Source organism: Lacticaseibacillus thailandensis DSM 22698 = JCM 13996 (assembly GCF_001436135.1).
GTDB lineage: Bacteria > Bacillota > Bacilli > Lactobacillales > Lactobacillaceae > Lacticaseibacillus > Lacticaseibacillus thailandensis.
Genome location: NZ_AYZK01000001.1, coordinates 192,496 through 250,166, shown reverse-complemented (window position 1 = coordinate 250,166; position 57,671 = coordinate 192,496). Strand labels below are relative to the sequence as shown.

The 57,671-nt window shown below is 53.8% G+C and carries 51 protein-coding genes, 2 pseudogenes, 1 riboswitch and 1 other annotated feature (1 of these 55 running past the window's edge); of the genes and pseudogenes, 9 read left to right on the top strand and 44 right to left on the bottom strand.

What is annotated here, in order from left to right:
• The 5 genes from FD19_RS01150 to FD19_RS01130 form a co-directional block, all read right to left on the bottom strand.
• Positions 1–675 carry the 5' portion of an NAD-dependent epimerase/dehydratase family protein gene (locus FD19_RS01150; protein ID WP_054749308.1) on the bottom strand. The gene continues 384 nt to the left of window position 1, outside the view, so 675 of the gene's 1,059 nt are visible here — the first part of the coding sequence; its start codon is at positions 673–675; the stop codon falls past the left edge of the window.
• 8 nt (positions 676–683) lie between these two features.
• Entirely contained in the window at positions 684–1,409 is a 726-nt protein-coding gene (locus FD19_RS01145; protein ID WP_056968924.1) for an IspD/TarI family cytidylyltransferase, read from the bottom strand.
• A 267-nt stretch (positions 1,410–1,676) separates the two neighbouring features.
• Positions 1,677–3,398, bottom strand: coding sequence for a phosphoenolpyruvate--protein phosphotransferase (gene ptsP, locus FD19_RS01140; protein ID WP_056968923.1), 1,722 nt, complete (start codon positions 3,396–3,398; stop codon positions 1,677–1,679).
• Between the two features lies 1 nt (position 3,399).
• Positions 3,400–3,663 (bottom strand): phosphocarrier protein HPr, encoded by a 264-nt coding sequence (locus FD19_RS01135; RefSeq protein ID WP_054648891.1) that lies wholly within the window; start codon positions 3,661–3,663, stop codon positions 3,400–3,402.
• Positions 3,664–3,754: 91 nt separating this feature from the next.
• Entirely contained in the window at positions 3,755–3,940 is a 186-nt protein-coding gene (locus FD19_RS01130) for a hypothetical protein (protein ID WP_054749307.1), read from the bottom strand.
• Between the two features lie 395 nt (positions 3,941–4,335).
• On the opposite strand from FD19_RS01130, the gene FD19_RS01125 reads away from it, so the two are divergent.
• The 4 genes from FD19_RS01125 to FD19_RS01110 all read left to right on the top strand — a co-directional run bounded on the left by FD19_RS01125 (position 4,336) and on the right by FD19_RS01110 (position 8,936).
• Positions 4,336–6,543 (top strand): ATP-dependent Clp protease ATP-binding subunit, encoded by a 2,208-nt coding sequence (locus FD19_RS01125; protein ID WP_056968922.1) that lies wholly within the window; start codon positions 4,336–4,338, stop codon positions 6,541–6,543.
• Between the two features lie 280 nt (positions 6,544–6,823).
• Positions 6,824–7,111 (top strand): DUF1827 family protein, encoded by a 288-nt coding sequence (locus tag FD19_RS01120; RefSeq protein ID WP_054749658.1) that lies wholly within the window; start codon positions 6,824–6,826, stop codon positions 7,109–7,111.
• 423 nt (positions 7,112–7,534) lie between these two features.
• A complete protein-coding gene (locus tag FD19_RS01115) occupies positions 7,535–8,233 on the top strand; it encodes a VIT1/CCC1 transporter family protein (RefSeq protein WP_054749306.1) in 699 nt (232 codons plus the stop codon).
• 13 nt (positions 8,234–8,246) lie between these two features.
• Positions 8,247–8,936 carry a VIT1/CCC1 transporter family protein gene (locus FD19_RS01110; RefSeq protein WP_082619463.1) on the top strand — a complete coding sequence of 230 codons (690 nt, stop codon included), beginning with the start codon at positions 8,247–8,249 and terminating at the stop codon, positions 8,934–8,936.
• 68 nt (positions 8,937–9,004) lie between these two features.
• On the opposite strand, the gene FD19_RS01105 is transcribed toward FD19_RS01110, so the two are convergent.
• The 4 genes from FD19_RS01105 to FD19_RS01090 form a co-directional block, all read right to left on the bottom strand.
• Complete coding sequence (locus FD19_RS01105; protein WP_054749305.1) at positions 9,005–9,352, bottom strand: DUF1831 domain-containing protein; 348 nt, start codon at positions 9,350–9,352, stop codon at positions 9,005–9,007.
• An 85-nt stretch (positions 9,353–9,437) separates the two neighbouring features.
• Positions 9,438–10,601: a cysteine desulfurase family protein gene (locus tag FD19_RS01100; RefSeq protein ID WP_054749304.1), complete on the bottom strand. Its 1,164-nt coding sequence runs from the start codon at positions 10,599–10,601 to the stop codon at positions 9,438–9,440.
• Between the two features lie 83 nt (positions 10,602–10,684).
• Positions 10,685–11,374 carry a 5'-methylthioadenosine/adenosylhomocysteine nucleosidase gene (locus FD19_RS01095; RefSeq protein WP_054749303.1) on the bottom strand — a complete coding sequence of 230 codons (690 nt, stop codon included), beginning with the start codon at positions 11,372–11,374 and terminating at the stop codon, positions 10,685–10,687.
• Positions 11,375–11,421: 47 nt separating this feature from the next.
• Entirely contained in the window at positions 11,422–11,685 is a 264-nt protein-coding gene (locus FD19_RS01090; protein ID WP_054749302.1) for a hypothetical protein, read from the bottom strand.
• A 269-nt stretch (positions 11,686–11,954) separates the two neighbouring features.
• On the opposite strand from FD19_RS01090, the gene FD19_RS01085 reads away from it, so the two are divergent.
• On the top strand, positions 11,955–13,493 hold the full coding sequence (locus tag FD19_RS01085; protein ID WP_054749301.1) for a multicopper oxidase family protein: 1,539 nt from the start codon (positions 11,955–11,957) through the stop codon (positions 13,491–13,493).
• An 85-nt stretch (positions 13,494–13,578) separates the two neighbouring features.
• Complete coding sequence (locus tag FD19_RS01080) at positions 13,579–14,370, top strand: tyrosine-protein phosphatase (RefSeq protein ID WP_056968921.1); 792 nt, start codon at positions 13,579–13,581, stop codon at positions 14,368–14,370.
• On the opposite strand, the gene yaaA is transcribed toward FD19_RS01080, so the two are convergent.
• The 17 genes and pseudogenes from yaaA to FD19_RS01000 all read right to left on the bottom strand — a co-directional run bounded on the left by yaaA (position 14,371) and on the right by FD19_RS01000 (position 31,915).
• On the bottom strand, positions 14,371–15,114 hold the full coding sequence (gene yaaA, locus FD19_RS01075) for a peroxide stress protein YaaA (protein WP_054749298.1): 744 nt from the start codon (positions 15,112–15,114) through the stop codon (positions 14,371–14,373).
• Between the two features lie 154 nt (positions 15,115–15,268).
• On the bottom strand, positions 15,269–18,070 hold the full coding sequence (gene ileS, locus FD19_RS01070; RefSeq protein WP_056968920.1) for an isoleucine--tRNA ligase: 2,802 nt from the start codon (positions 18,068–18,070) through the stop codon (positions 15,269–15,271).
• A 262-nt stretch (positions 18,071–18,332) separates the two neighbouring features.
• Positions 18,333–18,959, bottom strand: a complete 627-nt coding sequence (locus tag FD19_RS01065; protein ID WP_056968919.1) for a DivIVA domain-containing protein — start codon at positions 18,957–18,959, stop codon at positions 18,333–18,335.
• A 34-nt stretch (positions 18,960–18,993) separates the two neighbouring features.
• A complete protein-coding gene (locus FD19_RS01060; RefSeq protein WP_054749296.1) occupies positions 18,994–19,788 on the bottom strand; it encodes a YlmH family RNA-binding protein in 795 nt (264 codons plus the stop codon).
• Between the two features lie 16 nt (positions 19,789–19,804).
• A complete protein-coding gene (locus FD19_RS01055) occupies positions 19,805–20,296 on the bottom strand; it encodes a cell division protein SepF (protein WP_054749295.1) in 492 nt (163 codons plus the stop codon).
• A 30-nt stretch (positions 20,297–20,326) separates the two neighbouring features.
• A pseudogene (locus FD19_RS10005) lies at positions 20,327–20,536 on the bottom strand (cell division protein FtsZ); the annotation flags it as partial.
• An 80-nt stretch (positions 20,537–20,616) separates the two neighbouring features.
• Positions 20,617–21,571 (bottom strand): annotated as a pseudogene (gene ftsZ / locus FD19_RS01050) (cell division protein FtsZ); the annotation flags it as partial.
• A gap of 33 nt (positions 21,572–21,604) precedes the next feature.
• Positions 21,605–22,951 (bottom strand): cell division protein FtsA, encoded by a 1,347-nt coding sequence (ftsA, locus tag FD19_RS01045; protein ID WP_056968917.1) that lies wholly within the window; start codon positions 22,949–22,951, stop codon positions 21,605–21,607.
• A 131-nt stretch (positions 22,952–23,082) separates the two neighbouring features.
• A complete protein-coding gene (locus tag FD19_RS01040) occupies positions 23,083–23,883 on the bottom strand; it encodes a cell division protein FtsQ/DivIB (protein ID WP_056968916.1) in 801 nt (266 codons plus the stop codon).
• A 7-nt stretch (positions 23,884–23,890) separates the two neighbouring features.
• Positions 23,891–24,988, bottom strand: a complete 1,098-nt coding sequence (gene murG / locus FD19_RS01035; protein ID WP_056968915.1) for an undecaprenyldiphospho-muramoylpentapeptide beta-N-acetylglucosaminyltransferase — start codon at positions 24,986–24,988, stop codon at positions 23,891–23,893.
• A 33-nt stretch (positions 24,989–25,021) separates the two neighbouring features.
• Positions 25,022–26,380 (bottom strand): UDP-N-acetylmuramoyl-L-alanine--D-glutamate ligase, encoded by a 1,359-nt coding sequence (gene murD, locus FD19_RS01030; RefSeq protein WP_054749293.1) that lies wholly within the window; start codon positions 26,378–26,380, stop codon positions 25,022–25,024.
• Positions 26,381–26,456: 76 nt separating this feature from the next.
• Entirely contained in the window at positions 26,457–27,422 is a 966-nt protein-coding gene (gene mraY, locus FD19_RS01025; RefSeq protein ID WP_056968914.1) for a phospho-N-acetylmuramoyl-pentapeptide-transferase, read from the bottom strand.
• Between the two features lie 15 nt (positions 27,423–27,437).
• On the bottom strand, positions 27,438–29,594 hold the full coding sequence (locus tag FD19_RS01020; protein ID WP_056968913.1) for a penicillin-binding protein: 2,157 nt from the start codon (positions 29,592–29,594) through the stop codon (positions 27,438–27,440).
• Entirely contained in the window at positions 29,591–29,962 is a 372-nt protein-coding gene (gene ftsL2 / locus FD19_RS01015) for a cell division protein FtsL (RefSeq protein ID WP_054749292.1), read from the bottom strand. The genes FD19_RS01020 and ftsL2 overlap by 4 nt, the downstream gene beginning before the upstream one ends.
• A 12-nt stretch (positions 29,963–29,974) precedes the next feature.
• Complete coding sequence (gene rsmH, locus FD19_RS01010) at positions 29,975–30,910, bottom strand: 16S rRNA (cytosine(1402)-N(4))-methyltransferase RsmH (RefSeq protein ID WP_054749291.1); 936 nt, start codon at positions 30,908–30,910, stop codon at positions 29,975–29,977.
• Positions 30,911–30,912: 2 nt separating this feature from the next.
• The gene (mraZ, locus tag FD19_RS01005) at positions 30,913–31,344 is read right to left on the bottom strand and encodes a division/cell wall cluster transcriptional repressor MraZ (protein WP_054749290.1); all 432 of its coding nucleotides are present in this window, start codon (positions 31,342–31,344) and stop codon (positions 30,913–30,915) included.
• 241 nt (positions 31,345–31,585) lie between these two features.
• Positions 31,586–31,915 carry a hypothetical protein gene (locus FD19_RS01000; protein ID WP_054749289.1) on the bottom strand — a complete coding sequence of 110 codons (330 nt, stop codon included), beginning with the start codon at positions 31,913–31,915 and terminating at the stop codon, positions 31,586–31,588.
• Positions 31,916–32,150: 235 nt separating this feature from the next.
• Here FD19_RS01000 and FD19_RS09525 point away from each other — a divergent pair, with 235 nt between their 5' ends.
• Positions 32,151–32,294, top strand: a complete 144-nt coding sequence (locus FD19_RS09525) for a DUF4044 domain-containing protein (protein WP_082383742.1) — start codon at positions 32,151–32,153, stop codon at positions 32,292–32,294.
• A 63-nt stretch (positions 32,295–32,357) separates the two neighbouring features.
• Here the strand turns inward: FD19_RS09525 and thiT are convergent, their stop codons facing one another.
• The 15 genes from thiT to FD19_RS00925 form a co-directional block, all read right to left on the bottom strand.
• Positions 32,358–32,918, bottom strand: coding sequence for an energy-coupled thiamine transporter ThiT (gene thiT, locus FD19_RS00995; RefSeq protein ID WP_054749288.1), 561 nt, complete (start codon positions 32,916–32,918; stop codon positions 32,358–32,360).
• 57 nt (positions 32,919–32,975) lie between these two features.
• Positions 32,976–33,063, bottom strand: a riboswitch (TPP riboswitch).
• Positions 33,064–33,169: 106 nt separating this feature from the next.
• Positions 33,170–33,985 carry an amino acid ABC transporter substrate-binding protein gene (locus tag FD19_RS00990; protein ID WP_056969140.1) on the bottom strand — a complete coding sequence of 272 codons (816 nt, stop codon included), beginning with the start codon at positions 33,983–33,985 and terminating at the stop codon, positions 33,170–33,172.
• Positions 33,986–33,988: 3 nt separating this feature from the next.
• The gene (locus FD19_RS00985; protein WP_056968912.1) at positions 33,989–34,624 is read right to left on the bottom strand and encodes an amino acid ABC transporter ATP-binding protein; all 636 of its coding nucleotides are present in this window, start codon (positions 34,622–34,624) and stop codon (positions 33,989–33,991) included.
• Between the two features lie 11 nt (positions 34,625–34,635).
• Entirely contained in the window at positions 34,636–35,292 is a 657-nt protein-coding gene (locus FD19_RS00980; RefSeq protein ID WP_054749287.1) for an amino acid ABC transporter permease, read from the bottom strand.
• 508 nt (positions 35,293–35,800) lie between these two features.
• A complete protein-coding gene (gene minD, locus FD19_RS00975) occupies positions 35,801–36,592 on the bottom strand; it encodes a septum site-determining protein MinD (protein WP_054749286.1) in 792 nt (263 codons plus the stop codon).
• Complete coding sequence (locus FD19_RS00970; RefSeq protein ID WP_054749285.1) at positions 36,592–37,248, bottom strand: septum site-determining protein MinC; 657 nt, start codon at positions 37,246–37,248, stop codon at positions 36,592–36,594. Before FD19_RS00970 ends, minD begins: the two co-directional genes overlap by 1 nt.
• 22 nt (positions 37,249–37,270) lie before the next feature.
• Entirely contained in the window at positions 37,271–37,798 is a 528-nt protein-coding gene (gene mreD, locus FD19_RS00965; RefSeq protein WP_054749284.1) for a rod shape-determining protein MreD, read from the bottom strand.
• A 4-nt stretch (positions 37,799–37,802) separates the two neighbouring features.
• Entirely contained in the window at positions 37,803–38,660 is an 858-nt protein-coding gene (gene mreC / locus FD19_RS00960; protein ID WP_056968911.1) for a rod shape-determining protein MreC, read from the bottom strand.
• A gap of 142 nt (positions 38,661–38,802) precedes the next feature.
• The gene (locus FD19_RS00955; protein ID WP_054749283.1) at positions 38,803–39,804 is read right to left on the bottom strand and encodes a rod shape-determining protein; all 1,002 of its coding nucleotides are present in this window, start codon (positions 39,802–39,804) and stop codon (positions 38,803–38,805) included.
• A gap of 212 nt (positions 39,805–40,016) precedes the next feature.
• Positions 40,017–40,667, bottom strand: coding sequence for a JAB domain-containing protein (locus tag FD19_RS00950; RefSeq protein WP_056968910.1), 651 nt, complete (start codon positions 40,665–40,667; stop codon positions 40,017–40,019).
• 47 nt (positions 40,668–40,714) lie between these two features.
• Positions 40,715–42,010, bottom strand: coding sequence for a bifunctional folylpolyglutamate synthase/dihydrofolate synthase (locus FD19_RS00945; RefSeq protein ID WP_054749280.1), 1,296 nt, complete (start codon positions 42,008–42,010; stop codon positions 40,715–40,717).
• A 197-nt stretch (positions 42,011–42,207) separates the two neighbouring features.
• Entirely contained in the window at positions 42,208–44,868 is a 2,661-nt protein-coding gene (locus tag FD19_RS00940; protein ID WP_056968909.1) for a valine--tRNA ligase, read from the bottom strand.
• Between the two features lie 91 nt (positions 44,869–44,959).
• Positions 44,960–45,167: a binding site (T-box leader), on the bottom strand.
• 82 nt (positions 45,168–45,249) lie between these two features.
• Entirely contained in the window at positions 45,250–46,473 is a 1,224-nt protein-coding gene (gene thiI, locus FD19_RS00935) for a tRNA uracil 4-sulfurtransferase ThiI (RefSeq protein ID WP_056968908.1), read from the bottom strand.
• Between the two features lie 21 nt (positions 46,474–46,494).
• The gene (locus FD19_RS00930) at positions 46,495–47,655 is read right to left on the bottom strand and encodes a cysteine desulfurase family protein (RefSeq protein ID WP_056968907.1); all 1,161 of its coding nucleotides are present in this window, start codon (positions 47,653–47,655) and stop codon (positions 46,495–46,497) included.
• Between the two features lie 174 nt (positions 47,656–47,829).
• A complete protein-coding gene (locus FD19_RS00925) occupies positions 47,830–49,533 on the bottom strand; it encodes a septation ring formation regulator EzrA (RefSeq protein ID WP_054749279.1) in 1,704 nt (567 codons plus the stop codon).
• A gap of 177 nt (positions 49,534–49,710) precedes the next feature.
• On the opposite strand from FD19_RS00925, the gene FD19_RS00920 reads away from it, so the two are divergent.
• On the top strand, positions 49,711–50,193 hold the full coding sequence (locus tag FD19_RS00920) for a GAF domain-containing protein (protein WP_054749278.1): 483 nt from the start codon (positions 49,711–49,713) through the stop codon (positions 50,191–50,193).
• Between the two features lie 169 nt (positions 50,194–50,362).
• A complete protein-coding gene (gene rpsD, locus FD19_RS00915) occupies positions 50,363–50,974 on the top strand; it encodes a 30S ribosomal protein S4 (protein ID WP_054749277.1) in 612 nt (203 codons plus the stop codon).
• 209 nt (positions 50,975–51,183) lie between these two features.
• Here rpsD and FD19_RS10000 read toward each other — a convergent pair whose 3' ends face one another.
• From FD19_RS10000 to FD19_RS09840, 3 genes are all read right to left on the bottom strand, one after another.
• Positions 51,184–54,666 (bottom strand): beta strand repeat-containing protein, encoded by a 3,483-nt coding sequence (locus tag FD19_RS10000; RefSeq protein ID WP_476737425.1) that lies wholly within the window; start codon positions 54,664–54,666, stop codon positions 51,184–51,186.
• Between the two features lie 8 nt (positions 54,667–54,674).
• Positions 54,675–55,128 (bottom strand): MBG domain-containing protein (locus FD19_RS09995; protein ID WP_420836023.1); only part of this gene is annotated, 454 nt, incomplete at its 3' end.
• 12 nt (positions 55,129–55,140) lie between these two features.
• A partial coding sequence (locus tag FD19_RS09840) for a beta strand repeat-containing protein (RefSeq protein WP_268872332.1) occupies positions 55,141–57,671 on the bottom strand: 2,531 nt, incomplete at both ends.

Sequence of the window (57,671 nt, the reverse complement as noted above, 5' to 3'; positions counted from 1 at the left end):
GCTGTCTTCTGGCTTAACGGTGGGGCCGTATGAACGGGTCAACCGTGGAATCACAACATCCACACCCTTTTGGGACAGGTACGCCTGGCACAAGGCTTCCCCACACCGTTTGCTTTCAGGGTACCCCGCCCGCAACGTGTTCGGGTCAATGTAACCGCAATACTCCTCATCAAACTTTTCCACGTCACCCCGATTTTCGCCATAAACTTCATTTGACGAAGCAAAAACAAATCGCTGAATATGCTGACTGGCTGCTAACTCCAGTAGGTTGTGCGTGCCAATGATGTTCGTGGTAATCGTCCCAATAGGATCCGTCGCGTAAGCAACCGGATGCGTATTACTGGCCAGATGGAAAATGTACCCTAAGTTGGCCAAGGGTTGCGTGAGGGGCGTGTTAATGTCATGCGCAATAAACTCAAAATCTGCTGAATTCCAGTACGCCCCAAAACGTTTTTGGGCACGAGCCAAGTTACGTCCTAGAGCATAAACTTTGCACTGCATCCCTGCGGTTAAATTGCGGTGCATGAGCACGTCAACCATAAAACTACCCAGCATGCCTGAGGCCCCCGTAATCAAAACTGCGACGTTACTCATCTGGTCCCACGGCAAAGCCAAAGAAGCCACATACTCCACGTCTGCGCGGTAGAGCGCATTCAAATGAATATCGGTTGTCATGTAATCACCTACTTCAACCAGTTATCCTTATCGGCTTTCAGGTAAGCCTTAAACATCTCGAGGTCATCCTTAGTGGTCAGTTTAATGTTCTTATCGGAACCAGCCGCAAAGTAAAGCCGTTCACCCAACTCGACCATCATGGTGTTGGTATAGGAGGACCCATAAATGCCAATCTCTTCCTTGAAGGCCTTGTGGTAGGCCCAATCCAACTTACCGAACCGGTACGCTTGTGGGGTGGACACGCGGCGCAACGTTTCGCGCGGAATGTATTGTGTAGTACTAGTCGCGTCGTTAGGATCAACAACAAAAATTTGTTCATTATAAGGTAACGAAGTAACAGCATTACCATGAATGCCACACTTAACAATGACATCGCTAAGAACCGCACCATCCACCAAGGGACGGATACCATCATGAATAATGATGGTATCGTTGTCGTCACATTTACCCTCAAGGTTATAAACACCATTACGAATCGATTCCTGGCCAGTCCCACCACCAGTAACTACCCATTGCAACTTCGTGATGTTAAACTGCTTGGCGTAGGCGAGGGCCACATTCTGCCACCCATCGCGACAAACCAACTCAATCGCGTCAACTTCGGGATGATTTTGAAAGCTTTCGAGGGTATACACCAAAACCGGCTTATCATAAACGTTAATAAACTGCTTAGGAATATCCTGACCCATCCGCCGGCCAGAACCACCGGCAATGATGATTGCAATATGGCTCATAACTTTTCCTCCCAACCAAAACGTATACTGTGCAGTAATAATTGGTTAGTGTACTGCCTACCTTGTAAGAGTACGGTAAACATTGGCCTTTTGCAATCCCTACCATCGCTACTATCACACCAATTATGCGCTCGTGGTCGTGGTGGTTGATGTACCCGCACGGGCAAGTGCACCGATTGACGCATACATCAGCTCGTTACTCTAAGCCAAACATAAAAAAAGTTGCCCGCGTCTCCGCGAGCAACTACAATCAGTTGACGTAACGAATTAGTTAACAAACTTCTCAACCAATTCCTTGTTCTGATCATTGGTAATATTTTCGTTCATAGCAGTCTCAGCCAACTTCTTCATGTCTTCGGTTGAGAGCCGCTTCATCAGGCTACGTACCTTCAGAATGCTAGTAGCACTCATTGAGTACTCGTCCAGACCCATGCCGAGCAGCAATGGCACCATCACTGGATCCCCTGCAGCTTCACCACACATGCCAGTCCACTTGCCTTCTTTGTGCGCAGAGTCAATAACGTGCTTAACCAAGCGCAGAATGGATGGGTTGTATGGCTGGTACAGGTAGGAAACGTGTTCGTTACCACGGTCGGCAGCCATTGAGTACTGAATCAAGTCGTTCGTACCAATAGAGAAGAAGTCCACGTGCTTAGCGAACTGATCCGCCAGAACGGCAGCAGCAGGGATTTCTATCATGATACCCAACTGGATATCATCAGCAATCTTCGTGCCCGCCTTTTCCAGGTTAGCCTTTTCTTCCAAGAAGATCTTCTTGGCGGCCTCGAACTCCTGAATCGTCGCAATCATTGGGAACATGATGCGTAGCTTACCGAAGGCAGAAGCCCGCAGCAATGCCCGCAACTGTGTCCGGAAGATTTCCTGACGGTCCAAGCTAATCCGAATCGCACGGTAACCCAAGAATGGGTTCATTTCTTCTGGCAGTGGCATGTATGGCAAGTGCTTGTCACCACCAATGTCCATCGTCCGAACAACGACTGGCTTCGGGCTCATGGATTCGAGCACTTCCTTGTAAGCTTCAAACTGGTCGTCTTCGCTTGGCAATTCGGAAGAATCCATGTACAGGAACTCAGTCCGGTACAGGCCGACCGCTTCGGCACCGTTGGCGTGTACACCTTCAAGGTCCTTGGGGGTACCAATGTTGGCGGCCAATTCGAAGTGCTTACCATCAGCCGTAACGGTCTTGGCCGTCTTGAGCTTAGCCCATTCTGCACGGTCGGCAGCATACTGCTTAGCCTGCTTCTCAAAGTCGGCCTGCTGTTCTGCGGATGGATCAACCACGACGTCACCGTTTAACCCATCAACCGCGATGGTCTCGCCAGCCTTGACGCTCTTAGTCACGGAATCCGTCCCCACAACGGCCGGAATTTCCAGCGACCGCGCCATGATAGCCGAGTGAGCGGTACGCCCACCAATATCAGTCACAAAGCCCTTAACGAACTTCTTGTTCAACTGAGCGGTGTCACTAGGCGTCAAGTCGTGCGCCACAATAACAACTTCTTCGTCGATCAAGGCTGGGTTAGGCAACTCAACACCCAACAGGTGGCTCATCAGACGCTTGGAAACATCCTTCACGTCGGCAGCACGTTCCTGCATGTATGGGTTGTCAGTCATGCCTTCAAAGGTAGCAATGAACATCTTGGAGACGTCATCCAACGCCTGTTCAGCGTTGACCTTTTCATCAGTAATCTTGCTTTCGATGGCACCGGTGAACTCAGGGTCGTCCAGAATCATCATGTGAGCATCGAAAACCTGAGCCTCTTCCTCACCGAGCGATTCCTTTGCCTTATCACGAATCAGCTGTAAATCGTCGTGAGAAGCCTTAGTGGCGTCCTTAAGCCGCGCAACTTCGGCATCTGTGTCCGTAATGGTTTTCTGATCGAAGGAAAGATCAGGTTCTACGAGCAGGTAGGCCTTCGCAACGGCAATACCGTCGGAAGCTGCAATACCCTTGAGTTCTTTGGTCATGTTAAGCGAGGCCTTCCTTCTTCATGGTTTCGTCGATCGCAGCAATAGCGTCGGCTTCGTCGGCACCTTCTGCGGTAATGGTAACGTCAGCACCCTTGCCGACACCCAAACTCATGACACCCATGATGGACTTCAAGTTAACGGACTTACCGTTGTAGGCCAAGTTAACGTCCGACTGGAACTTACTTGCGGACTGAACCAACAGGGTAGCAGGACGTGCATGAATCCCGCTGTCAGCAATAATGTTATAATCACGTGTTTCCATGAAAAATCTCTCCTTTTGCTAGTAAAAGTTAATTCCTGTAAAGGTTACCATTTTTGCGGACGCTGCACAACACTTTTAATGGATGCGGTTACTACTTGTCGCTTTCGGCATGGTAGACAATGTCGCCACCACGTTCAGCTGAACCAACAATTTGTTTACGTTGCGGGTAATTGTTCCAAGCGGTACGAAATGCCATGAATTGCTCGGGCTTGATTCGTAGTTCCGCGAGGCTCCCGTCCCGTAATTGATCCATCAGTGCTACATAATCATCTGCCATTACATGGATACTCCTTTCAACAGGTACTTCCAATTTTATCACGAAATCGGTTACACCACAATTAACCAGCACCAAATTATAAGTTTTTCGCTGAATCCACCCTAGCGCCCTACCTCAGGGACAATGTTCACTCGGGTTCCAGGCGCTGTGCTTCACCCCTAAATCGTGCGCCGTGGCTCCCACCAGTAAAAGTTTGCACTCATCGTTGTCACGCCGGACTCGCGTTATATAATAGGAATAGTTGGTCAGAAAAAAGTGGTGAGCAACACTTTTTAGCACTCTCACCTCGAGAGTGCTTGCATTCAGTAAGTATTGGTTGTACACTAGCATCAAGGTCAATAAAGGTCAAACGTACCTGACGTTGATCAAGAACCCGAAGAAAGGACGTGTTGTGCATGTTGTGTGAAAACTGTCAGCAGAACCCTGCTACAATTCACCTTTATACCAACGTGAACGGCACCAAGCGTGAGATCAACCTCTGCCAGAACTGCTACCAAGAATTAAAGGCACAAGCAGAAGCTACCAACTCCACTGGTGATCCGTTCGGTTTTAACAGCCTCGAAAGTATCTTTCGTGCTATGAACGAAAATCAGCAGCGTGCTTCCGACAGTCAAGGTCCGCAGAATCAGGCTGGCGGACAAGGTCCACGGAATCCCCGTGGCGGTCAGAACAACGGCAACTCACTCCTTGGTCAATACGGCGTGAACCTCACTGCCCAGGCCAAGAACGGTGAAATTGATCCCGTGATTGGTCGGGACAAGGAAATCGCCCGGGTGATTGAAATTCTTAACCGTCGAACCAAGAACAACCCCGTACTCATTGGTGAAGCTGGGGTCGGCAAAACTGCCGTGGTTGAAGGTCTGGCGTTGAAGATTGCTAATGGTGATGTACCCCAGAAACTGCAAGACCGTCAGGTGATTCAGCTTGACGTCGTATCCCTGGTTCAGGGTACAAGCATGCGTGGCCAATTCGAACAGCGGATGCAACAGCTGCTCACCGAAATGAAGCAGAATCCACAAATTATCCTGTTTATTGACGAAATTCACGAGATTGTAGGTGCCGGCAACGCTGAAGGCGGTATGGACGCGGGTAACGTCTTGAAGCCGGCTTTGGCCCGTGGTGAGATCCAACTAGTTGGTGCTACCACGAACAGTGAGTACCGGACCATCGAAAAAGACTCTGCCCTTGCCCGTCGGCTACAGCCGGTCACGGTCGACGAACCGTCCGTTGACGAAACGATTGCCATTTTGAAGGGCATTCAAGGACGGTACGAGAGCTACCACCACGTCAAGTACACGGACAAGGCCATTGAGGCCGCTGCACAGTTGTCAGCCCGTTACATTCAGGACCGGTTCCTGCCCGACAAGGCCATCGATCTGCTGGATGAATCAGGTAGCCGTAAGAACCTGACCATCACACCAATCGACCCTGCCGCTATTGATAAGAAGATTAGCGATGCTGAATCCCAAAAGCAGGACGCCCTGAAGGCCGAAGATTATGAAAAAGCGGCCTTCTACCGCGACCAGGTCAACAAGTTGAACAAAATGAAGTCCGACCAGCAGTCTAGTGCTGACGAAGATGTGCCGCAGATCACCGAGAAGGATATGGAACAAATTGTCGAAGAAAAGACGAACATCCCCGTCGGTGAACTCAAGCAGCAAGAGCAAGAACAGTTAAAGGACTTGGCACCACACCTGGAGGCCAAAATTATTGGTCAGAATCAGGCCGTGGACAAAGTTGCGCGGGCTATTCGGCGTAACCGGATCGGCTTTAATAAGACGGGTCGGCCAATTGGTAGCTTCCTCTTTGTTGGTCCTACCGGTGTCGGGAAGACTGAACTGGCTAAGCAGCTTGCAAACGAGTTGTTCGGTAGCGAGGACGCAATGGTCCGCTTTGACATGTCGGAATACATGGAGAAGCACAGTGTGTCAAAGCTGATCGGGTCCCCTCCTGGGTATGTTGGCTATGAAGAGGCTGGTCAGTTGACGGAAAAGGTGCGTCGTCATCCGTACAGCTTGATTTTGCTAGACGAAATCGAGAAGGCCCACCCGGACGTCATGAACATGTTCCTGCAGATCCTGGATGATGGCCGCCTGACTGATAGTCAGGGCCGGACCGTTTCCTTCAAGGACACGATTATCATCATGACTAGTAATGCCGGCGCCACGGATGCCGAGGCAAATGTTGGCTTTGCGGCCGCAGCTGCTGGTAAGGAACACAGTGTAATGAACCAGTTGGGCAACTACTTCAAGCCTGAATTCCTCAACCGCTTTGACGATATCGTTGAGTTCAAGTCCCTGTCGAAAGATGACCTCCTGAAGATTGTCGACTTGATGATCGCCGATACCAACGCCAACGTGGCTACGCAGGGGCTGAACATCCACGTCACCACGCCGGTTAAGGAGAAGTTGGTTGAGCTGGGCTTCAATCCGGCCATGGGTGCACGGCCGCTTCGGCGGGTCATTCAGGAGCAGATTGAGGACCGCGTTGCCGATTACTTCTTGGATCACCCCACCAGTCAACAGCTTGAGGCCCGGATCAGCGATGGTGAGATCACCATTGCTGCCGCCCCGGCCACAGCTGATGCCGCGCAGAAAAAGTAAGGTTGAACTGAATACTGTTTGTACGTACCACCCTGACCCCAACGTCAGGGTGGTTTTTGCGTTGATGGGTTGGCTGTTTGGCATCGGAAACGACCTGAAGGTTGACATCTTGCGGTAGTCGTTCTGTGACCGCTCACATGTGGGGACCAATCACCGCACGCACAATAACCGGGATGGACGGCCAAACTTTAACACCTTGGGCCGTTTTCTGCACCCGCTTTCATCCGGCTCCCAATCATTGTATAATAAGGGTAACCAGACAAAGAAAGGGTTGATTGTCATGCGGCTTGTCGACATTACCAATAGTTTCCCGAACCTCGTGCAACAACAACTGGCGCACACCAACGCTCAGCTCGTTCAGGTTTACTCTCTGGGCCAGACAACGGTGATTTTCACTGAGTCTCCCCACCACCAAGAAGTGGTGCTTCGCAACGAACGGCGCAACATCCAGAACGCCGAAATTGAGTATGTCCTCAGCCAGCTGACGCACCGTCAACCAGAAGATGTCGAGTTGATTCGGGCACCCCATGTTGCTACCGCCACCTTGCGAACTAAGGTGGCTAGCTAACAGGACATGAAAAAAGCGTAATGCAAAGTGTATTTTGTGCACCATAATCAGGTGTAAGCTTTGCATTGATATAGTAACGGTCACGTTGGTTATCGACGCGACCGTTTTTTTTGCCCGACACCTAACGTTAGTTGCCAAATTGCGCCGTTAGTGGCATATTTTTAGGTGTACCTACAGTTATTAACGCTAACAATCAAATAACGGAAAGAAAGTGACCACCACTTAGGTACATAGCTGGCCGTAACTGCGGTACGACGATATTTTCGAGTCATCATTAGTAGCTTGGTGGCGATGCACCCATCGTCACCAAACTGGGGATTATGACCCACGTATGTATCTCGTATTGCAGCCATTACTATTAGAATGCGAACAACTTACCTGTGCCCGCACTCTGAAATAACCGCAAGAAGGGATTTGATTATTATGAAACAAAATACCATTCGGGTACGTAATCTGAGTCTGAATGCACAAATCAACCTCATTCGTGCTGGCGTGATGGGTGCCAACGATGGCATTCTATCCGTCGCCGCCATTGTGCTCGGTGTCTCGGCCGCCAACGTCGACACACATGACATTCTCCTGGCCGGGTTTGCCGGCATGCTGGCGGGCACTATTTCGATGGCCATGGGTGAGTACGTCAGCGTGCACGCTCAGCGCGACGCTGAAGAACGGGCAACGGCGGACGAGAAACTCCGGCTTAAACTTGACCCACAGGCAGAAATCGACTTTGTGACCCATAAGTATGCCGCCAGCGGCCTGAGCCGCCAATTGGCAGCTCAGGCCGCCCGTGAAATGTTTACGAGTGCGCCCGTGGTCACGGCGGTCCGGGAGCGATATGACATTGACCCCCACGAGCAAACCAGCGCCATGGGAGCCGCTGTGGCTTCGTTCATTTCATTTCCACTGGGATCACTTCTACCCCTACTGACGATTTCTTTGGTCAACAGTACCTGGCGCATCCCCGCAACGGTTGGCGCCGTTGTCGCGGCGCTTATGATTACCGGAGCTACTGCTGCTAGGCTAGGTAACGCAAACATCCTGAGAGCCACCGTCCGCAACGTGGTGGCAGGTCTAGTTACGATGGTCATCACGACGTTAGTGGGCCACATATTTGCGCGTTAAGGGGATGCCGATAATGAAAGCAATTCAAGTTAACAAAGATGCCTCTCTTGCCACCAGGGCCAACACCCTCCGCGCAGGTGTGTTAGGAGCCAATGACGGTATCCTAACCGTTGTGGGAGTGCTTTTTTCGGTGGGTGCGGCTACCAACAACGCCTTTGCCCTCTTTATCGCGGCAGTTGCCGATCTGATTGCTGTAGCCTTTTCCATGGCGGGTGGTGAATATGCCAGCGTGAGCGCTCAGCGGGACACCGAGGCCGCAGCCGTAGACAGGGAGTCCATTGCGCTCGAGCAGGATCCCAACACGGCCCGGCAAGTCATCATTACTAGTTATACTTCCCGTGGGGTCACCGCCACCACGGCAGCGGCCATTGCTGATGAATTGATGGCTAGTGACCCGTTACCAACTATTGTCACGGCAAAGTACCACCTCGATGCAACGAGGCTCATGAACCCCTGGGCCGCTGCTTTTGCTTCCATGATTTCTGCCACTTTGGGGGGAATCTTGCCTTTATTAGCGTTGACCACGGTCCGAGGACAATGGCAGTGGCCAGCTACCATTGCCGCTACCGTAGTTGCGGTAGCTATCACTGGCTACCTGTCAGCACAACTTGGGCATGGTTTTGCCCGACGTGCCATTATTCGTAATATTATCATTGGCTTGATTACCATCACGTTGCACTACCTCGTGGGTCTGGCATTCTAATCTGACCAGTGCACATTATTATACAAAAAGGGCCGCACTATTCATGTGGCCCTTTGCTATACCATGAATTAGTCAGTGACTGGCTCCAGTACCTGCCGCTGCACCAAGTCATTGATCACGTAGTTAAACTGCTCGACATTTCCTGCCGTTTTATCCGACTTAAAGATGTCGACCGCCCGCAACCCGTTGGCCGTGGTCACCGACATCGATAATTGATCCAGGTCAGCATTGACCAACACTTTGAGCTTGGTATTACTGGTGAACGGGCTGTTGAGGTCCAACGACCGCTCCAGTTCAAAGCCGCCCTTGTTGGTCTTCTTGAAACCAGTATCCATCAGGGTGTAGCGCTTCACGTTCGGACTCAGCCGGAACTTCCGCTTATCCCCTACTACCTGTGCCGTCGTTGCCAAAGCCATATCCACCACTCCATTCGTTATTGTTACCCTTATTTTACCACATCCGTTATGGTGCAAGCGTTCCCACTGCTCCGCAACTGCCCGCTTACTTGGTGGCCGCGCGCGCCCGTAGCCGGTTCACAGCCTTGATGAGCGCGGCACTAAACGCAGCAATATCCTCACTGGTAGTGACCGTACCAAAAGAAATGCGAATCGATTCCGCAATGCGTGGGGAATCGGCGCCAAACATGGCGGTCAGTACGTGCGAGGGCTCCAAACTGCCGGCCGTGCAGGCCGAACCACCAGAAACCGCAAAGCCGGCCAGGTCCAGGTTTGTCTGTAACGCGTAGGTCGAGACCCCTGGGAACCACAGGTTGAGAACGTGTGGTAGCCGGTCGTGCGTGAGGTTGCCGTTCACGTGGAACTCTACGTCCTCATCCGTAAGTGCCGTTGTAATCTGCTTGGTAAAACCCTCATAGCGTGTGGTAAGTGCGGCTTTGGCCGCATTATCTAACCGGGCCACCGCCGCACCGAACCCCACGATGCCCGGCACATTCTCCGTTCCAGCCCGCCGTTTGGTCTCTTGTTCACCACCCAGCAAAAACGGGGTAAAGTGGACTGTATCATCGCGGTACAGCACACCCACACCTTTAGGCCCGTTCAGTTTGTGTGCCGACGCCGACAACATGTTGATGCCCAGCGCCTGCGGGTTAATATCCGCTAGCCCAAACGCCTGGGTAGCGTCCACGTGGAACCATGCTTGGTGGCTGCGCAGTCGCGCCCCCACTTTGTCGATCGGCATCCGGCTACCAACCTCATTGTTCCCCCACATTAGGGTCACCAGCGTGGTTTCATCGTCGAGGGCGGCATCAAAGTCGCTCATGCTAATTTCACCGTTGGCATCTACTGGTAAGTAAGTGACCCGAAACCCTTCCTGTTCCAACCGCCGCAAGGGGTTCAACACCGACAAGTGTTCAATGGCACTGGTAATGATGTGCATTCCCTGCTCACGCCGCGCGTAGGCAGTACGGATAATGGCGGTATTGTTGCTCTCCGTCGCTCCACCTGTAAAAACGATGTTATCCGTGGTGGTGTGCAGCGCTGTTGCTAGCGTTTGCCGGGCGTGGTCCAACGCCGCATGCGCCTGCCGCCCAAAGTAGTGGGTAGAACTGGCATTACCAAAGTCCGCGTTCATTTGCTCAGTCATGGCCGCGACGACATCTGGATGCATTGGCGTCGTGGCCGCATTATCTAAATATACGTGCTTCATGAAAATCTCCTTTACCGTCAATTGCTAATAAAGGCCACCAACCCGCAATGGGTTCGTGGCCAAGCATACTCGCACATATCCGCCTATAAAGCAGCAAGGAACGCCAGCAACATCGCGGCACTCCGCTTGCCCGCGTCAATAATGAACTCGTCAAAACTGACGCTAGCGTTTTCATCACCCACATCACTCATCGCCCGAATCACGACGAATGGCGTGTGAAACTGGGTTGCAACCTGGCCAACGGCTGCCCCTTCCATTTCGCTAGCAAGCGCCTGCGGAAAAATACCCTTAATGCGTTTAATGGCCGGCGTACTACTAATAAACTGGTCCCCGGACACGATTAAACCCGTGTGCGTGGTCAGGTTCGTCGCCTGAGCCGCCGCCGTGATTTTCGCCACAAAGTCGGCATCCGCCGTGAAAATTTGCGGTTGCTGCGGTAATTGTCCCGGCTTGTAACCAAAGGCGGTGGAGTCGACGTCGTGGTACGCCACCCCGGTGCTGACCACCACATCACCAACTTTGAGCCCCGTACCAATACCACCGGCACTACCCGTGTTGATCAGGACGTCCGGTTGGTAGTGGTCCAACAAGATGGCCGCCACCATGCCGGCTTGCACCTTACCAATGCCCGATTCCACCAAGGTCACTTCTTGGCCGTGAATGTGGCCGTGGTAATAATGCTGACTGGCAACCACGGCTTCTTCCTGATCCTCCAAAACGGCCAAAAGTTCACGAATTTCTTCTTCCATGGCACAGATAACGCCAATTTTCATGCTGAGTTCCTCCTCATGCGTAGATCACGACCCACGCGTACGTCTGCTTACACTAGAAACAGGACTAAGGCGACAATGATCAACATCACCACGACCGTCCCGATTGCCCAATTCAATTTGGCTTTCAGAACCGACACCTTGTGGTACGCTTCCTGGTCGATGCGTTGCTGACTCTTAGCCGCGGTCCGACTCACTGCCTGTTCGCGCGCGTAGTCACGTTCCACGGCTATCCGCTTGCGGTCACGCTCACGGGCAGTCGCCGTTGCACGTTCACGTGCTTCGCGCACTTCTTTACGTGTTTGTGGCTCCATCACTGTGCCTCCTGTTCCTATAACTTGTATTAATTATACACGTTCCGCCGCTGTTTGCCAAAGGGGGTCCGCAACGCAAGCCCCGCCGTGCTGTCCCGCAACTAGCAGGCCACTGGAGACCGCCACTACCGTGTTAGTCCGGGACGTGGTCAACAAATTATTGGTGCGCCGCACAAGCGCATACAATGCCGGTACGCGGGCATTAAATCCAATGAAGGGATATTGGAAATATGTTATCATCAGGGTGCAAGTAAAGGGAGGTTAACACCATGTCACAACCAGTAATTACCGATTATTTGTTTGATGAAGCTGCCTATAATACGCACGACGGCGGCTACATTCCCCTCGAAGCGCCGACCACATCCCCGCAACCGTTGGCCATTCCCGCTATTGCCACCCCGGATCGCGTCGAGGGGCAGGACGTATACTACACCATCACCGCCCAAACCGGTGAGGTGCAGCTGCTGCCCGGTGCCAAGACCAAAACCTGGGGGTATAACGCGCCGTTACTAGGGCAAACCTTCGTCTACCATGATGGTGAGACGGTACACCTACACTTAGTCAACCACCTGCCCGAAGTCACCACCTTCCACTGGCACGGCCTCGATATTCCCGGACCCATCGAAGATGGTGGCTGCCACGCGCCCGTGTACCCTGGTGAAGCACGCGACGTGACCTTCACCATCCACCAACCGGCCTCAACCGACTGGCTGCACGCGCACCCGTGTCCGTCGACGGCTGAACAAGTGTGGCATGGTTTAGCCGCAATGGCCATCGTTCAGGATGACCACGAAAGTCGCCTCCCATTGCCGCGGAACTATGGGGTCGACGACATTCCGTTAATTCTGCAGGACCGGCGCTTCCACGAGGATAACCAGTGGGATTACCGGGCCGACTACGACCCGGATGGCGTTCAGGGACCAACTGCCATGATCAATGGCACCATTAACCCGTACTTTGACGTCACCACGCAGAAGGTGCGGTTACGCATCCTGAACGGCTCCAACCGGCGGGAATGGCGCCTGCACTTTAGTGGCGACCTACCGTTTACCCAAATTGCTGGGGACAACAGCCTGTTACCAGAACCGGTCACGTTTACCCACCTCATGATCACGTGTGCCGAACGTCAAGAAATTGTGGTCGACTTTGGTCAGTACCACCCTGGTGACCGGGTCACCCTATACTCCGATGACGTTCCGATCGTGCAGTTTCGCATCCGCGACTTTGCCCCAGACCACAGCACTATTCCGGCACACTTGTTCGACGTACCGGAATACCACGTTGATCCAGACCTACCCGTGAAAAACGTGGTGCTGTCCGGCATGGACGAAGAGGTCATGATCGACGGCAAAAAGTTTGACATGCAACGCATCGACTACGAAATGCCCATGGGTAAGTGCCAAATCTGGGACATCACCAGTACCAACGATATGGTGGGTGGCATGATCCACCCGTACCACATGCACGGGACTGCCTTCCAGGTCATCTCGCGGAACGGCCACGCGCCCTACCCGAACGAAACCGGGCTGAAGGACACGGTCAGCATCAACCCTCACGAACACGTCCGCATCAAGGTCCTGTTCAACGTTCCGGGCGTCTTTATGTATCACTGCCACATCATTGAGCATGAGGACGGCGGGATGATGGCCCAGATCAAAGTGGTCGACCCGGCCCATCCAGACGTCCAGTACCACCTGATGGACCACCACACGCTCATGCAAGCCTTTGCCAAGGAACGTGGGGTCGCCATGAAGGACCTGTGGCTCGGCGGAATGGAGTCCTACAAGAAGATGGGCATGCACATGTAAATTCCCATGCATGCTAAGACGCCCACCCTAAACAATGGGAATGGGCGTCTTTGGTCGCAAGTATTTATGAAAGGAGGCGGCACGCATGCCGCATGAACGCGTGTTGACCATCCCCAACGCAATTAACCTGCGCGAACTGGGTGGCTATCCCACGACTGGCGGGCGAACCGTCGCCTGGCACAAAGTATTACGTTCCGGCACCCTCAGTTACCTAGACGGTGTGGGCGAACAACAACTGGCTGATTATGGGGTGACCACCGTAGTTGACCTGCGTAGCGATACAGAAGTCTCGATGTCCCCCGACAAATTGCTGGCCGGCACTAACTACCAACACCTGTCAGTCTACCCGCTGTCCGGTGAACAAAGCTTTTGGGATAAGCTGAAGCACCGGCAGCCCCCACGGCCACAAAGCTGGGACCTGGGTGATGCCTACATTGAAATGCTGGTCGACCGGCACGCGCTGCACGCCTACCGCCAGTTGTTTGACCTCCTGTTGGCCAACACCACTCCGGGACACGCACTGGTCTTCCACTGTGCAGCCGGTAAGGATCGCACTGGCGTCGGTGCCATGATGATTGAGGGCCTGCTGGGCGTACCCACCCCAGTCATGCGTGCGGATTACCAGCTGACCAACCTAGTACTGGCCAACCCCGAAGGCATGTCGAGTGCTGCTGTCAACGCCAAACTCCAACACGGCGCGTCCGCCCTGGTCAACACAATGAACGCAGCGGCGGCGGGCGGTGATAACTTTGATACCGTCCAGAAATTCGTTACCAGCGAGTTCGGTACCTGGTCCGATTACGCCCGTCAGGAGCTGCGTCTATCGTCAAAGAATCAGGCGGACCTACGTCAGCTGTACTTGGAACCTCAAAGTTAACTAGTCACGCCGTAGAAACACCAACCGCTGACTACTCGACTGAGCCGGCGCAAACCGGTAATGGGGATCATCGAAATCAGTCAGACCCGCCACGTCGTCCACGGCGTGCGAAGCTGCAAATCGCACTAGTGCCCCGCGCGCCATCTTTGCATAGGTGGCGCGCGTTTTGATGTGGCCGTCAACCAGGCGGCCAAAGACTACATCCACAAAGCAATCATCACCCGTGAGGTACGGCGTAATGACGCGGGCGTACTCCATAGACGCCAAGTTGATTACCGGTGCCGACCAGTCCAACGCTGCGTAAACCCGCCGGCCCCAAAAAGCATACAAATTACGGGCCGTACCAACCGCCAGCCTGCTGCCCATATCCAGCCGGTACGGAACGATGCCGTCAAAGGGCCGCAGTATCCCGTACAAGCCGGACAATATACGCAGGTGGTCGCGCAAGTACGCTAACGCCTCGTCCGTCAACAAGTCCGCCGCAAGGCTTTGGTACTGCAAGCCGACAAAAGCCATGACGGCGGGCGTGACCTGCTGTCGTAGGTCCATTTGGTTCAGCCAACTACGGCTACTTTGGGTCAACTGGTCACTGGTATGCCACAATTGCTGTAGTGCGGTGGTATCGAGCGTGCGCAACTGCGCCAGTAGTTGGTCCGCTGACCCTAGGTACTCCGGCCACCCGGTCACGTCAAAGTTATCCGTGTCGGTCCGCATCCGCTTGGCAGGCGCGATAATCATTTGCATTGCGGTTAACCTCCTTAACCCTACTTACTTAAGCTGTGGCCCCAATGGGTTAATCCCGGATACAAGTATGGACCAGCGGCGATCCCCAGGGGGAATCGTTGCTGGTCCATACTTGTATATACGGGCGCCTTAAAGGACAGCCCTCCAATTACGCTTACTTAGCTTGCTTGGATTCCAAACCTTCAGTCACTGCTTCTGGGTAGTTAGCCCGCACAATGGCGGCACAACGTGCACACAGGGTGGGGAAAGCATCGTCAGTGCCCACATCGGTCCGGGTCATCCGGCAACGTTCACAAACGTCCCCGTCCGCGTGTTCAACCAACACCGCGCCATCCTTGAAGTCCAAGGCGTCAGCTGGTGCAGCCGTACCCACAGCGGCCTGCTTGAACCCAGATACAATCAGCATCTGCATCACGTTACTGTCACCCAAACTACCGAGCAAGTCCGCCAGTTCCTGGGTTGGGTAAACCGTTACCTTGGCTTCCATGGACTTCCCGATGAGTTTAGCGTCACGGGCTTCTTCCAAAGCCTTAGCAACCTCACTCCGGAACTCCATGAATGCGTGCCACCGCTGGAGAATGTCCTTTTCACCATCAATCGTCTTGGCTTGTGGCATATCGGACAGGAAGGCGTAGTCCTCTTTGCGGTTCAAGAACGGCCAAATTTCTTCCATTGTGTGTGGCAAAATTGGCGTCAACATCTGCGTCAGTGCAACCAGTGCTTGGTACATCACCGTCTGCATCTGCCGCCGCTGCAAGCTGTCAGCGGCTTCGATGTAAACGACGTCCTTAGCAAAGTCGAGGTAGAACGCGGACAGGTCGTTGACCAGATAGGCGGAAATAACCTTTTCCACACTGCTGAAGTCATACTTCAAGTAATCGGCATGGGCCTCACGAATCACCTGGTTCAACCGAACCAACATGTAGTGGTCCACGTCACTCAGGTCGTCCCAAGCAACGGTGTCCTTAGCAGCATCGAAGTCCGTAGTATTGGCGAGCATGAAGCGCATCGTGTTACGAATCTTCCGGTACGCTTCACTGGTTTGGGCAAAGTTGTCCATGGAGACGCGCACGTCAGAACTGGAATCAACACTAGCAACCCATAAACGGACAATTTCGGCCCCATACTGCTTCTCGACCTTTTCAGGTGCGATAACGTTGCCAAGGGACTTACTCATCTTTTGGCCCTTACTATCAAGGGTGAAGCCTTGTGACAGCACGTTCTTGTAAGGGGCCACCCCATTAACAGCCACACTGGTGATCAAACTACTGTTGAACCAGCCACGATACTGGTCGGAGCCTTCCAGGTACAGACTGGATGGGTAAGTCAGGTCATCGCGACCCTGCAGGCACCCTGCCCATGACGAACCGGAGTCAAACCAGACGTCTATGATGTCGGTTTCCTTAGTGAACTTGCCGTTTGGACTACCTGGGTGCGTGTAGCCCTCTGGTAACAGGTCTTTGGCATCGCGCTCAAACCAAACGTTCGAACCGTACCGACCAAACAGGTCAGCCACGTGGTCGATGGTCTCCTTTTCCAGAATCGGCGTGCCGTCTTCAGCATAGAAAATTGGCAACGGTACACCCCAAGCCCGCTGACGGGAGATGACCCAGTCACCACGGTCACGAATCATGTTGTACAAGCGGGTCTTGCCCCAACTTGGCGTGAAGTTGACCTTGTCGATTTGGCCCAAAATCTCGTCCCGGAAGGATGCCACGGAGGCAAACCACTGCGTCGTAGCCCGGTAAATGACTGGCTTCTTGGTCCGCCAGTCGTGTGGGTAACTGTGGGTGAAGAAGTCAAGCTTCAACAACGCACCCTTATCAGTTAATTGCTGCGTCACCATCTTGTTGGCGTCGTCATAGAAGACACCTTCAAAGCCCGGTGCGTTCTCGTTCATGTACCCCTTGGCGTCGACCACAGATTCAACTGGGAGGCCGTAACGTACACCCACGTTGTAGTCATCTTCACCATGACCCGGAGCGGTGTGGACCAAACCAGTACCCGCATCGAGCGTAACGTGGTTGGCGTTCATCACCAAACTGTCTCGATCGTATAGCGGGTGGCGCGCCACCATCTTGTCCATGTCGATACCCTTAAAGGTTTTGAGTACCTGCGGATCACTCCAACCGAGGTCTGCGGCAACTTCGTGGAGGCGTTCCGCCGCCACCACGTACTTCTTGCCATCAACAGCTACCTGCACGTACTCAAACTTCGGGTTCACGGTGATCCCACGGTTAGACGGAATGGTCCACGGCGTCGTGGTCCAAATAATCAGGTAGGTATCGGTGTCGAGAATGCCCTTGCCATCTTTGACCTGAAAGGCCACGTAAATGGACGGGGACTTCACGTCCTTGTACTCAACTTCAGCTTCGGCCAACGTTGATTCTGACGACCATGACCAGTACACAGGCTTCAAACCGTGATAAATGTAGCCCTTTTCGGCCATCTTACCAAAGACGCGTACTTCTGCTGCTTCAAATTCCGGTAGCAGCGTGATGTACGGGTGGTCCCAGTCGCCTGATACCCCGAGACGCTTAAACTCGGTCCGCTGCCGGTCGATTTCCTTCATGGCGAACTGACGGCACAGTTCACGGTAATCGGCCATTTTCATTTCCTTGCGCTTGATACCCTGCTTGGCTAACTGCTGCTCGATGGGCAACCCGTGCGTATCCCAGCCAGGCACGTATGGTGAGTAGTAACCCGCCATGGAGTGGTAACGCACAATGATATCCTTACTGATTTTATTCAACGCGTGACCCATGTGGATGTCACCGTTGGCAAAGGGAGGCCCATCGTGAAGCACAAACGCTGGCCGGCCCTGGTTCAGCTTTTGGCGCTGCTCGTACACATGGTTTTCTTCCCAATCCTTCTGGAATTCTGGTTCACGCTTGGGTAAGTTACCCCGCATTGGGAACGCGGTCTTACCGAGATTCAAAGTATCTTTGACTTTCATGTTCTGCCCCCTTAATTACATAAAAAAATCTCGTCCCTGTTAGGACGAGATATTCGTGGTACCACCTAAGTTCGGTCGCCACCCGGTACAAACCAAGTGACCACCCTCACCGTTGCGATATCGTGCAACTCCCCGCCTACCGTTGGCTCGGCAGGACCTCAGGACGTGATATCTGTGGGTGGCACGACTCCCAGTCTCACACCAGCATACCGGGTCGCTGCAGGGCACCATCCCACCGACGTGTGTCCGTCAATGGTTAAACTTACTTAATTGGTTCATCGGGAAAGACGATTTCGGTCACACCATCATCCGACGCGCTCGACGATGATTCTACCGAAGCCTTACCCTCGTTGTCAAGGGGTCCTTCCGTGTGGCTCGGAACGGGCTGGTCGATCTTGGCTCCAATCGTCCGGTTCCATTCAGCACCACTAATGGCCTCCAGCTCGGCTTCCAACAACATCTTCATGTGCTGGCGGAATTCCTGAACGTTACGCTTGGCATCATCAGCCTCGATCTGGTAACGCCGGGCATCATCGGCAGCTCGTCCCACGACCTGGTCGTGGTGCGCCTTGGCGTCGTTGGCCAACTGGTCAGCATTCTTCTGTGCCCGCGCAATAATGGCATCGGCATCAGACTGTGCGTTCTGCTTGACGTTATCCGCGGCATCCTGGGCCAAGATCAACGACTTGTTCAGTGCTTCCTTCATGCCCTGGAACTCGTCGATCTCCGCTTGGGCTTGTTTCAAGTCTGCACTGAGCGATTCGTTCCGCTTGATGAGGTCGCTAAAATCCTGGATGATCTGATCCAAAAAATCGTTGACCTCGTCCTGATCGTACCCACGCATTTTAACGTTAAACTGTTTATCATGAATATCAACTGGGCTTAACATACTCATTCCTCCTACTTATCAGCGGGCACCCGTATTAGTGCCCCCGCTGTTTACGAATCACTCGAGTGACCAAGCGCAGTTTACCCTTGGCGGTCTGCCCGGTAACAGCATCAACCGCGATTCGGCCAAAGCCACGCACAGACACCATATCGTTGGGCGCAATTTCCGCGTCCGGACGCGACGTTGCTTGCCAGTTTAACGTCACCTCGCCATGCTCAACCAACTCCTTGGCGCGTTGCCGCGACACATGGTAGACGTGGCTGACCAACGCGTCGAGCCGCAACCCGGGTAGCAGGGCCACCTCTTCCTCCCAATCGCTCAAGCCGTGGACCCGCTCATCCCGGGTTACCGGAAACAGCCGCACCGCGACCCGCCCAATATGGTCGATATTATCTACGAAAAAGTTGGTCATACTGGCGTCAACCGCAAACTGCCAACGCGTGCCATCGGTTTCAATGTCGCCGAACACGTCGCGCTCAATTCCTTGGTGCACTAAAGTGCCCAGAATCGTGCTGTGGTGCAACTCCGCAAACTTGGTCGGGTACTTGATGTCCAGCAGTTGTACCTGAAAGTCTTCCGGTTGGGGGGTGAAATAGTCCGGCGCAAAAACGATGCGCTGCCATTCAGCGTCATCGAACGCACCATCTGACCACATCCCCATACTATCGTCGTCACCCAATAACATACGCGCAATGGCACGCGTACGCGGATTCGCAAAGGGGGTCACAACAGGCCGGTACTCAACTTGCGCCGTCGCGATAGCATCACGGAGCTGGTCAACCAGGATGCGCTCTTCCGGACGAAAGTGTTGATAAATACCAGTCGTCATCAGTGTTCACCTATGTCTATTCCAGGTCCAAATCGTCATGAATCTTCTCGGCGAGGTTGCCACTCACTTCAAAGTTGGCCGGCGTCACCAAGAAAATCATGTTGCCAACCCGCTTAATCTCACCGTTAATGGCAAAAACGAGGCCCGTGAGAAAATCTACGATTCGCTTTGCATCCGCCGGCTCCATCCGTGAAAAGTTGACCAATACGGCCGAGTCACCAAGCAGGTTGCGCCCAACTTCCTTTGCGTCAGAATAAACGCGGGGTTCGTACAACTCAATTTTGGAGTTGCCCTTTTGCGCGCCACTGATTGGCAGCACGTTATTCGTGCGCGCCGTGTTGGGATGATTTGCCGCTGGCGTAGCCTGACGGGCCTGTGGTGCATCCGGGCGTGCGTTATTCCCCACCGCACTCTGCATCATTTCGTCATCGGCGTAATCTTGCTCATCAGCATCGTCGTCCATCTCGAAAAACTTGCCAAACATACTCCCAAGTTTATCCATTGCCATAATCAGTCAACCCCTCACTTATGTGGCTTACTAGTTATCCATCCGCCGCCGCTTAAAGAACGGTGGTTGGTCATCACTATCGTCACTGTCCTGCACGTGTGGTTGGGATTCGAACACGTCGAACTCCTTCTTCTGTACGTTATCAAAGCTGGCCTGCTGGTCATCGGCGGCTGCACTCCGTGGCTCCCGCCGCAGGTCCCAGTCACCAAACGGATCGTCGGTCTTACTCTGGTTGGCGTCGCCCGCCTGGTCGTTCTTGGCCGCCTGGTTGATACTCTGGCGAACCGAACCGCGCCGCGGCGTGCTGCCGTTGTCCAAATCATCCAGACCCGTGGCAATCACCGTGACGACCACTTCGTCGCCCAGGTCTTCGTTAATGGAAGTCCCAAAGATGATGTTAACGTCGCTGGTCGCGGCCTGGGTCACAATTTCAGAAGCGGCTTGGGCTTCAAACAGAGACAAGTCCGGGCCACCAGTGATGTTCAGTAGCACCTGCTTGGCACCATCGATACCGACTTCCAGTAGTGGTGAGGAAATGGCCTTCTTGGTGGCCTCCTCGGTCCGGTTCTCGCCGGTCGCAGAGCCAACACCCATTAAGGCGCTACCCTGCTTAGCCATCACGGTCTTCACGTCGGCAAAGTCCAAGTTAACGTAACCAGGACTCGTAATCAGGTCAGAAATACCCTGCACGCCCTGACGCAGCACGTTATCAGCCGTTTGGAAGGCTTCCAGCATCGGCGTCTTCTTGTCAACGATTTCCAGCAGGCGGTCATTGGCAATAATAACCAACGTGTCCACGTGCTGCTTCAGCTCCTTAATGCCATCCTTAGCGTTGTTGGCACGCTTGGGTCCCTCAAAGGTGAACGGTTTAGTGACCACACCAACCGTCAATGCCCCTTGTTCCTGCGCAATTTTAGCCACAACGGGAGCAGCACCGGTACCGGAACCACCACCCATACCACAGGTGATAAAAATCATGTCGGCACCCTGCAGCGCTTCGGCAATGGCCTCTTCACTTTCCTCAGCGGCCTTCTGCCCGATCTCTGGCGCCGCACCGGCACCCAAACCACGGGTCAGTTTTGGTCCTAATTGAATCTTAGTATCAGCGTTTGACGCGCCTAAGGCCTGCAAATCGGTGTTGGCAGCGATAAACTGCACACCCTTAACATCCTCACTAATCATGCGGTTCACGGCGTTACCACCGGCCCCACCGACACCAATGACCTTGATCACGGCGCCGTTCGCACTCATTTGTTCATCTGCTGCGAATTCCATCTTCGTTCCTCCTACTAGGGGTGATATTTACGATTATTCAAAGAACGAGCTAAAGAAGTGACGAATCTTTTTACCCGTCTTCTTCTTTGGTTGCTCCTCTTGCTGGTCAGCTACATCCGGTGACGTTTGTTCCTGCTGCGTTTGCCCCGCAGCCGGTTGACGCACTAACCGGGGCTGCTCAGTGGGACTTTGCTGCGCCTGACCGGCAGAGGCATCGGCTTGGCTAACCGCGCTGTTAGCCAATTTGTCGATGTCTGTCATGGCAGCCGCCGCCTTGATCAGGGCTAACGCCTGACTAAAGGACGGGTGCCGTAACCCCACTTCTGACGGCATGTACAACTTAACTTCACACTGGAACACATCCTTGGCCAACGCCGTGATGCCCGGCAGCGCCGCGGTCCCACCGGTGATAACAATTCCCCCTGGCAAGTCCAAGGCGTGCGCATCTTCCAACGCCTCATGGACCCGGTTAAAGATTTGCGTGACCCGCGCTTCAATGATTTCTGATAAGTACTTCTCGGAAATCATGGCCGGGTTCGGTTTGCCCACTACCGTAACGGGGAAAGTCTCATCCTCACTCGTGCTGAGGGAATCCGCATTACCAAAGTCACGCTTCAGCTTCTCGGCTGACGTGTAATCAGTGTTAAGCACGATGGAAATATCCTTCGTGATGTTTTCGCCACCCTCACGGTCAGCGTACGTGAACTTTAGCTTGTGGTCGTGAATTACGGCGGCAGTAGTTTGTCCCCCACCGAGGTCGACGATCACGGTCCCAAAATCCTGCTCACCATCAGAAAGTATGTACTCGCCCAACGCCAACGGGTTGACCACGAGTTGTTGAATAGCCAACCCCGCTTTAGCAACCGCCCGCTTGATATTGTGCACCACGGTCTTCGGTACGGTCAGCAACAGGCCCTGCATTTCGACCCGGACGCCAATCATGCCACGGGGATCCTGGATACCATCAAAGCCATCAACGGTGAACTGACTAGGAATAACCGCAATGACCTCACGCTCTGGCGGCAGATTACGCATCATGGCCGTAGCGGCCACGTTGCGCACATCCGCATCGTTAATTTCCTTGCTGGTTTCACCAACCGCAATCATCCCGGTGACCCGCTCAATCTGTAACAGGCTAGCCGGTACCCCCACAACCACCTGGTTAATGGTGATGCTGGCCTTATCTGCGGCCTGCTGCACGGCAGCTTTAATGGCCGTGGCCGCCTGGTCAATATCCACAATCACCCCACGGGACAAGCCGCTCGAGTGTTGATTCCCCATGCCAATCACACTCATCTGTCCAGAATTAACTTCGGCAGCAATGACCTTAATTGAGGTGGTCCCGATATCCAGGCCGACATAAATGTCTTGATTAGCCATTAATCTGGACCCTCCTTTAGATTTTTCGTTATTCGTAATCGTCAATTTAATAGTTGTTATTACTTCTTTGAGTGTACCACACTGTTTCCCCCATGCGCACCAGTTAAAGCCCATATTGACGCATTTAAACGCTATTTGGTGGCCTTAGGAGTGAAGAATGCACCAACCTCTAAATCGACCGTCCCCGTTTTATTAACCTGCTTAATAATGGTGGGATAATACTTTATTTTTTTACCCACCGTGCGACTATCAGCCACGATGGTATTGCCGTCGTTCATGGTCATGGTGATTTGGTACGGGTTCCCCCCACCACGGGTTGACTGAATTTCGGAAATATCCCGTCGAATGTTGGCTGGAAACTTGGCCACCACCCGAACGACCCGTTGCAGGCCGGAACCAAACCCCTTAAAAATCAGGGTCCCGTTCTTGGGCGCTGACAGGCCCTGAGCCAAAATCGTACCGTCATCCAGCAGTGCGTGGTAGCGGTTACCCCGTTGCACGTACCCGACCGTCGCGTGCTCAGTCACGGTGATTGTCACCGTACGCGCTCCGGTCACCCGGGTCTTGGCTGTGGCCACCCGGGTCACGTGCCGAGTCACCAGGTGACTCACGCGTTGCCCGTTCAACCAGACTGCAGGCATCAGGCTACTAGCGGTCAACCCACTAGCCCGTTGCACGACAACTGCGGCCACCGCGTGATTACCACGAACCCGCACCTTTGCTACTTTGGAAAACGGCAACGCCAAGTAACCTGTCACCAGGGTCAGTAAGATCAGTGGTGGTAACAAAATCGCCAGGTTCCGCCGTAAGCGGTGGCGACGCACCCCTTCCAGATGCGGTAACGGGGCGGCGACGCCACGTGGGCCCGGATGCGGTGTTGGATTTTTATAATTACCCGTCCCGGGTACGTGAGAATCGTCGTTACGCGCCATCGCGCACCTACCCCCTCATTACGTCTTGCATGACTTTGATCAACCGGTCCGTGGCGTCCGGCACACCCTGACCACGAGCGGCCTTAGCCATGGCGGCAAGCCGCGCAGTATCACCCATTAACTCGTCAATGGTGTGCGTGAACTCCTGCGCCAACTCTGGCTCCGTGATTACGACCGCCGCACCCGCATCCGCCAATGCTTGCGCGTTGTGAAACTGGTGGTTGTGCGTCACGTTGGGACTAGGAATTAAAATCGATGGCAATCCCAGCGCCGTGGTTTCGGCTAAGGTCGTCGCACCACTGCGACTAACCAAGAGCTGCACGTCAGGCAACACCCGTTCCATACGGTCGATGTACGGCACGATGCTGATATTGCGGGCCACGTCCCCTGCGTCTTCACGCACCCGTTTGAAGTGCGTACGCCCGGTAGCAAACAGTACTTGGTAGTCACTCCGGGCAAAGATCGGCAACGCCGCCAGCACGGCTTTGTTTAACATCGGTGCCCCCCGCGAACCACCAAAAATGAGCACGGTCCGTTTCTTCGGGTCCAACCCAAAGTCGGTCAACCGGTCGTTGGGAGACAGTCCCGCTACCTGCTGTGCACGGGGATTCCCGGTGATCACCACCTTGGCCCGTGGAAAATCACGTGCCACTTCGGGAAAACTAATGGCAATCTTGTCGACAAAGTGACCCAAGAACTTATTGGTTACCCCGGCCACGGAATTGGATTCATGAATAACGGTTGGGATGTGCAGGCGCGCCGCCGCGTAAAGCGTCGCGGCGGACACGTAACCGCCAGTACCAACAACCACGTCGGGCTTAAACCGCCGCAAAATCTTTTTGGCCGCGCCCACACTCTTGAGGAACAACTGAATCGTGTGCGCATTGTACTTTAAGCCGGCCCAATTGAGCTTGCGCCGAAAGCCCTCAATTTCAATGGTTTCAAAGGCGATTCCGTGATCTGGCACGATCCGATTCTCCAGCCCGCGGTGCGTGCCAACGTAGAGTACGTCGTCAAGTAAGTCGCGTTCCTTTAACCGGTCGATCAAGGCTAGCGCCGGGTAGATGTGACCACCCGTGCCTCCTCCTGAAACAATGATCCGCATAAGTTTGTCTCCTTAATGATTACGCGTACGTGCTTAGCCTAACTGATCAACGTCGGCGATAAAGCGGTCGCCGCGTTCCTCAAAGGTGTGGAATTGATCCCAACTGGCTGCTGCTGGTGACAGCAAGAGCACGTCACCAGGGTTGCTCAACGCGTACGCAGCCGGAACGGCCTCGTCCAGGTTGTCCACCCGCTTAATGTCCGGCACACCCGCCTTTTGGGCTACTGCCACCATCAAAGGCGCCGTTTCCCCATAGGTCACCAAAGCGTGCACGTGCTTTTGTAACAACGGAATTAATGCATCCATTGACAGGTGCCGGTCCAGGCCGCCAGCAATTAGCACTTCCGGTGCCTTGAAAGCCACGATTGCCACACTGGCCGCCTCAACGTTAGTAGCCTTGCTGTCGTTGTAAATTCGGCGTCCGTGCAATTCCTTTACGAACTGGATCCGGTGCTTGACCCCACCAAACGTCGCCAGAACGTGGGCAATCGCCTGGTTATCAACGCCGTACAGTTTGGCTACACTCATGGCGGCCAGGGCGTTCTCCACATTGTGGGCGCCAGGAATCTTGATGGTGTCCGCCTTGACGACGCGTTCACCGTCAAAGCACAGCCAACCATCCCCATCGACCACGGCCCGGGCACCGGCCACACCCGTCCGGGAGAAGGGAACGACCTGTGCACGGACATTTTGCGCAAGATCACGCCATTCTTGCTTATCCCAGTTCACGACAAAGTAGTCATCCGGGGTCTGATTCATCGTAATGCGCATTTTGGCGGCGATGTAGTTGGCCCGACTACCATGGTAATCCAGGTGGGCTTCATAAATGTTGTTTAACACCGCAACATGTGGGCGCAAGTGGTCAATGCCCAGCAACTGGAAACTAGACAATTCGGCCACGATCTTACTCCCGGGCCCAGCCTCCTGGGCAACCTGCGACAGGGGGATCCCAATGTTACCGCCCACATGGGCTTCGACCCCACCCTCGTTGAGCATTAACCCGATCAACGTGGTGGTCGTCGTTTTCCCGTTGGTCCCGGTAATACCGACCCATTCACCTTCAGAGACCTGGTAGGCCAATTCTGGTTCCGTAATGATGGGCAGTTTTAACTCTTGAGCCCGCTTGACCATTACGTTGCTGTACGGAATGCCAGGGTTCTTGACCATCAAACTAAAGTCTTCATCCAGTAGCGATACTGGGTGCCCACCGGTGATAACCCGCACACCCTCTGCTAGTAACTCCTGGGCGTCAGGATTATTGTCAAAGTCCTGCGCGTCATTGACCGTGACCAACGCGCCCAATTTGTTTAATAACCGGGCGGCGTTGACCCCACTTTTACCCAAACCAAGAACGATGACCTTCTTATTTTGATAGTCCGTAATTTGCTTCATTGTGCCCTTAACTTCCTTCTATTATGTAGACCCCGTCACTGCGGCGGAGTATGATTTTGTGTGGCTTAATTGAAAATTATAATGCCAACCCTAGGTACAGGCAGCTGGCAATGATGCCGACAATCCAAAACGTAATGTCAATGCGCCATTCGCTCCACCCACTCATTTCAAAATGGTGGTGGATCGGCGACATCTTGAAGATACGCTTACCCGTTAACTTAAAGGACAGCACCTGTAAGATGACGCTGACGGTTTCACAAACAAAGATGATCCCGATCAGCAGCAACGACCATTCGCGGTGTAACATCAGCGCCACCACGGCCAGCATGCCACCAAGCGCCAGACTTCCCACGTCACCCATGAAGATCTTCGCGGGTTTGTGGTTGTACAGCAGGAAGCCCAACAGCGCCCCCACCGTGACCAAACAGATAATCAACACGTCGACGCGGTGGTCATGCGCCGCAATAATGGCGTAGGTACCAAAGGCCACCGTCCCCTGGCCGGCCACCAGACCGTCCAGACCATCCGTCAGGTTGACGGCGTTGCTAAAGCCGACCATCCAGAACGCCGCAAACAGGGTGTATAGCAACACACTGTTGACGGGACCTACAAACGGCACCGTAATCACGGGTGTGAAACCAGCGTGCAAAAAGACAATGAGAAACACGGCGGCACCGATCAGTTGGCCCAAAAGTTTCTGCCATGCGCGCAACCCTAAGTTACGGTGGTTGACGACCTTCACGAAGTCATCCACGAACCCGAGCACGCCGTACAGTACCAGGATGAATAGCGCCACCCACACGCTGAGGGTCAATTGGCGCGTCCAGGCACCTACCCATATGGCTGAAACCACGATGGCCAGAATGAAGACTACCCCACCCATCGTGGGCGTACCATTCTTCTTGGCGTGCCACTTTGGCCCCTCATCGCGAATGGTCTGTCCTTCGTGTTTCATCCGCATAAAGCCAATGAATAGCGGCAGGAGGATCACGGTGATGGCGAAAGCCGACACCGCAGGAATTAACATCTGTGCAAGTTGCATGGTAAACCTCGTTTTCTATTGTGCGGTAAACGTAATCGTACCGCCAGTATCAGGGATTAACGCGCCCGCATTGATGCTTTGTGCGCTAGCGTAACCGGAACCCTTCAACTTAAATTTCTTTCCGGTAATCTGGGCCAATTTTAACACATCCGATTTCGACCAACCACTGACATCGGGCATGGTCATAGCACCATTCGTCAGTAAAATTACACGGCTACCGTTGAGTGTGGTCTGCCCCGCAACTGGCAATTGTTGCACAACTTTGTTCCCAGTCCCCACTGTGGCCACGTGGTAGCCGGCGTTACTCAACGTACTTTGCGCGGTCGTGGTGCTCTTGTTGGTGACACTCACCATCTTAGTGGTCGTGCTGTCCGTCGTCGCATTAGCCGCGTCATCACTGGCCGCATCCAATGCTAAGGCCCGCGTAATCAACGGCTTAAAAATCTCCGCCATCATTTCCTCAGGGGCCTTGGTGTAGTTCTGCGGCTGTTTCAAGGTGATGTACAGTAGGTACTTGGGATTCTTGGATGGGACCATCCCCGCCACGCTAAAGATGTAGTTGGAAGCGCCGGTCAAATAACCATTGCTACCGGCAATTTGTGCCGTCCCGGTTTTGACCCCAACGTCAACACCGTTCATTTTGTAGGCGCTCCCGGTCCCAATACTAGACTGCACGACTTTCACCATGGCTTTGCGCACGGCCTTCGCCGTACTGGTCTTGATAATGCGGCCCTCAGTTTGCTTGCCATACTTAGTCACCGTGCCGTTAGCACTAACTGTCTTACTAATGATTCGTGGTCGCAACATCACCCCGTTGTTAGCGACGGCTGACATTGCTTGTAGCATTTGCATCACCGTGACGTCGATTCCCTGACCGTAAGCCGTCGTAGCTTGTGTCGTGGCGTTGCTAAAGGATAACGTCCCGGAACTTTCGTCTGGCAGGGTCACCCCGGTCTTCTGGCCAAAACCAAATTTCTTGAGGTAGTGATGCCAGGTCGCGCCGCCCATTTCCTGTTCTAGTTTCACCATACCCACGTTGCTACTACGGGTAAAAGCCTGTGACAGAGGAATGGTGCCCCAGCCATTACGATTCCAGTCGTACAGCGTAGTACCACCCACCTTAATGCTCCCAGATTGGTAGTACTCGTTCGGGTTGTAATGACCGGAATTGATGGCGGCTGATAGGGTCATGATTTTCATCACGGAGCCCGGTTCGTATGCGTCCTGCACCAGGGCGTTCCGCCACATGTCGCTTACCCCATCCCCTGTCTGTAACGAGAATGTTGGCCGCTGACTAGCCGCAATAATGGCGCCCGTTTTGGCGTTCATTAACGTGGCAGTCATTTCCGTCGGTTTGTATTCCGACTGGACCTTTGACATTAAGGATTCCAGGTAATTCTGGAGGTTACTGTTCAACGTCGTATAGACGGTCCCACCATTCTTGGCGGGTACAGTCTTGGCTTTGCTGGTACTCAGTTGGTACCCGTAATTATCCACCTGACTGGAGGTGTGACCGTTCTTACCAGCCAGCAGTTTGTTAAAGTACTTTTCCAAACCCATCGTACCGACAATTTTGGCACTCGTCCCGCTACCCTCTACGGTCGTCTGCCCAATAATATGGGAAGCAAAGACGTTATCCTCATAGAGCCGGGATGATTCACTGGTAAAGTGAATTCCGGGTAGCTTCAACCGGCTGATCTGTTGCTTAATGGCCAGTGACAAGCCACTACCCGCCGAACCAAATTCCACCTGCTTAGTCTTACTACTAGTGGGATTAAGGTAAACCAAAATCTTGTCTTTCGCCATGGGTAGGTACTTGGCCAGCATTGTGGCCGTCTTCTCTTTATCCTTGACCAGTTTTTCCTTGTCACCCGAATATAGGGGCTGCAGGACAGCGTAGATAGAATAAGTTTTGCTAGCGGTAGCAATGGTGTTGCCGTTAGCGTCGACGATGCTCCCGCGTTGGGCCTGCAGCACGGAGGTCCGGGTTTCTTGCGTTAGTCGACTCTTCCGAAGGTTATGTGCGTCGACATAGCCCCCGGAAATAACACAAAAACGATAAACAAAAACGCAGAAGAACACCAGAGTAACCACCATAATCAAGAACCCAAAGACTTGGCGGTTCCTCCGGAGGCGCGATTTTGAAAACCGTTGTTTTGTTTGTTTATTCATTTGGTAACCTGTTTGATGTTACTGTCGTTAACCGTCAGCCCGTGCTGCTGGGCAAAGGCGGCTAAGCGACCCGACGCCGTGAGTTCACCCACCGATTGCTGGTAGTTGGTGACCCGGTCGGTGGCACTCGCAATTTTATTTTGCAAATTCTGATATGTACGCGTTGTTGCCGCGACGCTAAATTGGGTGCTGAGTATAAGTAATGCGAAGCCCACTGCCGCTACCGCAATGCAAGCGGTCAAAGCCCGCTCCACCATGCTGAACGGTACCCGCTGCGGACGGGCAACCGGTTGGGGTTGAACTCGCGGCCGCGGTTTTGGCTGGAGCTGTGGCGCGGTGGCGTCAAAATTTCTTGCTGTACTATCCATAATGATTACCCCCTATTTTAACCGTTCAAGCACCCGGAGTTTGGCGCTGTGTGCGCGGTGGTTGTGCTTAATTTCTTCATCACTTGGTAAAATCGGTTTACGTGCAACGAGGCGAAAGTTGGGTTGCGCACTCTCAGGAATCACCGGCAGGCCGCGTGGCACATCAGCCAACTGCGTCTGTTCCCGAAACATGGTCTTCACCAGCCGGTCTTCCAGGGACTGGAACGTAATGACCGCAATGCGCCCACCTGGATTAACCGTGGCAATGGCTTGGCTCAATGACTCTTCCAGGGCGCCCAGCTCGTCATTAACCGCGATACGAATGGCCTGAAACACCTTTTTGGCGGGATGCCCGCCCGTGCGACGCGCCGCCGCCGGAATGCCGGCTTTGATGAGGTCCACAAGTTCAAACGTGGTTTCGATGGGCTGCTTGGCCCGCGCTTGTTCAATCTGCCGGGCAATCTGCTTGGCAAACCGCTCCTCACCGTAACGGGTAAAGATCCGCACCAGCTCACCAAATGACCATTCATTGACGATGGTCCGTGCGGTCAGTGCCTGTGACTGATCCATCCGCATGTCCAACGGCGCGTCAAACCGGTAGGAAAACCCCCGCGTTGACTCATCAAACTGGGGACTGGAGACCCCCAGGTCGTAGATGATACCGTCGAACCCCTGCACACCCTCAGCTGCTAACGCCGACTGTAAGTGACGAAAGTTCGTATGTAGTAGGTGTAAGTTGGCAGGGAACGGTTGTAATTGTTGCCGCACCGCCTCAATGGCCTCAGCGTCCTGATCAAAGGAGTAAAGCTGCCCACCCTGCAGGTGACTAAGGATCAACTGCGTGTGCCCGGCGCGTCCCAAAGTGGCATCAACGTAGGTACCATCGGGTTTAACGGCAAGGGCTTGGACCCCCGCATGTAATAAAACTGTTTCATGTGTATATGTCATCGCTATAACCCGAAGTCCATTAAGTTTTCCGAAATATCGTCAAAGTCTGATTCAGCGTCCGTGGCAAATTGCTCCCAACGTTCCGCACTCCAAATTTCAATACGGTTGGCTACCCCCACCAGCACGCAGGCTTTGGCCAAGCCGGCGTGGGCCATCAATGGCTTGGGCACGTTGATGCGGCCTTGCTTGTCCAGTTCACACTCCGTGGCAGCGGAGTACAGGAGCCGGATAAACGTCCGGGCGTTCTTTTGGGTCAACGGCAAAGTTTGTAATTTTTCCTGCAACTTCGCCCATTCTGACTGGGGATAACCGAAGAGACAGCCGTCCATGCCCCGGGTGAGAATAAAGTCCGCACCCAACTGTTCACGAAACTTCGCTGGGATAATCAAACGACCCTTCGCATCCAAGTTGTGACGAAATTCACCCATGAACATAGACGACACCTCCCTTCATGCTTCCAATGTTACCACAATCCCCCACAACCCACCACAAATTGTGTTATTTTCTCCCCACATTTAACTTTTTTGTCAAATAGACTGAATTTTGGCCAAACAAAGGGCCCAGAAGCACTGGCTTCTGGGCCTTAACGGACTGGTGGGACGTGGTGGGGACTGTACCCCTATTTTTGACATTTATGTGGGGCAGTAGCCCAAAATCGAACCTCTGTTCGTGTTATTATGCGGTCCAAATGATGGCGCCCACCCACCAAACGGTCGAGAGGACACCCAAAATACCAGCTAATTGCACAAAGTAGCGCTTGAACAAGAGGTCATATTCGCGGTACACGGTCACCCCTACCCACACGAGTGCCACAATGCAGGCGGCAAAGGCGCACACGAACAGATAATCAGGATGTGACCAGGTTAACAAGATGATCCCCACGGCGTTGACGACCGGAATCAGGAGCAGTAGTGGCTGCAGGCCACGACGATGATGTGCTAAAACCCACAGTGCTAGCGTCACCACTAACCAAACGAGGGGCAGAACGAGACCGACTGTATGCATGTAATTCACCTCTACAACAGATTGTACCAAAATTTTTCTGTGCTGTGGTGGCGCTTTGGTTGTATACGTGGAGTGACTCGGGTAGGCGGAAGAATCGTGACCTTGTGGTTACTGACCTGGTTTGTGCGACCCCGCCACCGCCAACTTCGCACTTAATTCACCGTCCATTTGCTCAAGCCGGCAAAACAATGTACAATGCTGACAGGAAGAACGTAATCGTCACGGAGGTGTACGTATGAGCAAGGTTAACGTCAGCAAGGTCAAGGCCGAAAAGGAACATAAATCCACTTTTCAACACGTCACCCAGGTTTTTGTTTGGGTCATGATTCTCATCACGGTTCTCGGTGTGGTCTTTACCGCCGTGTCCGCATTCCAATAAACAATTATCGACTTAAAAAGCGTGTGCCGTCGCGGCACGCGCTTTTTTTCGTTCCCTGAAAATTTACGGTTTCCGTAACAATTGCGGTGCCAAACGGTCCACCAGAATGACGGCAATCAACGTAGCCACCATCGTGACAACGGCCGAACCACCATTAATAACTAGCGAGTACAACCACGCCGCCTGTCCGTGCGGCGCGTAACTGCCCCAGAAAATCCAGCCGGCAATGAAGTGCCAAAAATACTTGGCGCAGGTACCAACACACACCGCCGCCACCAACGCGAGACGGCGGCGCCCAGGCCCACCCTGCTGAAACGCACGGTATGCCACGCCCGCTAACCCCGCGCACGTGAATGCAATCGGGTATTCCACGACACCCTGGATGGGGTTCAGCACGCTCCCTGAGGCCAAGCCAAACAGAATCATGTCCAGCACGCCCCAGATAAGGCCGCCCATCATTGCTGGGCCCATCCCCCGCCGTAGCGCGAGCACCACAATGGGAATCATTCCCCACTCCAACTCAATTGCTGACACCCCCGTCGTGTGGGGGATCACGTGCAACGCGGTCGCAACCGCCGCCATGACGGCGACTTCTACCATAATTCGTACCCGTTCCCTTGCCATACAAAAGCCTCCTTTGCGTAACGTCTAGCGACACCGACCCACCACAAAGGAGGCAATTTTGCCCCAATTCACAATCCCTACGCTCGTACTAACGAAACAGGTTCGAAGGGTATCTCTCAGCCTCACGGCACCCCTTTGTGAAGGTTTTTAAATCATGACTTTAATGACACACTTACACCCATAGATTACGCACTTACGCCCCTAACGTCAACATCAGTCGACATTAGGGGCGTAAGTGATTACCCAACACGTTAATTGGTTGCCGTACCAAACCACTTGCGTTGTAGTTTAGCAATCGTGCCGTTCTTCTTTAAAGCCTTCAAACCAGCGTTAATTTTTGCGTCCAGTTCCGTGTCACCTTTACGCATCCCCACGGCGAACTGCTCGGCGGGGAACGTACCATTCACGATGCGGTACTTCTTGGGATTTGGTTGGTGGGCGACGTAGTACCGGGCGTACACCCCATCAATCGCGATGCCCTGAATCCGGCCCGCGTTCAAATCGATGAAGGCCTTGTCGTAAGTGTCATACAGTACGGGCTGCTTTCCCTTGACGATATCCTTAAGCTTCTTCGGTTCAGCGTCAATATCAGCGGCCCCGCTAGAGTCCGTCTGGGCACCAACCGTCTTCCCCGCCATGTCGGCAAAGGACTTAATGTTATCGCTCCGCTTGGTGACCAACACTTGGTAGTTCTTCAAGTAGGAATGCGACATCAATACCTGTTTTTTCCGTTGTGGCGTCACGGTGTACCCGTTCCAAATCAGGTCGATGGTTTGGTTACGCAACTCGGTTTCCTTCATGGACCAGTCGATGGTCTGGAAGTCCGCCTTAATGCCGTAGCGCTTGAAGACGGCTCGCGCTAAATCGATATCGAAGCCCTCCAGGGAACCATTCTTTTCACGGAACCCCATGGGGACGAAGGTATCATCCAAGCCAATAACGACCTTCTTAGTTTTTTCAATACGCGGCCAGGAATTCTTAGCCGTCGTGCGCGCACAGGCTGATAAGTTGGTGACTGCGACTAGCGCCAACAAGCCCGCAATTACTACCTTCCAAAATTTGCGCATCATTTACGCCTCCGTTCCCGTCGGCATCGTAAAGACGTTATCCGCCACACTCCGGGCAAACTCCATGTCGTGAGTCACCACGACCTGGGTCATGCCGCCCTCCTTGAGCTGGTTGACCAGACCCGCCACGTTGTCGCGTAGCGCGGGGTCCAACGCACTTGTAGGTTCATCATAGAGGAGTACCTGGGGATCCAAAGCCAAAGCGCGCGCAATCGCGACCCGCTGCTTTTGTCCACCAGACAACGTGTACGGATAAGCGTCCGCTTGCTCCGTCAGTTCCAGTTGCTGCATCAGCTTATCCGCCCGCTGGTCCGCTGCGGCTTTGTCAATCCCGGTCAATGTGGGGGCAAGCGTGATATTGCGCCGCACGGTGTACTGTGGAAATAATTCAAAGCCCTGGAACACCACCCCAAGGATGCCCTGTTCACGCAACTGTTCGGGTGTAGTTGGTTGCCCATCCCAAGTGATGGTCCCAGCATCCGCCGTTTCGAGCCCGGCAATGATGCGTAGCAACGTCGTTTTACCAACCCCGGAAGGACCCACGATGGCCAACGTCTGGCTATCAGGCACCTGCAGGTTGAGACCGTTCAGGATGGTCCGACTACCAAATTTTTTAATAATTCCACTTAATTCTAGCATGTTCATTCCTCCTAACGGTAAAAGGCAAAGCGCTTCTCAACCCGCTTCTGGGCGATGGTCAAGATAAACGTTAGTACCAGGTAAATCAGCCCGACTAACAGGTACGGTACCAACGTGACGTCACGGCTAGCGGCAATGTTCCCCGCGCGGAGCAGATCGCCAATCCCGATGACGTACACCAACGAACTATCCTTGATCAGGTTAATGGTTTCATTACCAATACTTGGTAACACAATCTTGGTGATCTGGCCCATGATGACGTAGCGGAAAGTTTGCCACCGGGACATCTTCAGCACCGTGGCAGCTTCAAACTGCCCCTTGTCGATGGCTTGGTAACCACCACGGAAGATTTCAGCGAAGTATGCAGCGTAGTTCAGGATGAACGTGACCAGGACCGCAGAGTTACGGTCGAACACGATGTGAATCGTCGGCAAACCATAAAAGATAAAGATCATTTGGAGCAGTAACGGCGTCCCCCGGAAAATCCAGGTGTACGCGCTCAGCACCCAGCGTAGTACCACGGCCAGGGGGTTCTTGGACCGTGACCCGAGCCCTGGTGACAATACCAAGCCTAAGGGTAAAGCACAAATCAACGTAATAACAAAGACCCATAACGTGGTCCAGGTACCCTTTAACAGGGCCGGCATAATTCCAATAATGTATTCCATAATCATTTCCCCCTTCAATTTAAAAGGCGCCCTCCGTGACTACCATGGTAGTCACAGAGGGCGCCACGCGCGGTTCCACCTCTGATACGTTAGCCGCTCACACGACTAACCTCATGTGGTTGCCGCCCACCCAGTTGCGATGATTAGACCCACGAGCACAAAAAAGCCCCCTGACGGCCGTAGCCATCAGAGGGCGAATTTAATTTCGCGGTTCCACCTCATGTACGTAACACCGTCACCAGTATTACCTCAACTGGTTGCACAAACAACCACGGCGCTAACGGGCCCAACCGAGGACGCCTACTAACAGACTTCAACGTCCCACTCGCGGATGTGAGGCTAAATGGTGGTTCCCCGCTTTCCAGCAACGCGGGGTCTCTGTGCACCAGCGCACCTAACCGATTCCGTTCAAAGATTTATGTAACAATTGATTGACTCTTAATCTACACTCACTTAAATCTAATGTCAACTACCAACGGCGACAAAATTTCATTTTTTGTTTAACCCTCTACCGGTGGAATAGGCGGTGCCAAAAACCAGTCTTTTGTTCCGTGACTGGTAGCAAAGCCACCGTCTCACCCAACAAGCGGCGCGCCACGTTGCGGTACCGCTTGCTGGCGTCATCGTCAGGATCCATGACAACCGTTTCACCCTTGTTGGACTGCACGATCACATCGTCATCATCGGTGATCAAACCGAGCAGATCAATTCCTAGATGTTGCGTTACCTCATCCACGTCCATCGCGGTGCCGTTTTGGACCATGTGGGGCCGTACGCGATTGATGATCAACTTCGGGGGTAACGACATGTTGGACTGTTCGATTAGCCCCACGACCCGGTCGGCATCACTGACGGCCGATACTTCCGGTGTAGTAACCACGATGGCCCCGTCAGCGCCGGCAATGGCGTTGCGGAACCCTTGCTCGATCCCGGCTGGTGAGTCGAGAATGATGAAGTCAAAGTCGGGCTTCAATTCGGCCACGATGGCCGCCACTTGTTCGGGCTCCAGCGCGTCTTTGTCCGCATTCTGGGGAGCCGGCAATAAGTATAAATTGTCGTCGAACCGCTTATCCTTAATGAGCGCTTGACGCAACTTGGCTCGGCCCGTGGCAACATCCACAATGTCGTAGATAATGCGATTAGACAAACCTAACACGGCATCCAAATTGCGTAGACCAATGTCCAGATCCAGCAGCACCACACGCTTGCCGCGTAATGCCAAAGCCGTCCCAATATTAGCACTGGTGGTAGTTTTACCGACCCCACCCTTGCCTGAGGTCACAACGTAACTTGTTCCCATCATTTATCCTCCACTTGATCAAAGATCCACGGCCGCAGTTGCTGCAACTGCACACTGGGTACGAAGTTCAACATGTGTGCGTCGTCCATGTAGCAGCAATCCGCCGTTGCGGGGTGCTCCTCGTCAATAATTGCGACTGCATCAGCCAACCGTACCTGGGCTAAATGGGACATATCGCCCACCACCACGGCACGGGCATTGTCGGGAAAACCAGCGTGAACCACACCCTCGGCCTGACCCAATAAGTATACCGAACCAGTGGCCTTGATGCTCGCGCCCGGATGGAGTACACCCGTAAAAACGACGTCGCCCTCATAGTGTAGGTCCTGACCGGAGCGGACCACCCCACCAGCAAAGTGGGTCCGGGCCGCCGCGACTTTGGCCGCTGCAACCTGGGCATCGATCACGTCCGCGGTCAAAGCACTGACCGCGAAACGCGGATAATCGTCAAACACATGGTCCAGCTGCTGCCGTTGATCTTCCGTCAACAACCGGTTGCCCGTCGTGACCGTAAAACTAACGTTACCTTCGGGTGTCTCCGCGTACAAATGCGCGATTAGATCATGCAGCTGCGCCACAATAGCGTCAAAGCTGGCGTTTTCGTCCAGCCGCAGGGTGAATCCCTCCGAGCTGGCCTTCAACACAACAGCGTCCACAACGCACCCCTCCATCCAGTTATTAGTCTTGCGTTAATTTTACCAGTAATCGTGACAAAGCGTAGTAGATAATCGCAAAAAGAATAATATTCACGGTCAACCCGGGCGCGATATGTTCCGAAATCAGTGCCCCCACCGATGCAGTGGTACTACCCAACATCAATGCCACCACGTAGTTCGCCACTTCCTGCAGGGTCTCGGCAATCACGCACACTGCCCAGACAAACAGCCACTTACGCGGAATAATGGGCCGCACCTGCATGACCACGAACACAATCAACGGAATAATGAACGTATTCACGCCCAGAATGCCCGTGTAAAAACAATCAGTGATCAGACCAGCACCAATGGCAATTGCCATCGTCCACGTTTCCTGGGGCACAAAGATGACCACCAACACCAGACTTAACAGCGTTAGTTGTGGTACCCCCGTGTAAGTTGGCCGCATGATCCACTGGCCCAAGACGTGCGATAGGGCGCCATCAAGCAATACGGCCAGGTAGACGGTCACAATGGCGACCCAGTGACGGGTAAATCTCTTTTCGTCCACGACGTTACCCCCCAATTGTCCGCTTAATGACGGTCACAACGTCCATATCGTCCAGGTTACCAGCAGGCTTGATGTACACCTTATCAGCCAAGCCGTAGTTGTCAGTTTTGACTGCGGCCACCGTCCCGATGAGCAAGCCCTTCGGCGTTAACCCACCCAGGCCCGAAGTCATGACCTTACTACCTTTTTTGATGGTCTGGTTTGTCGCAATTTGCCCCAAAACGAGCTCACCGCGGGCCTTGTTATAACCGGTGATGACCCCGTTGACCGCCTTACCGCTAGTGCGCACCACTTCCGCCGCAAACCGATTGGCAGTCGAGCTATTAGTACTGATCATTTCAACTTTGGAATTAGTCTTGTTCACCTCAACGATTCGGCCGACCAGGCCCGAGCCAGACATCACGGGCATATTTTTACGAATTCCTGCCACGGAACCCTTATTAATGACCACCGTGTTTGTCCAGTCGGATGGAGAACGCGAGATTACCGCTGCTGACATGGTGCTGTAATCCGTCAGTGTGGCCTTCAACTTCAGTTCTTTTTTTAGCTGCTTGTTCTCTTGCCGTAACGACTGATTTTGTACCTTGGTCTGGGCTAAATCATCTAGGCTCGACTTCAACCGCTCGTTTTCGGAGTAAGTATTGAACAGGTTCGCCACGTCATCCAACCCGTGACTGATGCCGTTGGCGGGTAACGCGACCACCCAACTGGTGATGCCCACTACGTCATTACCCACCTGCTGAACAACTGGTGGCGTATTTTTATCGTTGCGTACACTTACAGATGCCGCAATTAAGCCCACGCAGACTAGTAGCGACACCATGAGTATAATTAACCGTTTGTTTGAAAAAAACTTTTGCATGCTTCCCCTCCAGGGCGACATTCATCGCCCTGCTTCTCCTGGCGTTCAGCACGCGGATCTGCGTGACCCCGCAGTCAGGGTCCGGACCCGCCTCATCAAAAAAGGCCGGGGCAAAAAACTTGTCCCGGCCCTCCCTGCTACTCTACTTCTTCTTCATCGCTTCGATGTTCTTCAGGGATTCACCGGTACCGGTGGCAACACAATCCAGTGGGTCCTGCGCAATAAAGACTGGCACTTTCGTTGCGTCACTAATGACACCGTCAATACCCTTCAAGAGAGCACCACCGCCAGTCAGAACAATGCCGTGGTCAATCACGTCAGCGGCAATTTCAGGAGAAGTTTCTTCCAACGTCTCCTTGATGGCCGTAATGATTTCCTGGACGATTTCGTTGATGGCTTTAGCGACGTCCACCGCCTCAATGTCCACCGTTTCGGGCAAACCGGTCAGGAGGTTCCGCCCACGAATTGAGGTGCCTTCAATATCCTTAGCTTCTTCAACCGATGCGGAACCAATGGCAATCTTAATGTCTTCCGCCGTCCGCTCACCAATGAGCAGACTGAACTTCTGACGTACGTAAGTAATAATAGCTTCGTCGATCTTGTCACCAGCCATCCGGATGGACCGGCTGGAAACAATCCCGCCCAAAGAGATGGTGGCCACATCAGTGGTCCCACCACCGATATCAACGACCATACTGCCAGTAGGGTCCATTACGGGCAACCCAGCACCGATAGCAGCAGCGTACGGTTCTTCAATCACGTATGCTTCCTTGGCACCAGCCACCTTAGCGGCATCAATCACGGCACGCTTTTCAACCTCGGTAACGCCGCTGGGCACACAAACCATTACGTACGGGTGGGAATTGCCGCCCAACGCCTTTTGGATAAAGTACTTCAGCATGGCCGCGGTGGTGTCGTAGTCGGCAATCACCCCGTCTTTCATTGGCCGGATGGCCGTCAAATTAACTGGCGTCCGTCCAATCATGTCTCGTGCTTCGGTGCCGACCGCGGTGATTTCACCCGTGTGGGTTTCCTTAGCCACAACGGAAGGCTCGCGCAAGACAATGCCCTTACCCTCAACGTAAACCAAGGTGTTCGCCGTACCTAAATCAATTCCGATATTTTTAGTCCCTAATCCAAACAAGCCGTTCTCTCCTTTGGGCATCATGAAAATTCTAACAAAAGCAGTATATCACAGTTACCGTTGATACCAATGCTCGCTGATGAAAATTACATAGTCTTATTCTTTCTTTATAATCCCAGAATAATATTTTCAGGACCCACTTGGAAAATCTGGGCGGTGCAACACAAAAAGGCAGTGCGGCATCACCACCGCACCACCAACAAACAAGTTTTCTAAATATAGCCGTGTTCACGAAACGAGACGTAATCCGTACTACCAATGACAAGGTGGTCCACCAAGGCGATCCCGACCATGTTACTGGCTTCCAGCACACTGGCCGTCACCTCGATGTCGGCCGGACTAGGTTCTGGGTCACCGCTGGGGTGGTTGTGCACCATCAATATCTGCGCGGCCCCGTACACCAACGCCTGTCGCAACAAGACTCGCTGGTCAATGAGGCTACTTTCGATGCCACCAATCGACACGGTCTCCTGCTTGATCACCTGGTTTTTCACGTCCAAGTACAGCACTAACATCTCTTCATGAGCGTACCCGGCAAAACGCCGCATCATGGTTGCACCCAACTCCCCCGCACTCACCACCTTACCATGGCGAACAGCGAGGCGAGCTTGAGCGCGAGCCCCTAACTCCAGCATAAGCCTCACCTTGCGCGCCACCACGTCACTAACGCCCGCTAACATAGCGAGGTCCGCCGCGGTTGCCGCCGCTAAACGTTCCATATCTGGATACCGCTGTTGCAGTGATTGGACCGCCTGGCTCACGTCCGCCGCCCCCGCAGTACGTACCGCGGCGGTCAATAATTCGTGGTCGGCCAACAAGTTGGCGGCCGTTGGGGTCACAGTGGCCGATTCATTTTGGGTCAAGACTACCACCTCCTTGCAAAGATATTTCGCAAGCAGGCGTTTAACAACTACTTGGTGCCCAACAAAGTTTGCCGGACATCACTCACGAGGTAGAGCGAGCCCATGATTACCACGGTCCGGCTCGCGTCACCAGCGAGGATCAACGCCAATGCGTCCTGCCAGCTAGGCGATACGTCCGCGTCGGAATCCACCGCGGTATACTCAGTTGCCGTGGCCGCCCGGGGATTATCCGGTACTGGCACGTAAATCACCGGCCACTCGGTGCGGGCCAGCTGGCCCATCATTGTGTCCAGATCCTTATCGTGCAAAATGCCCGCGATAATGACCACGTCACCAGCACCGCCAAAGAGGCTGACGGCCCCAAGTGCATGGCGCATCCCGTCCGGATTGTGCGCACCATCCAGGACGATGGTCGGTTCGGTACTGATGACCTCCATGCGGGCCGGCACGGTGGCTGCCTGCAAGCCGCGCTTTATTTCCATCGGCTTGAGCGGCCACTGCTGCCGCCGGGCATAGGTTTTAGCTGCCCGTACCGCCACCGCAGCATTGTGGGCCTGGTAATCCCCAGCCAAAGGAACCCACAGCCCCGACAAACTACCCTCACCATCCTGGTACTTGAAGGCCGTACCACCATTCTTATAGTGCACACCACTAATTGCAAACGCATCACCCAGGCTGGCCAACTTACTGCCCACGGCAGTGGTACGTTCGCGCACGGGTCCCATCGCGTCGGCCACTAAATCCGCCGTCACCGTATCGCAACCGGACTTGATGATACCCGATTTTTCAGTCGCAATGGCCGCAATGGTGTGTCCCAAGATGCGGGTATGGTCCAACGCCACGTTCGTAATGACGGCCACGTCGGGCTGAATCACCGTGGTGGCGTCATGGGCACCACCGATACCCACCTCGATCACCGCTACGTCCACGTTATGTTGCGCGAACGCCGCAAAGCCCATCGCGGTCACAAATTCAAACTCCTTGAGGACAAAGTCCGAATCCTGGGCCCGCAATTCCGTATAAATGCCGGCCACCTGTTGCGCCAAATTAAGCAACTCCGCATCACTAATAGGGGTACGGTCAATCTGAATGCGCTCGTTAAACCGGTTAATAAATGGTGATGTAAACATTCCCACGGTCAACCCGCTCCGTTGCAAGATGCTCGCAATCATGTTGGTGGTGGAACCCTTACCATTCGTCCCGGTCACGTGAATAAAGTGGCCGTGGCGCTCAGGATGGTCCAGTGCCGCCAACACCTTCAGCAGGTTCGTGTGGTCTGCCGTTTTGGTTAAGCGGGGTAAATTGTGAATAAACGCCAACGCGCCGTCATAATCAGTAAACATCGTTCGTCCTCCTATCGCTCTGAACGTTACCCGTGCACACGCATAACGGTGGCTGATCAACCCCCAAGCCGCTTGCTCGTTAGCCTTATTTTACCATGCTCAACGTGGGTATTTATCGTTCAAACCCAATTGCAGCCATAACAAAACCGCCGCAACGGGTTTATGTGGCTCCCGTTCACGGCGGTTAGTGACTACGTTTACTTTTGAGCGGCATCAAGTTGCGCGAGACGCTCGTTAGCGGCGTTTTGCTCAGCCACAAAGCCGGCCCGCTTCTGCTTCTGCTCCTCAATCACGGCGTCTGGCGCGTTCTTAATGAACCCAGGGTTACCCAACTTCTTGTCAATGCGGGTAATCTCACCATCCAACTTCTTGAGGGTTTTCTGCAACCGGGCAGTTTCCTTGTCAAAGTCGACCAGTTCGGCTAACGGTACGTAGACCGTGGCGCCAGCCATCACGGCTGAAGCGGACTTCTGCGCTTCCTTAACCTCAGCGCCTTCAGGCAGGATTTCCAGGGTCTTGGTGTGCAGGAAGCGGTCCAAGACCTCCCGGTTCGAGGTGAAGGCATCCTCTAGGTGGTTATCATTCAAGGATATAATCACGTCGATTGGTGTACTCAACGGTGCGTTCACGTCGTTCCGAATCTTCCGTACGGCCCGAATCAGGTCCAGCACGTTAGTCATCTCCGCCACGGCTTCATCGTCCGCAAATTCTGCGTGCACCACTGGGTAGGCCGCAGTAACGATCGAATCGCCCTTATGCGGCATGGTCAGCCACAGCTTTTCGGTGACGAACGGCATGATTGGATGCAACAGCCGTAGAATCTGGTCCAATACGTAAACTAGGTTGTTACGCTTCTCGGCCTTGGCGGCCTCATCGTCACCGGTCAACGTGGCCTTGCTGATTTCAATGTACCAATCAGCAAATTCGCTCCAGATAAAGTTGTACAGGTCACGTCCAGCTTCACCAAACTCAAACTTATCAAACTTAGCGGTGACACTCGCCACAGTCCGGTTCAGTTCGGCAAAGATCCACTTGTCCGCCAAGTCAAATTTGCTGGTATCCGGCATGTGGGCTGGTGCCTGGTCATCGTCCAGGTTCATCATGATGTAGCGCGATACATTCCAAATTTTGTTGATGAAGTTCCACGCGGAGTCCATCTGGGTGTAACTGAACCGCGCATCCTGACCTGGCGTCGTCCCATTAGCCAGGAACCACCGCAAGGCGTCAGTCCCGTACTTGTTGATCACGTCGATCGGGTCGATCCCGTTCCCCAGGGACTTACTCATCTTGCGACCCTGCTCATCGCGCATCAACCCGTGAATCAATACGTGTTCAAACGGCCGCTGACCGGTAAAGTGCAGACCCTGGAACATCATCCGCGCTACCCAGAACGGGATAATGTCATAGCCAGTCACCAGCGTGTTGGTTGGGTAGTAGCGCTTGTAATCCGCAGCGTCAGTATCCGGCCACCCCAAAGTGGAGAATGGCCACAGTGCAGAACTAAACCAGGTGTCCAGCACGTCAGGATCCTGTTCCCAGTTCTCAGCGTCCTTGGGCGCTTCCATCCCGACATACATTTCACCAGTTTCCTTGTTAAACCAGGCAGGAATGCGGTGGCCCCACCATAGCTGCCGGGAAATAACCCAGTCGTGAATATTCTCCATCCAGTTAGTCAGGGTGTGTTCAAACCGGCCTGGTACAAAGTCGACCTTGTTGTCCGTCTTTTGGTTGGCCAAGAGCTTCTCGGCTAACGGCTTCATCTTGACGAACCACTGGGTCGACAGACGGGCTTCCACCTGCACACCCGTCCGTTCGGAGTGACCAACGGAGTGGACGATTGGCTCGATCTTAATTAAGTCGCCAGATGCCTGCAGATCCTTAACCAGGGCTTCACGACAATCAAAGCGGTCCATCCCGGCGTACTTACCGGCTTCATCGTTCATGGTCCCGTCGTCATTCATACAGTTGATTCGCTCCAAGTCGTGGCGCAGACCAACCTGGAAGTCGTTCGGGTCGTGGGCTGGCGTAATCTTAACGGCCCCGGTCCCAAAGTCCATATCGGCGTGCTCATCGGCAATAATCGGAATTTCGCGGCCGACGCCGGGCACGATTACCTTCTTGCCGATCATCTTTTCATAGCGGGGGTCGTGGCGATTAACCGCGACCGCGGTATCACCAAACATGGTTTCCGGACGCGTCGTAGCAATTTCAATGCCACCCGGCGTACCATCCGCAAATTTGTAGATCATGTGGTAGAAGGCACCCTTGTCATCTTGGTGAATGACTTCAATGTCAGATAAGGCAGTCCGCGCTTGCGGATCCCAGTTAACAATGTACTCACCACGGTAAATCAAGCCCTGGTTGTACAAGTCCACAAACACCTTGCGCACGGCTTTGGACAAGCCCGCATCCAGCGTGAACCGTTCACGGTCGTAGTCCAATGATAGGCCCATTTTGCCCCATTGGTTCCGGATGATTTTGCTGAACTCATCCTTCCATTCCCACACCTTGTCCACGAACTTTTCGCGACCCAGGTCGTAGCGGGTAATACCCTGTTCACGCAGCTTGGCTTCAACCTTAGCCTGCGTGGCGATCCCAGCATGGTCCATCCCCGGGAGGTACAGGGTGTCGTAGCCCTGCATCCGCTTTTGCCGAATGATCATGTCCTGCAACGTCGTGTCCCAAGCGTGCCCCATGTGCAGTTTACCCGTGACGTTTGGCGGCGGAATTACGATTGTGTACGGTTTGGCTTGCTTGTTACCACTAGGCTTAAAGACGCCCGCGTCGACCCACTCCTGATAACGTCCCGCTTCGACGGATTGTGGGTCGTACTTTGGCGCTAATTCATGTTTAGTCATATCACTTCACCCCGTTAAATTTTACTTATCGTCACGCAAAAATACCGTCAACCTGCACACCCGGAGAACAAAAAAACTCGTCCTAATCATCAATTAGGACGAGTTAACTCGCGGTGCCACCTAAATTGGTTGCCAGCTGGCAACCCCCTCAGTACGGATAACGGCCGTAGCCGACCACCCCTACTCAAACGTTCAGGGTGGCACTCACAAGCTACAATTACTAAGCCGGTCGCAACTTCCACTCGCCGTTGCGTCTCTGTGTAACCGAACCTAATAACCCTCTTGCTCAACGTGTTGGCTTCAGTATAGCTGATAGCCCGCATGCGGTCAACGGGTGGTTGCCCGTAAATTACGGCCGCAACGCGCACCATTACCGGTGCTTTACAGCAACTCGGCAATGATGTCCTGCTGCTGGTTCATGTACTCGTCACCGACCTTGATCTCGGTGACCTTGATACCATCCAGCGCCTCCTGCATTAACCCATCTACGTCAATGAAGGTTTCGTAATAGCGTGACTTGTCCAGCTTGGGTTGCGTCTTTGGTGACGGCGGTGCAAAGATGGTGCAGCAATCCTCAAACGGCATGATGGACAACTCGTAGGTATCAATATCCTCGGCCTGCGCGATAATTTCGGTCTTGTCCATCGTCGCAACGGGACGCACGATCGGCATCGTGGTCACGTCGTTAATCGCCGCCATGGACGCCAACGTCTGACTGGCCACCTGACCAACCGATTCGCCGTTAAAGATAGCTAGGTCGCCCCGCTGCTTCGAAATTGCCTCCGTCAACCGCAACATGAGCCGCCGCTGAATCGTCATCAAGTAGCCCTCAGGTACTTTGGCCTTAATCTCTTCCTGAATGTGCGTAAACGGTACCTGAATGAAGTTGATGCGGCCCACGTAAGGCGTGAGCTTAGCCGTTAACTGCTTGGCTTTGTTCAACGCGTTTTCGCTGGTGTATGGCGGGCTAAAAAAATGCACCATTTCAATATCGACCCCACGCTTCAGCGCCAGGTAAGCCGCCACCGGGGAATCGATCCCCCCACTCAACATCATGGTAGCGTGGCCGGCCGTGCCGACCGGCAAACCGCCCGCACCCTGGATGGTCTCCGTTGACAGGTAGATGCCGTCAATGCGCACCTCCACACGGAGCGTAGCGTCAGGATGCTTCATCTTGACTTGCAGGTCAGGCCGCGCATCGGTGAGGTAATCACCCATAGCCCGGTCCATCCCGTAAGTATCCAACGGGTACTGTTTGTCGGCCCGCTTGGTTTGCACCTTAAACGTGCTACCAGCCGGCACCGTCTCGTTGATCAGGTCCAAAGCCACTTGCTTGACCTGGTCCAAATCATCTTTGCCTACCTTGATGGATGGTGAGAAGGTCTGGATACCAAAGACATGGCTCAACACGTCCATGATGGGCTGTGCTGCCGTGCCGTTCAGTTCAATGTGCAACCGGTCACGCTTGGGCCGAATCGTCAATTGATCAGTGTACTGGTGTAACGCCTTGACGATGTTGCCCTGGAGTCGACCGATAAAGGCCCGCCGGTTCTTACCCTTCGTGGATAGCTCGCCGTAACGCACCATAATTTCACTATATTCCATATTACTCTGTCCTCTTTATCGTTAGTGGCTGCTCGTCGCCGTCAGCTTCTGGAACTCGGCGTGGACCTTATCAAAGGCCCGCTCGAACGCCTTGGCTTCGGCCATTGTGTTCTGCTCGTCCAGGCTGATTCGAATCGCACTGGTGGCCAAATTATCCGGTACGTGCATGGCCTTGAGCGTGCTACTTTCATCCCCCGAGCGGCTGGAGCAAGCACTGGTCGTGGACATGAAGATACCCTCGTGCTCAAACGCATGCACAATGGTCTCACCCCGGACGCCCGCAATCGCAAGCGTCAAAATGTGGGGCGCGTAGCCGGCATCTAGTTGGCTAAACAACGTGACGTCATCCTGCTGGTTCACGTAGTTGGCGATTTCCGTCCGGATGGCCTGTTCCCGCGCAACGTTAGCGTCCTCATCCGCGAGGCACACGCGCAAGGCTTTGGCCATCGCGGCGATTCCCGGTGTATTTTCGGTTCCGCTACGCCAATCACGCTCCTGACCGCCGCCCGCCATCAGTGGGTCAATCATCCGGCCGGCTTTCGCAAAGATAAAGCCCGTACCGCGAGGAGCATGGAACTTGTGGCCCGAGAACGTCAGGAAGTCGATCCGCGGGTGGCGAATCTTAGCCAACACGCCTTTGCCCACGGACTGCACTGCGTCGACGTGGTAGTGGATCGTCGGGTAATCCTGCAGCAAGTCACCAATCTGGTCAATGGGCTGGATGCTGCCGACCTCGTTGTTCACGGCCATGACGGACACCATGATGGTATCGGGACGAATGGCCGCCCGCACGTCGTCCACGCTGACAAAGCCGCGACTATCCACTGGTAAGTAGGTCACGTCAAAACCCAGCTTTTCCAATTGGGCCATGCTGTTGCGCACAGCCGGGTGCTCGATTTGGGTCGTAATCAGGTGTTTACCAAATTGACGCTTGGCCATCGCCGTTCCCTTGATGATCCAGTTATCACCCTCGGTCCCACCGCTGGTAAAGTAGATTTCCTCTGGCTGGGCGTGAATGAGTTGCGCAATCTGCGCGCGTGATTGTTCGACCACCGCGCGGGCCTGATCCCCTAAATTGTGCAGTGAACTAGGATTGCCAAAAAAGTCTGTGGCCACCGTCCGGTAGGTGTCCAACACACTGTCCAGTGGCTTGGTCGTTGCACTATTATCGAAATATATCATCGTGTATGTCCTTCCAAAAAATAAGTAATGTCGTACCGCATTATAACAGGTTTTCGGGAACAGGCAAAGCCCTGGTGTGGTCCATCGCGCCACCCATGCACCTGGCAGTACTGTAACTAGCGAAAAGGCGGAGCCCTTACGCTCCGCCTGCCTCATCCTGTATGTCCGCCAACGTTAGACGTTGTCTTGACTAGCCAAGTAGGCATCTTCCACCCGCTTGTAGCTCCCGGGAACGGCTTCTTCCAACGCGGTCGCCAGATTGTCCGCCGCTTCTTTATACCGGTATTCGTTGTACAGTGCGCGACTCTTGCGCGCTGCTTCTGCTACCTCTGGATGTTCATCCCGGTAGCGGTTAGCCGCTTGTAGCAGTTGGGCGGTCATGCCTACCGCATCCACGATGGCCCGACCTTCGTCCTCCAAATCGCTTACGTCACTAGCTAAGCCCACCAGCTGTTGGTTGATGTCATCCAAATCAATTTTGACCTGATCCAGGGCCGTCGCAATCGTGTCCACCTCGGACTGGACGTGGTGCAGCCGGTCCGTATAACTTTCCGGCAGGCCAGGCAGTTGTAGTTGATCCAGCGACCGCTGTACGGTACGCATCGTGGTGACTTGAGTCTTAAGTGCGGTGTTGGCGGACTTCTCGCCCTCCTTCAGTTTGGAAACCGCCGCATTGATGGCCACCTGCCGCTCTTCAATGGCCTTCAACCGCGTTGTAGCACTATCCATGTGCTCGGCAATCACGGAGAAGACCGCGGTGTGATCATCAATGGCCGCTAAGTCGGCCTGATGTTGCCGGTCAAAGGTGACCAGTTCCTCACGTAGGCCCTTAGCCTCCTTTATTTCACCATTATTGAGGGTGTAGCTTTGGTTCAAGTGATCCAGTTCCAGCATCAACGCGTGGTTCTGCCGCTGCGCGTGTGCAATAAATTCGGTGACCATGTCGCTGTCACGCTCGACTGTGCGCCGCGCCGTCATTTCCTTCTCCATAGCGGCGTACATACTGTCAATCGCATCCGCCGCCGCTTGGTTATCCGACTGGGCCTGCTTAAGGTCCATGGCCGCCAAAGCCTTATCACTAGCGTCCATCTGGGTGTGCACCTGCTTGATGACCGCCGGGATATCCACTTCGGGAAAATGGAAGTTATGTTTCGTCAGTGAATCATACGACGACTGAATTTCCTCCAACTGCTCCGGGAAAACTTTGACCAGGTCCGTCACCAACGGCGGCACGGCCGCAACGTTGTCAGCCAGCGTTCCCACGCTTTGCTTCAAGTCCTTCAATGCACTGGCCGCTGCCTGGTGGTCGCCAGCCGCGGTGATCTTTGCAACGTTGGCAAACTGCTCAGCCAGTTCTGATAGTTCCTGCTCAAAAGCCGGCATGGCACTGCCATACGCGAAGTTTTTGGCCAACAAGTCTTTCCGTGCTGACTGGTACGTAGCCTGCAACTCATCCAGCAAGCGTTGGTTAGTGGCCTGCGCTGCTTGTAGTTGCTGTAACTCTGCATCCACCTGCGCGTACTTTTTGGATAACGTAGCGAGTTTTTCCCGGGCCTCCTGCAACTGTTCGCGGACCACGGCAAACCGAAACTGGGCGTTCGCCGTTTCCAGCTCTAGTAAAATGGCCTCCACGTCAGCTCCCGGGCCCTCACTAGCCTGCTGGTATTCCCGTTCCAGGCGCGTCAGGGTCTTGAGACTTTCGCCACCCAAATGTGCCCCCTTGAGGACGTGAATCGTCTGTTCGATATCCGCGTTGGCCAGACCCGCAGATTGCGCGTCCAGTTCACTGATTGCTTTGGCGTACCGGCCCTTGATCACCAACCCCACGATTAATGTGATTACCAACAGGACCACAATCGTCAACACTATCCACAACATTACGTGTCACCCTCTTAATCGACTACCGCTACGATTGCATTTTACACCGTTGGCGGCTACAATACCCTTATTAATAGTTAGGTATTTGTATGTACTGATTCCTATTGTCCAGTATCCCAAAAACTGGGACGACTGAGAACCCCTAATTGCAAATTACTACTGAAAGCAGGCAAATTTATGTCCCAACTAGACCCCATTGTCGTCGCCCAGGTCGACGCACTGCTCACTGATGAGCACAACCCTATCACTAACTTGGCTAACGCAGCGGCCCTACTCAACGATTCACTGACCGATGTTAACTGGGTTGGTTTCTACCTATACAATCAGACCACAAAACAATTAGACCTTGGCCCCTTCCAAGGTAAAGTTGCTTGCATGCACATTGCTCCCGGCAGTGGCGTGGTTGGCACCGCTTTTGTTAAAGGTGCAAGTTTGATTGTCCCCGATGTTCACGCCTTCGCGGGCCACATCGCTTGTGACGCTGCCAGCAACTCTGAGATCGTCGTGCCCGTGACCGTCGACGGCCAAACTATTGCCATCCTGGATATCGACTCCCCAAGCCTCGACCGGTTCTCCGCTGACGACCAGAAAACACTCACCCAGTTTGCCACGCAACTGGCCGCGCACCTTGACACAGAGGCGCTCGCTGCGGTATGCTAGCATGCGTGTAAAATAATGCAGCTGTGGGCGGCATGGTCGGCTCCAGTTGGCTAAGGAACTATTGGGTAGTAACCGCGCTGCAATGGCGAACCCCGAGGGCCAACTACCCGTGTGTTAAACCCACGAACGTTTATTTTACTCCAATAAAATTTTTTGGAGGACTACTAATATGTCTCGTTATACTGGCCCAACCTGGAAGGTTTCTCGCCGTCTGGGTCTATCCCTTTCCGGTACTGGTAAGGAACTCGCTCGTCGCCCTTATGCACCTGGTGACCATGGTCCCAACAGTCGTCGGAAGATTTCTGAATACGGTACGCAATTGCGTGAAAAGCAGAAGCTACGTTTGATGTACGGTCTGAATGAGCGCCAATTCCGTAACTTGTTCGTTCGTGCCGGTAAGATCACTGAGGGTACCCATGGTGATAACCTCATGATCCTGCTTGAACAGCGGTTGGACAACATTGTTTACCGTTTGGGCATGGCAACTACCCGTGCTCAGGCTCGTCAGCTCGTTAACCACGGCCACATCCTGGTTGATGGTAAGCGCGTTGATATTCCTTCCTACGAAGTTCAGCCTGGCCAAGAAATTAGTCTGCGCGAACGTTCTCAGAACCTGGTCGTTGTTAACGCCGCTATCGAAGCTACTGTTAGCCGCCCGGCTTACGTAGAATTCGACGAAGACAAGAAGTCAGGCAAGCTGACTCGCCTGCCACAGCGTGAAGAACTCGAACCAGAAATCGACGAAGCGCTTGTCGTTGAATACTACAACCAGATGCTGTAATTCTCCGGAATCATTGTACTGGTTGTACCAAGAAGCACCTGTTCCCTACTGGGGGAGCAGGTGCTTTTTGTATTGGGTTGATGCAAACACCACGACTCCAACGCAAAGGACACCTAGTCCACAGACTAGGTGTCCCTAAATGCATATTGACTAACATTGCCATGCGCTCAAATCAGCAGAACACTGCCACTAAACGCATGACCGTCAGATTAATCACGCTTGCGTTTCCGGTCCCACAATCCAGCTAGGCTAATTAGGGTTAGCAAACCAACTCCTAGCGCACGTAGGACGCCAGTTTGTTCATCCCCGGTCTGTGGCAAGCGACTGCCATTACGTACTTGCCCTCCAGTTTGTGGTAACTGATGTGTAGCCGCTGGGTGCCCCACTTGGGTAGCGCCAACAGCATTCGTGACCCGAGCCAGGTGTACATTGATTGCCTTGGCCGTCGTGGTCATTACCGGTGTACGCTGGGCGCCGTTATTCGTAGTCGTTCCGGCACTAACCCGGCCCGCTACTGTTGAAGTACTAGTTGCGTGGCCAGTCGCCCCCGTTGCGGGGAGACGGTTGCCACTGGCGGCACCGTGGTCATTGTGGTCGCCACCCGTGGCACCTGGTTGTGGTGCAACCGGGCTATACGTAATGACCACCGTTGTGTCAACTGGCAACATAGTCGTCAACGTTAACATCTGTGCGGGTACGTCACCACTGACCGTGTACCCAGCGATAACCGGTGAAATCACGGCCCCAAAGCTACCGTTAGGTGTGTAGATGGTTGTCCGGCTACGCCCATCACTGGTAGTGACCGCTGTGTAAGCAACCTCCTGGGTCACGGCTGCCGGTGTGGCCATCCCGGCACCATGATACACAATTGTCCGGGTAACTGGAACCGTCGCGGTTGTCACAGCCGGCTGAATGGTGATAGTTCCTTCCGTAGCACCATTGCGCTCAACAATATAATCAGCACCAACCGCGGCCTGCACCTTAGCCAAACCGGCGGCGTTTAACTGGTAATGGTACGTGTCAGCACGCACCGCATCACTAGTAACCGTGATGTCACCGTCATCCAGTGGCACGACCCGACCAGCCGCAGTAGCAGTCAGTCCTGGTGCCCCACTTGCCTGAGTGGTGCCATCATAGGTAAAGACCACATCATTCAAACGCGGTACCGTTGTGACCGGCGTGATGTTAATCATCCCTGGCTCACCAACGCTAACAACGTAATTTGCACCAACAGTTGCTTGGACTCGCGTCAGGCCCGCCTGACTTAGCTGGTAAGCATACTTACCAACATCGACGCCGTTACCAGTCAGGTCAATATCGTCACTGTGCAACTCAACGGTTTGACCGGCAACAGTAGCTGTCAACCCAGCAACCTCGCTGGCGCTAGTCCGCCCGTCGTAGGTGAAACCACCATCGCTCAACATGGTCGTGACCGCAACGGGCGTAATGGTGATGGTACCAGCGCTGCCAGCAGTAACGGTGTAATTACTGCCAAGTACCGTCTGTACTCTGTGCATACCGGCAGCGTTCACCTGGTATGCGTAAGTCCCAACATTCGTGCTGTCACCCACGACTTTGATATCCGCACCGTCAAGGTCGAGCGACCGGCCAGCAATCGTAACGGTTAATCCGGTCGCGCCACTGGCCAAAGTGTGCCCATCAAAGCCGAAGCCACCATCACTCAACGCGGTCGTGACCGTTGCGGGCATAATCGTAATTGTGCCCGTATCACCAACGCCAACACTGTAGTTGGCACCAACTGTGGCCTGCACCGTTGCTAAGCCCGTGTGACTCAACTGGTAAGCGTAACTACCAGCCGCAATGTTGTCATGAGCTACTACGATATCACCACTATCCAGGGCAACGGTCCGCCCTGCGACAGTCGCGGTCAACCCGCGGGCACTGCTGGCCGTAGTGGTTCCATCAAAGGTGAAGCTACCATCACTAAGCTTAGTCGTTGTTGCGGCCGGAGTGATGGCGATGGTGCCCCCCTCACCGACGTGAACGGTGTAATCAGAGCCAACGGCAGCCTGTACTTTGGCCAACCCAGTGGCACTCAGCTGATAATCGTAGTTGCCGGCCACAACGTCATCACCCGTGACGTCGATGTCGTCGCTACCGAGATTGATGGTCTGGCCCGCTACGGTGGCCGTCAAGCCACCAGCGGCACTGGCTGTGGTCCTTCCGTCATACGTGAAACTGTCGTCACTCAGGATAGTTGCAACCTCTGCTGGGGTGATCGTAATCATACCCTCACCACCAACACTGACCGTGTAGTTAACACCCACTGTCCGCTGAACCTTGGCTAAACCAGCGGCACTCAGCTGGTAAACGTAACCGCCAGCGGTAGTGCCATCAGCGTCAACCGCAATATCATCGCTATCCAGTTCAACCACCTGGCCAGCGACGGTGGCGGTTAACCCGCCAGCTTCACTAGCGGTCGTCGTCCCGTCAAAGGTGAAGCCGCCGTTACTTAGTGTGGTCGTTACTACAGCCGGGGTGATGGTAATTTTGCCCGTGCCACCAGCCGTCGCGGTGTAATTATGACCAACTGCATTCTGCACTTTGGTCAAACCGGCTGCATTCAACCGGTAATCATAAGCGCCAGCCGCAACATCATCGCCGGTCACCTCAATATCGGTCTGATCCAGCGCAACCGTTTTTCCAGCAACCATAGCTGTCAAGCCACTAGCGTCACTGGCCTTAGTGTGGCCATCAAAGGTGAAACCACCATCGCTTAACTTTGTCGTAGCCGTCGCGGGAGCAATGGCAACCATACCGGTACCACCAGTACCAACAGTGTAATCATTACCCACTTGGGCCTGCACCTTAGCAATACCCGCGGCGTTTAACTGGTACGTATAACTACCTGCCGCAACGCCATCGTTAACGACCTCAATATCATTGCTGTTCAAAGCCACCGTCTGACCATCAGCAGTAGCCGTCAAACCGGTGGCAGCGCTAGCTGTAGTCGTGCCATCATAAGTGAAACCACTAGTGTTCAATGTCGTCGTAATGGCCAACGGTGTAATAGTAATTGTGCCGTCTGCACCAACACTCACGGCGTAATTGTGACCCATTGCGGCCTGCACCTGAGCGAGTCCGGCCACACTTAACTGATAACGGTACTGACCAGCATGAACACCATCATTGGTAACCACAATATCGTTACTGTCCAGTTCAACACGCTGACCGGCCACAGTAGCAGTCAGACCGGTCGCCCCACTGGCCGTTGTGGTCCCGTCAAAGATGAAACCACCATTAGTCAAAGCAGTTGTGACGGCCAGCGGCGCGATGGTAATTATGCCACTATCACCAGCGCTAACAGTGTAATTAGTACCAATGGTGGCCTGCAGTTGTGCTAAGCCATTGACGTTGAGTTGATAGCTGTAACTACCAGCGTTGACGCCATCGGACGTTACCGTAATATCATTTGTCGCAAGGCTAACTGTGTGTCCGGCGGCACTGGCCGTCAAACCACTAGTTGCACTGGCCGGAGTACTCCCATCAAAGATGAAACCACCAGTACTTAATGTTGCCGTTGCGCCAGCGGGCGTAATGGTGATCGTACCAGTACCACCAGCAGTAATACGGTAATTGTTGCCCAGTTGCGCCTGGGCTTTGCTGATGCCGGCGGCAGACAACTGGTACTTGTAACTGCCAGCGGCAACGTCATCATTAATGACCTCGATGTCACGANCAGCGGACTGTACTTTGGCCAAGCCTGTTGAGTTCAACTGGTAAACGTAATCGCCCGCCGCTACATCGTCATTCGTAACATCGATGTCGCTGCTATCGAGGTCAACCGTCTGGCCGACAACACTGGCAGTTAGTTTCGGAACACCGCTGGCCTTAGTCGTGCCGTCATACGTGAAACCACCATCACTCAAGATAGTCGTCACAGCGGACTTGGCAATAGTAATCGTACCCGCATCGCCGACAGCAACCGTATAGTTACCACCAGCAGCGGACTGCACTTTGGCCAAGCCTGTTGAGTTCAACTGGTAAACGTAATCGCCCGCCGCTACATCGTCATTCGTAACATCGATGTCGCTGCTGTCGAGATCAACCGTCTGGCCGACAACAGTAGCAGTCAGTTTCGGAGCACCACTAGCCTCGGTCGTACCGTCATACGTGAAGCCACCATCGCTCAAGGCAGTCGTCANTGTGCCCGTATCACCAACGCCAACACTGTAGTTGGCACCAACTGTGGCCTGCACCGTTGCTAAGCCCGTGTGACTCAACTGGTAAGCGTAACTACCAGCCGCAATGTTGTCATGAGCTACTACGATATCACCACTATCCAGGGCAACGGTCCGCCCTGCGACAGTCGCGGTCAACCCGCGGGCACTGCTGGCCGTAGTGGTTCCATCAAAGGTGAAGCTACCATCACTAAGCTTAGTCGTTGTTGCGGCCGGAGTGATGGCGATGGTGCCCCCCTCACCGACGTGAACGGTGTAATCAGAGCCAACGGCAGCCTGTACTTTGGCCAACCCAGTGGCACTCAGCTGATAATCGTAGTTGCCGGCCACAACGTCATCACCCGTGACGTCGATGTCGTCGCTACCGAGATTGATGGTCTGGCCCGCTACGGTGGCCGTCAAGCCACCAGCGGCACTGGCTGTGGTCCTTCCGTCATACGTGAAACTGTCGTCACTCAGGATAGTTGCAACCTCTGCTGGGGTGATCGTAATCATACCCTCACCACCAACACTGACCGTGTAGTTAACACCCACTGTCCGCTGAACCTTGGCTAAACCAGCGGCACTCAGCTGGTAAACGTAACCGCCAGCGGTAGTGCCATCAGCGTCAACCGCAATATCATCGCTATCCAGTTCAACCACCTGGCCAGCGACGGTGGCGGTTAACCCGCCAGCTTCACTAGCGGTCGTCGTCCCGTCAAAGGTGAAGCCGCCGTTACTTAGTGTGGTCGTTACTACAGCCGGGGTGATGGTAATTTTGCCCGTGCCACCAGCCGTCGCGGTGTAATTATGACCAACTGCATTCTGCACTTTGGTCAAACCGGCTGCATTCAACCGGTAATCATAAGCGCCAGCCGCAACATCATCGCCGGTCACCTCAATATCGGTCTGATCCAGCGCAACCGTTTTTCCAGCAACCATAGCTGTCAAGCCACTAGCGTCACTGGCCTTAGTGTGGCCATCAAAGGTGAAACCACCATCGCTTAACTTTGTCGTAGCCGTCGCGGGAGCAATGGCAACCATACCGGTACCACCAGTACCAACAGTGTAATCATTACCCACTTGGGCCTGCACCTTAGCAATACCCGCGGCGTTTAACTGGTACGTATAACTACCTGCCGCAACGCCATCGTTAACGACCTCAATATCATTGCTGTTCAAAGCCACCGTCTGACCATCAGCAGTAGCCGTCAAACCGGTGGCAGCGCTAGCTGTAGTCGTGCCATCATAAGTGAAACCACTAGTGTTCAATGTCGTCGTAATGGCCAACGGTGTAATAGTAATTGTGCCGTCTGCACCAACACTCACGGCGTAATTGTGACCCATTGCGGCCTGCACCTGAGCGAGTCCGGCCACACTTAACTGATAACGGTACTGACCAGCATGAACACCATCATTGGTAACCACAATATCGTTACTGTCCAGTTCAACACGCTGACCGGCCACAGTAGCAGTCAGACCGGTCGCCCCACTGGCCGTTGTGGTCCCGTCAAAGATGAAACCACCATTAGTCAAAGCAGTTGTGACGGCCAGCGGCGCGATGGTAATTATGCCACTATCACCAGCGCTAACAGTGTAATTAGTACCAATGGTGGCCTGCAGTTGTGCTAAGCCATTGACGTTGAGTTGATAGCTGTAACTACCAGCGTTGACGCCATCGGACGTTACCGTAATATCATTTGTCGCAAGGCTAACTGTGTGTCCGGCGGCACTGGCCGTCAAACCACTAGTTGCACTGGCCGGAGTACTCCCATCAAAGATGAAACCACCAGTACTTAATGTTGCCGTTGCGCCAGCGGGCGTAATGGTGATCGTACCAGTACCACCAGCAGTAATACGGTAATTGTTGCCCAGTTGCGCCTGGGCTTTGCTGATGCCGGCGGCAGACAACTGGTACTTGTAACTGCCAGCGGCAACGTCATCATTAATGACCTCGATGTCACGACCATCCAAATCAATAGTCTGCATTGCGCCAGTCGCCGTTAAGCCAGCCGTGCCACTGGCCTTCGTAGCACCATCAAAGGTGAAACCACCGTTACTCAACGTCATTGTCACGGCCGCCGGGATGATTTCAATGGTGCCCGTGTTACCAACGCCAACCGTGTAATCAGAACCAACCGCGGCCGCAACTTTGTTCAACCCGACAGTACTCAGCTGGTACGTGTAATGACCAGCATTAACGCCGTCATCAACAACCTCAATATCAGTACTGGTCAAATGAATCGTCTTACCCGCTACGGTGGCGGTTAATCCGGCCGCACCGCTGGCTTTGGTTTGACCATCAAAGGTGAACCCGCCATTACTCAGACTCGTCGTATCCTTAGCTGGGACAATCTCGATTTTGCCCGGATCACCAACACTGACAGTGTAGTTAGGACCAGCCACATCCTTGACTTTGGACAAACCAGTTGCATTCAGCTGATAACTGTAATCGCCAGCAGCGGTGCCGTCGTTCGTGACGTCAATGTCACTACTATCGAGGTCAACCGTCTGGA

What these genes read in the sequence shown, in the direction of transcription:
- ptsP (WP_056968923.1), bottom strand. Translation starts at nt 3,398, where the DNA reads ATGACCAAAGAACTCAAGGGTATTGCAGCTTCCGACGGTATTGCCGTT.
- FD19_RS01110 (WP_082619463.1), top strand. Translation starts at nt 8,247, where the DNA reads ATGAAAGCAATTCAAGTTAACAAAGATGCCTCTCTTGCCACCAGGGCC.
- FD19_RS01125 (WP_056968922.1), top strand. Translation starts at nt 4,336, where the DNA reads ATGTTGTGTGAAAACTGTCAGCAGAACCCTGCTACAATTCACCTTTAT.
- FD19_RS01105 (WP_054749305.1), bottom strand. Translation starts at nt 9,352, where the DNA reads ATGGCTTTGGCAACGACGGCACAGGTAGTAGGGGATAAGCGGAAGTTC.
- FD19_RS01055 (WP_054749295.1), bottom strand. Translation starts at nt 20,296, where the DNA reads ATGGCAATGGATAAACTTGGGAGTATGTTTGGCAAGTTTTTCGAGATG.
- FD19_RS01080 (WP_056968921.1), top strand. Translation starts at nt 13,579, where the DNA reads ATGCCGCATGAACGCGTGTTGACCATCCCCAACGCAATTAACCTGCGC.
- thiI (WP_056968908.1), bottom strand. Translation starts at nt 46,473, where the DNA reads ATGGAATATAGTGAAATTATGGTGCGTTACGGCGAGCTATCCACGAAG.
- ftsL2 (WP_054749292.1), bottom strand. Translation starts at nt 29,962, where the DNA reads ATGGATAGTACAGCAAGAAATTTTGACGCCACCGCGCCACAGCTCCAG.
- FD19_RS01020 (WP_056968913.1), bottom strand. Translation starts at nt 29,594, where the DNA reads ATGAATAAACAAACAAAACAACGGTTTTCAAAATCGCGCCTCCGGAGG.
- FD19_RS01100 (WP_054749304.1), bottom strand. Translation starts at nt 10,601, where the DNA reads ATGAAGCACGTATATTTAGATAATGCGGCCACGACGCCAATGCATCCA.
- FD19_RS00980 (WP_054749287.1), bottom strand. Translation starts at nt 35,292, where the DNA reads ATGGAATACATTATTGGAATTATGCCGGCCCTGTTAAAGGGTACCTGG.
- FD19_RS01085 (WP_054749301.1), top strand. Translation starts at nt 11,955, where the DNA reads ATGTCACAACCAGTAATTACCGATTATTTGTTTGATGAAGCTGCCTAT.
- FD19_RS01000 (WP_054749289.1), bottom strand. Translation starts at nt 31,915, where the DNA reads ATGCATACAGTCGGTCTCGTTCTGCCCCTCGTTTGGTTAGTGGTGACG.
- murD (WP_054749293.1), bottom strand. Translation starts at nt 26,380, where the DNA reads ATGAAGCAAATTACGGACTATCAAAATAAGAAGGTCATCGTTCTTGGT.
- FD19_RS01135 (WP_054648891.1), bottom strand. Translation starts at nt 3,663, where the DNA reads ATGGAAACACGTGATTATAACATTATTGCTGACAGCGGGATTCATGCA.
- FD19_RS01115 (WP_054749306.1), top strand. Translation starts at nt 7,535, where the DNA reads ATGAAACAAAATACCATTCGGGTACGTAATCTGAGTCTGAATGCACAA.
- rpsD (WP_054749277.1), top strand. Translation starts at nt 50,363, where the DNA reads ATGTCTCGTTATACTGGCCCAACCTGGAAGGTTTCTCGCCGTCTGGGT.
- rsmH (WP_054749291.1), bottom strand. Translation starts at nt 30,910, where the DNA reads ATGACATATACACATGAAACAGTTTTATTACATGCGGGGGTCCAAGCC.
- mreC (WP_056968911.1), bottom strand. Translation starts at nt 38,660, where the DNA reads ATGCAAAAGTTTTTTTCAAACAAACGGTTAATTATACTCATGGTGTCG.
- mraZ (WP_054749290.1), bottom strand. Translation starts at nt 31,344, where the DNA reads ATGTTCATGGGTGAATTTCGTCACAACTTGGATGCGAAGGGTCGTTTG.
- FD19_RS01145 (WP_056968924.1), bottom strand. Translation starts at nt 1,409, where the DNA reads ATGAGCCATATTGCAATCATCATTGCCGGTGGTTCTGGCCGGCGGATG.
- FD19_RS00940 (WP_056968909.1), bottom strand. Translation starts at nt 44,868, where the DNA reads ATGACTAAACATGAATTAGCGCCAAAGTACGACCCACAATCCGTCGAA.
- FD19_RS01130 (WP_054749307.1), bottom strand. Translation starts at nt 3,940, where the DNA reads ATGGCAGATGATTATGTAGCACTGATGGATCAATTACGGGACGGGAGC.
- FD19_RS00930 (WP_056968907.1), bottom strand. Translation starts at nt 47,655, where the DNA reads ATGATATATTTCGATAATAGTGCAACGACCAAGCCACTGGACAGTGTG.
- FD19_RS00945 (WP_054749280.1), bottom strand. Translation starts at nt 42,010, where the DNA reads ATGTTTACTGATTATGACGGCGCGTTGGCGTTTATTCACAATTTACCC.
- minD (WP_054749286.1), bottom strand. Translation starts at nt 36,592, where the DNA reads ATGGGAACAAGTTACGTTGTGACCTCAGGCAAGGGTGGGGTCGGTAAA.
- FD19_RS01090 (WP_054749302.1), bottom strand. Translation starts at nt 11,685, where the DNA reads ATGGAGCCACAAACACGTAAAGAAGTGCGCGAAGCACGTGAACGTGCA.
- mraY (WP_056968914.1), bottom strand. Translation starts at nt 27,422, where the DNA reads ATGCAACTTGCACAGATGTTAATTCCTGCGGTGTCGGCTTTCGCCATC.
- FD19_RS00985 (WP_056968912.1), bottom strand. Translation starts at nt 34,624, where the DNA reads ATGCTAGAATTAAGTGGAATTATTAAAAAATTTGGTAGTCGGACCATC.
- FD19_RS00925 (WP_054749279.1), bottom strand. Translation starts at nt 49,533, where the DNA reads ATGTTGTGGATAGTGTTGACGATTGTGGTCCTGTTGGTAATCACATTA.
- ftsA (WP_056968917.1), bottom strand. Translation starts at nt 22,951, where the DNA reads ATGGCTAATCAAGACATTTATGTCGGCCTGGATATCGGGACCACCTCA.
- ileS (WP_056968920.1), bottom strand. Translation starts at nt 18,070, where the DNA reads ATGAAAGTCAAAGATACTTTGAATCTCGGTAAGACCGCGTTCCCAATG.
- FD19_RS01095 (WP_054749303.1), bottom strand. Translation starts at nt 11,374, where the DNA reads ATGAAAATTGGCGTTATCTGTGCCATGGAAGAAGAAATTCGTGAACTT.
- murG (WP_056968915.1), bottom strand. Translation starts at nt 24,988, where the DNA reads ATGCGGATCATTGTTTCAGGAGGAGGCACGGGTGGTCACATCTACCCG.
- FD19_RS01040 (WP_056968916.1), bottom strand. Translation starts at nt 23,883, where the DNA reads ATGGCGCGTAACGACGATTCTCACGTACCCGGGACGGGTAATTATAAA.
- FD19_RS01060 (WP_054749296.1), bottom strand. Translation starts at nt 19,788, where the DNA reads ATGACGACTGGTATTTATCAACACTTTCGTCCGGAAGAGCGCATCCTG.
- yaaA (WP_054749298.1), bottom strand. Translation starts at nt 15,114, where the DNA reads ATGCAAATGATTATCGCGCCTGCCAAGCGGATGCGGACCGACACGGAT.
- FD19_RS01065 (WP_056968919.1), bottom strand. Translation starts at nt 18,959, where the DNA reads ATGTTAAGCCCAGTTGATATTCATGATAAACAGTTTAACGTTAAAATG.
- thiT (WP_054749288.1), bottom strand. Translation starts at nt 32,918, where the DNA reads ATGGCAAGGGAACGGGTACGAATTATGGTAGAAGTCGCCGTCATGGCG.
- FD19_RS00990 (WP_056969140.1), bottom strand. Translation starts at nt 33,985, where the DNA reads ATGCGCAAATTTTGGAAGGTAGTAATTGCGGGCTTGTTGGCGCTAGTC.
- FD19_RS01120 (WP_054749658.1), top strand. Translation starts at nt 6,824, where the DNA reads ATGCGGCTTGTCGACATTACCAATAGTTTCCCGAACCTCGTGCAACAA.
- FD19_RS00920 (WP_054749278.1), top strand. Translation starts at nt 49,711, where the DNA reads ATGTCCCAACTAGACCCCATTGTCGTCGCCCAGGTCGACGCACTGCTC.
- FD19_RS09525 (WP_082383742.1), top strand. Translation starts at nt 32,151, where the DNA reads ATGAGCAAGGTTAACGTCAGCAAGGTCAAGGCCGAAAAGGAACATAAA.